Origin of the sequence: Nostoc sp. (assembly GCF_036917195.1) — a bacterium.
Taxonomy (GTDB): Bacteria; Cyanobacteriota; Cyanobacteriia; order Cyanobacteriales; family Nostocaceae; genus Nostoc.
Map to the genome: position 1 here is coordinate 1 of NZ_JBALDG010000052.1, position 57,671 is coordinate 57,671.

Annotated in this window: 52 protein-coding genes, 1 tRNA gene and 2 pseudogenes (1 of these 55 running past the window's edge); 32 read left to right on the forward strand and 23 right to left on the reverse strand. The window is 42.4% G+C overall.

The genetic code is table 11. The annotated features are described in order from the left end of the window. The first annotated feature begins 679 nt into the window (after positions 1–679). Positions 680–1,141, forward strand: a complete 462-nt coding sequence (locus V7K40_RS16535; protein WP_334961431.1) for a hypothetical protein — start codon at positions 680–682, stop codon at positions 1,139–1,141. 353 nt (positions 1,142–1,494) lie between these two features. On the opposite strand, the gene V7K40_RS16540 is transcribed toward V7K40_RS16535, so the two are convergent. The 3 genes from V7K40_RS16540 to V7K40_RS16550 all read right to left on the reverse strand — a co-directional run bounded on the left by V7K40_RS16540 (position 1,495) and on the right by V7K40_RS16550 (position 6,537). Further along, on the reverse strand, positions 1,495–1,773 hold the full coding sequence (locus V7K40_RS16540) for a hypothetical protein (protein WP_334961433.1): 279 nt from the start codon (positions 1,771–1,773) through the stop codon (positions 1,495–1,497). 172 nt (positions 1,774–1,945) lie between these two features. Further along, positions 1,946–5,329: an efflux RND transporter permease subunit gene (locus V7K40_RS16545; protein ID WP_334961435.1), complete on the reverse strand. Its 3,384-nt coding sequence runs from the start codon at positions 5,327–5,329 to the stop codon at positions 1,946–1,948. A gap of 17 nt (positions 5,330–5,346) precedes the next feature. Beyond that, positions 5,347–6,537: an efflux RND transporter periplasmic adaptor subunit gene (locus V7K40_RS16550; RefSeq protein WP_334961437.1), complete on the reverse strand. Its 1,191-nt coding sequence runs from the start codon at positions 6,535–6,537 to the stop codon at positions 5,347–5,349. Positions 6,538–7,265: 728 nt separating this feature from the next. Between V7K40_RS16550 and V7K40_RS16555 the strand changes: the two genes are divergently transcribed. Together V7K40_RS16555 and V7K40_RS16560 are read left to right on the forward strand one after the other, a co-directional pair. Further along, complete coding sequence (locus V7K40_RS16555) at positions 7,266–7,583, forward strand: hypothetical protein (RefSeq protein WP_334961439.1); 318 nt, start codon at positions 7,266–7,268, stop codon at positions 7,581–7,583. A 513-nt stretch (positions 7,584–8,096) separates the two neighbouring features. Further along, a pseudogene (locus tag V7K40_RS16560) lies at positions 8,097–8,367 on the forward strand (HNH endonuclease); the annotation flags it as partial. A 151-nt stretch (positions 8,368–8,518) separates the two neighbouring features. On the opposite strand, the gene V7K40_RS16565 reads toward V7K40_RS16560, so the two are convergent. Further along, on the reverse strand, positions 8,519–9,661 hold the full coding sequence (locus tag V7K40_RS16565) for a BMP family ABC transporter substrate-binding protein (RefSeq protein ID WP_334961441.1): 1,143 nt from the start codon (positions 9,659–9,661) through the stop codon (positions 8,519–8,521). Between the two features lie 356 nt (positions 9,662–10,017). Here V7K40_RS16565 and V7K40_RS16570 point away from each other — a divergent pair, with 356 nt between their 5' ends. The 4 genes from V7K40_RS16570 (at position 10,018) to V7K40_RS16585 (ending at position 13,129) form a co-directional block, all read left to right on the forward strand. Continuing rightward, positions 10,018–11,520 (forward strand): acyl--CoA ligase, encoded by a 1,503-nt coding sequence (locus tag V7K40_RS16570; protein WP_334961443.1) that lies wholly within the window; start codon positions 10,018–10,020, stop codon positions 11,518–11,520. A gap of 207 nt (positions 11,521–11,727) precedes the next feature. Beyond that, positions 11,728–12,072, forward strand: coding sequence for a metalloregulator ArsR/SmtB family transcription factor (locus tag V7K40_RS16575; RefSeq protein ID WP_334961445.1), 345 nt, complete (start codon positions 11,728–11,730; stop codon positions 12,070–12,072). Then, entirely contained in the window at positions 12,062–12,559 is a 498-nt protein-coding gene (locus V7K40_RS16580) for an SRPBCC family protein (protein ID WP_334961448.1), read from the forward strand. Before V7K40_RS16575 ends, V7K40_RS16580 begins: the two co-directional genes overlap by 11 nt. Before the next feature lie 426 nt (positions 12,560–12,985). Further along, positions 12,986–13,129 (forward strand): hypothetical protein, encoded by a 144-nt coding sequence (locus tag V7K40_RS16585; RefSeq protein WP_334961450.1) that lies wholly within the window; start codon positions 12,986–12,988, stop codon positions 13,127–13,129. A gap of 599 nt (positions 13,130–13,728) precedes the next feature. Here the strand turns inward: V7K40_RS16585 and V7K40_RS16590 are convergent. Beyond that, positions 13,729–13,932: a hypothetical protein gene (locus V7K40_RS16590; RefSeq protein ID WP_334961452.1), complete on the reverse strand. Its 204-nt coding sequence runs from the start codon at positions 13,930–13,932 to the stop codon at positions 13,729–13,731. Between the two features lie 774 nt (positions 13,933–14,706). Here V7K40_RS16590 and V7K40_RS16595 point away from each other — a divergent pair. Next, positions 14,707–15,108 (forward strand): hypothetical protein, encoded by a 402-nt coding sequence (locus tag V7K40_RS16595; protein ID WP_334961454.1) that lies wholly within the window; start codon positions 14,707–14,709, stop codon positions 15,106–15,108. Between the two features lie 44 nt (positions 15,109–15,152). Here the strand turns inward: V7K40_RS16595 and V7K40_RS16600 are convergent, their stop codons facing one another. Further along, on the reverse strand, positions 15,153–15,422 hold the full coding sequence (locus V7K40_RS16600) for a hypothetical protein (protein ID WP_334961456.1): 270 nt from the start codon (positions 15,420–15,422) through the stop codon (positions 15,153–15,155). A gap of 474 nt (positions 15,423–15,896) precedes the next feature. On the opposite strand from V7K40_RS16600, the gene cobJ reads away from it, so the two are divergent. The 4 genes from cobJ (at position 15,897) to V7K40_RS16620 (ending at position 19,391) form a co-directional block, all read left to right on the forward strand. Next, a complete protein-coding gene (cobJ, locus tag V7K40_RS16605) occupies positions 15,897–17,633 on the forward strand; it encodes a precorrin-3B C(17)-methyltransferase (RefSeq protein WP_334961458.1) in 1,737 nt (578 codons plus the stop codon). A 198-nt stretch (positions 17,634–17,831) separates the two neighbouring features. Next, a complete protein-coding gene (locus V7K40_RS16610; RefSeq protein WP_334961460.1) occupies positions 17,832–18,323 on the forward strand; it encodes a DUF4174 domain-containing protein in 492 nt (163 codons plus the stop codon). A gap of 49 nt (positions 18,324–18,372) precedes the next feature. Continuing rightward, entirely contained in the window at positions 18,373–18,711 is a 339-nt protein-coding gene (locus V7K40_RS16615) for a tetratricopeptide repeat protein (RefSeq protein ID WP_334961463.1), read from the forward strand. Between the two features lie 125 nt (positions 18,712–18,836). Then, positions 18,837–19,391, forward strand: coding sequence for a peptidoglycan-binding domain-containing protein (locus V7K40_RS16620; RefSeq protein WP_334961465.1), 555 nt, complete (start codon positions 18,837–18,839; stop codon positions 19,389–19,391). A 134-nt stretch (positions 19,392–19,525) separates the two neighbouring features. Here V7K40_RS16620 and V7K40_RS16625 read toward each other — a convergent pair. The 4 genes and pseudogenes from V7K40_RS16625 to V7K40_RS16640 form a co-directional block, all read right to left on the reverse strand. Continuing rightward, positions 19,526–20,026, reverse strand: a pseudogene (locus V7K40_RS16625) (sucrose synthase); the annotation flags it as partial. A 120-nt stretch (positions 20,027–20,146) separates the two neighbouring features. Beyond that, positions 20,147–20,308, reverse strand: a complete 162-nt coding sequence (locus V7K40_RS16630) for a hypothetical protein (protein ID WP_334961467.1) — start codon at positions 20,306–20,308, stop codon at positions 20,147–20,149. A 382-nt stretch (positions 20,309–20,690) separates the two neighbouring features. Continuing rightward, complete coding sequence (locus tag V7K40_RS16635; RefSeq protein ID WP_334961469.1) at positions 20,691–24,020, reverse strand: PAS domain S-box protein; 3,330 nt, start codon at positions 24,018–24,020, stop codon at positions 20,691–20,693. Positions 24,021–24,322: 302 nt separating this feature from the next. After that, positions 24,323–24,395: transfer RNA gene (locus V7K40_RS16640), tRNA-His, on the reverse strand. A 124-nt stretch (positions 24,396–24,519) separates the two neighbouring features. Here V7K40_RS16640 and V7K40_RS16645 point away from each other — a divergent pair. The 3 genes from V7K40_RS16645 (at position 24,520) to cobA (V7K40_RS16655) (ending at position 26,598) form a co-directional block, all read left to right on the forward strand. Next, entirely contained in the window at positions 24,520–24,903 is a 384-nt protein-coding gene (locus V7K40_RS16645; protein ID WP_334961471.1) for a DUF4359 domain-containing protein, read from the forward strand. A 151-nt stretch (positions 24,904–25,054) separates the two neighbouring features. Next, the gene (locus V7K40_RS16650; protein WP_334961473.1) at positions 25,055–25,822 is read left to right on the forward strand and encodes a sirohydrochlorin chelatase; all 768 of its coding nucleotides are present in this window, start codon (positions 25,055–25,057) and stop codon (positions 25,820–25,822) included. Beyond that, positions 25,819–26,598 carry a uroporphyrinogen-III C-methyltransferase gene (gene cobA, locus V7K40_RS16655; protein WP_334961475.1) on the forward strand — a complete coding sequence of 260 codons (780 nt, stop codon included), beginning with the start codon at positions 25,819–25,821 and terminating at the stop codon, positions 26,596–26,598. Before V7K40_RS16650 ends, cobA (V7K40_RS16655) begins: the two co-directional genes overlap by 4 nt. Before the next feature lie 76 nt (positions 26,599–26,674). On the opposite strand, the gene V7K40_RS16660 is transcribed toward cobA (V7K40_RS16655), so the two are convergent. Continuing rightward, positions 26,675–27,295: a hypothetical protein gene (locus tag V7K40_RS16660; RefSeq protein ID WP_334961477.1), complete on the reverse strand. Its 621-nt coding sequence runs from the start codon at positions 27,293–27,295 to the stop codon at positions 26,675–26,677. A gap of 390 nt (positions 27,296–27,685) precedes the next feature. Between V7K40_RS16660 and V7K40_RS16665 the strand changes: the two genes are divergently transcribed. The 3 genes from V7K40_RS16665 (at position 27,686) to V7K40_RS16675 (ending at position 30,850) form a co-directional block, all read left to right on the forward strand. Next, a complete protein-coding gene (locus tag V7K40_RS16665) occupies positions 27,686–28,642 on the forward strand; it encodes a homogentisate phytyltransferase (RefSeq protein ID WP_334961479.1) in 957 nt (318 codons plus the stop codon). 3 nt (positions 28,643–28,645) lie between these two features. After that, positions 28,646–29,128 carry a tetratricopeptide repeat protein gene (locus tag V7K40_RS16670; protein ID WP_334961481.1) on the forward strand — a complete coding sequence of 161 codons (483 nt, stop codon included), beginning with the start codon at positions 28,646–28,648 and terminating at the stop codon, positions 29,126–29,128. 696 nt (positions 29,129–29,824) lie between these two features. Further along, entirely contained in the window at positions 29,825–30,850 is a 1,026-nt protein-coding gene (locus V7K40_RS16675; protein WP_334961483.1) for a tetratricopeptide repeat protein, read from the forward strand. Positions 30,851–30,915: 65 nt separating this feature from the next. Here V7K40_RS16675 and V7K40_RS16680 read toward each other — a convergent pair whose 3' ends face one another. Beyond that, positions 30,916–31,359: a DMT family transporter gene (locus V7K40_RS16680; protein ID WP_334961485.1), complete on the reverse strand. Its 444-nt coding sequence runs from the start codon at positions 31,357–31,359 to the stop codon at positions 30,916–30,918. Between the two features lie 630 nt (positions 31,360–31,989). On the opposite strand from V7K40_RS16680, the gene cobA (V7K40_RS16685) reads away from it, so the two are divergent. The 3 genes from cobA (V7K40_RS16685) (at position 31,990) to V7K40_RS16695 (ending at position 35,316) form a co-directional block, all read left to right on the forward strand. Then, positions 31,990–33,630 carry a uroporphyrinogen-III C-methyltransferase gene (cobA, locus tag V7K40_RS16685; RefSeq protein WP_334961487.1) on the forward strand — a complete coding sequence of 547 codons (1,641 nt, stop codon included), beginning with the start codon at positions 31,990–31,992 and terminating at the stop codon, positions 33,628–33,630. Positions 33,631–33,643: 13 nt separating this feature from the next. Then, positions 33,644–34,240: a dephospho-CoA kinase gene (gene coaE, locus V7K40_RS16690; RefSeq protein ID WP_334961489.1), complete on the forward strand. Its 597-nt coding sequence runs from the start codon at positions 33,644–33,646 to the stop codon at positions 34,238–34,240. A gap of 770 nt (positions 34,241–35,010) precedes the next feature. Continuing rightward, positions 35,011–35,316, forward strand: a complete 306-nt coding sequence (locus V7K40_RS16695) for a hypothetical protein (protein WP_334961491.1) — start codon at positions 35,011–35,013, stop codon at positions 35,314–35,316. A 193-nt stretch (positions 35,317–35,509) separates the two neighbouring features. On the opposite strand, the gene V7K40_RS16700 is transcribed toward V7K40_RS16695, so the two are convergent. Together V7K40_RS16700 and V7K40_RS16705 are read right to left on the reverse strand one after the other, a co-directional pair. After that, positions 35,510–35,875: a DOPA 4,5-dioxygenase family protein gene (locus tag V7K40_RS16700; RefSeq protein WP_334961493.1), complete on the reverse strand. Its 366-nt coding sequence runs from the start codon at positions 35,873–35,875 to the stop codon at positions 35,510–35,512. 236 nt (positions 35,876–36,111) lie between these two features. Next, positions 36,112–36,645 carry a universal stress protein gene (locus V7K40_RS16705; protein ID WP_334961535.1) on the reverse strand — a complete coding sequence of 178 codons (534 nt, stop codon included), beginning with the start codon at positions 36,643–36,645 and terminating at the stop codon, positions 36,112–36,114. A 379-nt stretch (positions 36,646–37,024) separates the two neighbouring features. Here V7K40_RS16705 and V7K40_RS16710 point away from each other — a divergent pair, with 379 nt between their 5' ends. Together V7K40_RS16710 and V7K40_RS16715 are read left to right on the forward strand one after the other, a co-directional pair. Further along, the gene (locus tag V7K40_RS16710; protein ID WP_334961495.1) at positions 37,025–37,273 is read left to right on the forward strand and encodes a helix-turn-helix transcriptional regulator; all 249 of its coding nucleotides are present in this window, start codon (positions 37,025–37,027) and stop codon (positions 37,271–37,273) included. A gap of 44 nt (positions 37,274–37,317) precedes the next feature. Then, a complete protein-coding gene (locus tag V7K40_RS16715) occupies positions 37,318–37,944 on the forward strand; it encodes a BglII/BstYI family type II restriction endonuclease (protein ID WP_334961537.1) in 627 nt (208 codons plus the stop codon). An 11-nt stretch (positions 37,945–37,955) separates the two neighbouring features. On the opposite strand, the gene V7K40_RS16720 is transcribed toward V7K40_RS16715, so the two are convergent. After that, complete coding sequence (locus tag V7K40_RS16720) at positions 37,956–39,065, reverse strand: DNA methyltransferase (RefSeq protein ID WP_334961497.1); 1,110 nt, start codon at positions 39,063–39,065, stop codon at positions 37,956–37,958. A 183-nt stretch (positions 39,066–39,248) separates the two neighbouring features. Then, positions 39,249–39,461 (reverse strand): hypothetical protein, encoded by a 213-nt coding sequence (locus V7K40_RS16725; RefSeq protein WP_334961499.1) that lies wholly within the window; start codon positions 39,459–39,461, stop codon positions 39,249–39,251. Positions 39,462–39,580: 119 nt separating this feature from the next. On the opposite strand from V7K40_RS16725, the gene V7K40_RS16730 reads away from it, so the two are divergent. After that, positions 39,581–39,823, forward strand: coding sequence for a helix-turn-helix transcriptional regulator (locus V7K40_RS16730; protein ID WP_334961501.1), 243 nt, complete (start codon positions 39,581–39,583; stop codon positions 39,821–39,823). 198 nt (positions 39,824–40,021) lie between these two features. Here V7K40_RS16730 and V7K40_RS16735 read toward each other — a convergent pair whose 3' ends face one another. The 3 genes from V7K40_RS16735 to V7K40_RS16745 all read right to left on the reverse strand — a co-directional run bounded on the left by V7K40_RS16735 (position 40,022) and on the right by V7K40_RS16745 (position 45,629). Beyond that, positions 40,022–41,755: a DUF262 domain-containing HNH endonuclease family protein gene (locus V7K40_RS16735; RefSeq protein ID WP_334961503.1), complete on the reverse strand. Its 1,734-nt coding sequence runs from the start codon at positions 41,753–41,755 to the stop codon at positions 40,022–40,024. Between the two features lie 157 nt (positions 41,756–41,912). Next, positions 41,913–44,573 carry a bifunctional aconitate hydratase 2/2-methylisocitrate dehydratase gene (gene acnB / locus V7K40_RS16740; protein ID WP_334961539.1) on the reverse strand — a complete coding sequence of 887 codons (2,661 nt, stop codon included), beginning with the start codon at positions 44,571–44,573 and terminating at the stop codon, positions 41,913–41,915. A gap of 660 nt (positions 44,574–45,233) precedes the next feature. Continuing rightward, positions 45,234–45,629: a hypothetical protein gene (locus V7K40_RS16745; protein ID WP_334961505.1), complete on the reverse strand. Its 396-nt coding sequence runs from the start codon at positions 45,627–45,629 to the stop codon at positions 45,234–45,236. Positions 45,630–46,477: 848 nt separating this feature from the next. Here V7K40_RS16745 and V7K40_RS16750 point away from each other — a divergent pair. Further along, positions 46,478–47,206 carry a transposase gene (locus tag V7K40_RS16750; RefSeq protein WP_334961507.1) on the forward strand — a complete coding sequence of 243 codons (729 nt, stop codon included), beginning with the start codon at positions 46,478–46,480 and terminating at the stop codon, positions 47,204–47,206. Positions 47,207–47,302: 96 nt separating this feature from the next. Here the strand turns inward: V7K40_RS16750 and V7K40_RS16755 are convergent, their stop codons facing one another. After that, entirely contained in the window at positions 47,303–48,271 is a 969-nt protein-coding gene (locus V7K40_RS16755) for a GUN4 domain-containing protein (protein ID WP_334961509.1), read from the reverse strand. 3 nt (positions 48,272–48,274) lie between these two features. After that, the gene (locus V7K40_RS16760; protein ID WP_334961511.1) at positions 48,275–48,796 is read right to left on the reverse strand and encodes a hypothetical protein; all 522 of its coding nucleotides are present in this window, start codon (positions 48,794–48,796) and stop codon (positions 48,275–48,277) included. A gap of 186 nt (positions 48,797–48,982) precedes the next feature. On the opposite strand from V7K40_RS16760, the gene V7K40_RS16765 reads away from it, so the two are divergent. The 6 genes from V7K40_RS16765 to V7K40_RS16790 all read left to right on the forward strand — a co-directional run bounded on the left by V7K40_RS16765 (position 48,983) and on the right by V7K40_RS16790 (position 56,248). Next, on the forward strand, positions 48,983–49,303 hold the full coding sequence (locus V7K40_RS16765) for a 2Fe-2S iron-sulfur cluster-binding protein (RefSeq protein ID WP_334961513.1): 321 nt from the start codon (positions 48,983–48,985) through the stop codon (positions 49,301–49,303). 139 nt (positions 49,304–49,442) lie between these two features. Further along, positions 49,443–49,619, forward strand: a complete 177-nt coding sequence (locus V7K40_RS16770) for a hypothetical protein (protein WP_334961515.1) — start codon at positions 49,443–49,445, stop codon at positions 49,617–49,619. A gap of 573 nt (positions 49,620–50,192) precedes the next feature. Then, entirely contained in the window at positions 50,193–51,266 is a 1,074-nt protein-coding gene (locus tag V7K40_RS16775; protein ID WP_334961517.1) for a DUF3326 domain-containing protein, read from the forward strand. 201 nt (positions 51,267–51,467) lie between these two features. Next, complete coding sequence (locus V7K40_RS16780; RefSeq protein ID WP_334961519.1) at positions 51,468–52,064, forward strand: CPBP family intramembrane glutamic endopeptidase; 597 nt, start codon at positions 51,468–51,470, stop codon at positions 52,062–52,064. Between the two features lie 631 nt (positions 52,065–52,695). Further along, on the forward strand, positions 52,696–55,272 hold the full coding sequence (locus tag V7K40_RS16785; protein WP_334961521.1) for a GAF domain-containing protein: 2,577 nt from the start codon (positions 52,696–52,698) through the stop codon (positions 55,270–55,272). Positions 55,273–55,384: 112 nt separating this feature from the next. Then, positions 55,385–56,248 (forward strand): oxaloacetate decarboxylase, encoded by an 864-nt coding sequence (locus V7K40_RS16790; RefSeq protein ID WP_334961523.1) that lies wholly within the window; start codon positions 55,385–55,387, stop codon positions 56,246–56,248. Between the two features lie 25 nt (positions 56,249–56,273). Here V7K40_RS16790 and purN read toward each other — a convergent pair whose 3' ends face one another. Beyond that, a complete protein-coding gene (gene purN, locus V7K40_RS16795; protein ID WP_334961525.1) occupies positions 56,274–56,933 on the reverse strand; it encodes a phosphoribosylglycinamide formyltransferase in 660 nt (219 codons plus the stop codon). Between the two features lie 111 nt (positions 56,934–57,044). Next, a complete protein-coding gene (locus V7K40_RS16800; protein WP_334961527.1) occupies positions 57,045–57,188 on the reverse strand; it encodes a hypothetical protein in 144 nt (47 codons plus the stop codon). A 268-nt stretch (positions 57,189–57,456) separates the two neighbouring features. Here V7K40_RS16800 and V7K40_RS16805 point away from each other — a divergent pair, with 268 nt between their 5' ends. Then, positions 57,457–57,671 carry the 5' portion of a hypothetical protein gene (locus tag V7K40_RS16805; protein WP_334961529.1) on the forward strand. Its footprint extends 112 nt past the window's final position, so only the first 215 of its 327 coding nucleotides appear in the window; the start codon lies at positions 57,457–57,459; its stop codon lies beyond the right edge, outside the window.

Below are 57,671 nucleotides of genomic sequence, written 5' to 3' on the forward strand. Positions count from 1 at the left end.
ATTTGTTATTTTGGCGAACTCATTTGTTATTTTGGCGAACTCATTTGTTATTTTGGCGAACTCATTTGTTATTTTGGCGAACTCATTTGTTATTTCGGCGAACGCATTTGTTATTTTGGCGTCTCCATAACGCACCCTACGAAACAATTAGAAGATTTGCTTTCTCAAAACGCTTGAATGCTTTCTCATCTAAGTAGTTCACGCATTCATTTTCATATTTTCTGCATTTTCATGCTTTGGGCTGAAATTTTTTCCTTGGGATTGTCTCCTACCTTATCCCATTGATACTTCTCTTTTAACTTGGTACACGTTACCGCAAAAAGCCATCGAAAATGCAAATTGCGATCGCATTAGACGCTACTCATTCCAAAAGTGAATTCTATACCTCATTTCTCGTGGGTTATACTTAGCACACTCAAATTGTCCCAGCAATATTAAGAAACCCCTAGCAAAAGGTTAAAACAACAAATATTTGTCAGCAAGTTGCCCTTAGCCTAATAGGGGAAAGCAATGGAAGCAAGGTTTTCCAAATTCCGTGAAAAATAAATTTGTTTTCCTCTTTGCATAAATGAATAGAAATGGAGTGAAAAGTAATCAATCCACTCGTGGAAGATAAGCACTCCACGAAACAAAAAATTTATAAACTCCATCATGATTATGGGGTATGAGGTAATTAAGTATGATTCATCACATATCTATTTCTGTTCAAAATCCCTTACACGTTGCCCAAGTTTTGGCTGAAGTCTTCAATGGGCAAGCTTTTCCCTTTTTCCCTAACTCAGGTAGCTATATGGTTTTTCCTTTTGACGAACATGGAACAGGGATTGAACTTTATCCGTTAAAAACTCAGCTAATGCCTGGTGAAGGAGATAACCAGTGTACATTTGCAGAAGATGTCACTCCTTCTGGGTTCACAGCTACTCATGCAGCAATCTCGGTTTCTTCTAGTCAAGAAAAAATCGAGTTGATTGGCAAACGAGAAGGTTGGAGAGTATTACGTTGTAACCGCGACTCTTTATTTGATGTTATTGAGTTCTGGTTGGAAAACAAAGTCATGATAGAACTACTCACACCAGAAATGGCGGCTCAATATTTGGCAGTAACGCAGCCAGAAAATTTGAAGAAAGTTTTTAATTCATAACTCTGCTGTTGCTAATTTAACAACACCATTAACAATTCAAAATTCTTCACGCAGTGTCACGTTGGTGCAGCCTCTCGTAGAGAAGTGAAGAGAGTTTCAGCTTTTTATTTAAACCCAGACAGAAACTGAGCGGAGTCTGAGCCACTCCGCTTTCGAGCCAATACAGTTCGCTTAAACTCTAAGCAGTATTAAGTATTGAAAACAAGAGCGTTTTTAATTTGACTCTCGCCCCCTTGTGTATCAACTTTTTGGACAGAAATTTAGGCAGCACAACTCTTCAACTTCTTTCACCACGGTAGCGTGTTGTTGTAGTAGGGAAGTCATTTGAAAGAACTATGTCTTGCACTAACAGATCAGTAATTTTTTTTATTTCTACTTGAGTGAATGGCTTTATTAAAATCCCGCAGCAAGTCTTCTTCCGCATCCCGCTCTTGCTTAAGTTCTCGAATCATTTCCTGACTCGAACCAATCACCAAACCAGCAACTGCACCGACAATGGCATATTTTTGATCCAAGTCTTTATACATTTGACTTGTGTAAGGACAAGGAAATAAGTCAGCAGCAATAAAACCAATTCCTGCACCCACAAATGCTGTCACAAAGCCAGAGAAAGCGATTAGTCTAGCATTCATTTACTTTCCTCCAAAGCTTATAACTTTGCTAAATTATTAGAAGATACTCTACATTGTCTCAGCAGCTCCCAAAGTTGTAACTTAATCTTTACCTGTTGTAATAGAAGGTAGAGTGGGGGAATGAGGAGGATGAAGATAATAACTCCCAACTCTCAACTCCCTATTCCCTTTTTCAATTACTCGAATCATTGGGTCTGTTACCATCAACATTTTGCTTCACAACTATAGATGAATGTTGATCAGCATTCGTCGTTGGCGTCTTTGTTCGCGCAGCGTCTCCGATAGGAGAAGGAGAAGACGTTGCCGTTGGCGTACCACTTCGTGGAAGCAAGCTACGCGAAGCGTCTCCGTCAGGAGAAGCCTCTTGATGAGAAGGTATCGCTGTTGATTGTGCATCCTCATCTGCATTTGAGTCAGGCGGTTGGGAGCGATTAGAAGGTTTGTGCTTCAACAAGCGATCTTCCAAAGTCTTAATAATTACATACAGCACTGGAACAAAGAGCAAACTTAAAATCGTTGCCACGAGTAACCCGCCAAACAAAGCCGTTCCCAACGACCAGCGCGAGGCAGAACCCGCTCCGGTGGCGATTACCAAAGGGAAAAATCCCAGCAGTGCCGCACTCGAAGTCATGACAATTGGTCGAAACCGTTCTTCGGCTGCGGTCAAGGCTGCCTCTCGAATTGTCATGCCCCCTTCATAAGCTTGGTTAGCAAACTCAACGATCAAAATGGCGTTTTTCGAGGCGAGTCCGATCAGCATTACCAACGCCACGTTCGCGTAGACATCGTTTACCAAACCGCGCAAGGCCAGCGCACTCAACGCACCTAACAACGCTAACGGTACGGTCAACAAAATAATCGTGGGATCGATATAACTTTCATACTGAGCGGCAAGTGTGAGAAACACCATAATGATCCCGAAGCCAAAAATTAGAATGCCCAAGTTACCTGCACTTAATTCTTCGCGGGCAGTTCCGATCCAATCACTACCAACTCCCGGTGTTGCTACTTGGCTCACCGCTTGCTGCATTGCTTGGATTGCTTGTCCACTGCTGTAGCCCGATGCTTCTCTACCTTGCAGATCGATAGCGCGGAAGCCGTTATAGTGATTGATTACAGATGGGCCTGTAATTGGCGTGAGTGTTGCAACATCACTCAATCGCACCATTTGGTTGTTTGTCGATCGCACATAAAGCTGACGAATATCATTCGGCGATCGGCGATAGTTGCCGTCTGCCTGAACATAAACACGATAGCTCTGCTGTCCGAGGATAAAATCGTTGACATACTGCGAACCGATGGCGGTTCCAAGTGTGGTCACGGCATCCTGAAAATTGACATTGAGCGCTTCGAGACGATCGCGATCAAAGTCGATTTCAAACTGTGGGGTACTGGCGGTAAACTGTGTAAACACACCGCCTTTGAGGGCTGGTTTTTGATTTGCTTGCGCTAGAACCGCTTGGGCATTGGCGAAAAAATCATCGATTGTCAGTCGCCCGTTGGTGCGGTCTTCCAGCTGCAACTCAAATCCACCTAAGGTACTAAAGCCTTGAATCGGTGGGGGACTAACCGCGGTGATCACGGCTTCGGGAATCGTTTGAAATGCGCCATTAATTCGGGTTAAAATTGCAGAAGCACTTTGATCGGATTTGCTGCGATCTTCCCACGGCTTGAGCTGGGCAAAGAACACGCCTCGATTTGACCCACTACCTGCAAAGCCAAATCCCGAAGTTGCAAAAACGTTATTAATCTCTGATTCTTTTTGGAGAATTTGTTCAACTTTTTCAAGTACTTGATCGGTATAGCCGAGGGCAACCCCCTCCGGGGCTTGAATAATGCCTAATAGAATGCCCTGATCTTCACTCGGAACAAATCCGGTCGGAACATGGGTGAACATAAAATAAGTCGCAGCTAAACCGACCACAAACAATCCAATGACAACGTAACGAATCCGAATCAGAAAATTGACGATCGCTAGATACCGTTGAATAATCCATGCCAAAACTTGATTAAATCGGTCAAAAAACCAGCCAAGTGCGCCGCGTGCGGGTCGTGGCGGGCGCAGCAAAATCGCCGACATACTGGGACTGAATGAAAGCGCATTAAACGCTGAAATCGCGATCGAAAAGGCAATTACTAACGCGAACTGCTGATACATTCTCCCAGTCGAACCCGGGAAAAATGCCACTGGAATAAACACCGCCATCAACACCAGCGAGGTAGCAAGTACCGCTCCAGTGAGTTCGTCCATTGCCTCGACCGACGCTTGAAACGGTCTAACACCCTGTTCAATTTTGCGGGCGACTGCCTCGACAACAATGATCGCATCATCTACGACTAATCCTGTCGCCAAAATTAAACCAAATAAAGTCAAATTGTTTAACGAGAATCGAAACAGGTAAGCAAATGCTAATGCGCCAATCAGCGAAACGGGAATAGCAACAATGGGAATAATCGTTGCTCGCCAGTTTTGCAGAAACAGAAAAATTACCAATACGACCAGGGCGATCGCTTCCACAAGCGTTTTCACCACTTCTTCGAGTGATGCTTGCACAAACCCAACGGTATCGTAAACAATCTTGGCTTGTAATCCGGGCGGAAACTCTTTCATCAGGTCATTCATTTGCGCTTCTACGTTTTTCGCCACATCCAGCGCATTACTACCTGGTAACTGATAAATTGCGATGCCGATCGCCGGCTTGCCATTATTTTTCGCATTACTAGCGTAAGTCTCCGAGCCGAGTTCGGCATGACCTACATCTTTGAGTTTAATTAAGTTGCCATCACTCCCGGCTTTGATGACGAGATTTTCAAATCCTGATGCATCTTTGAATTGACCATTGACTCGCAGCGGAATTTCATAACTTTGACCTGGAGGTACAGGCTGTTGACCCAACGTTCCGGCTCCGGCGAGAATGTTTTGCGATCGCAGTGCCGTTGCCACATCTGTCACGGTTAATTGCCGACTCGCCAGGGCATTTGGATCGAGCCACAAGCGCATCGCATACTCTTTTTCACCAAAAATTGTGATATCGCCAACTCCCGGTGTTCTCAGCAGCTGATCCCGCAAATTGAGGTCAATATAGTTACTAATAAACAGCGCGTCATACTCATTATTTTGGGGATAAAGCGCGTACACTAATAAAATGCTGGTTGAAGACGTTTGCGCTGTCACACCGAATTGTTGCACGGTCGTTGGCAAGCGAGGTGTCGCACGGGCAATCCGATTCTGCACGTTTACTTGGTCGATATTTTTATCGGTCTGTGACCCGAAATACACTGAAATTTGGCTACTACCTGCTGAACTATTCGAGGTCATGTACTGCATTCCCTCAACGCCGTTAATCTGTCGCTCCAACGTAGTTGTCACGGCAGTTTCTACGGTTTCCACATCCGCCCCAGTATAGGTTGCTGAAACCTGAACCCGAATCGGCGCAATATCTGGCAAGTAATTGAGCGGCAGTAGCGGAATACACACGCCCCCTAAAATGAGAATCACTAGGGTACAAACGGTAGTTAACACCGGGCGTTTGATGAAGGTGTTGGCGATCGACATTATGAGATGTCCTGGATTTAGGATTGCGGTTGAATTGGTGCGCCTTCTCTAAGTTTGAGAATGCCAGCAGTCACGATCGTTTCGCCGGATTTAAGTCCTGAGAGGACTTGATAGTTTGTGCCTTGAATGTCACCAAGGCGCACTAAACGCTGATGCACAACTTGCTGCTGTTTGCCGTTTACGGTTTTGTTTTCAGTGACAAACACAAAACTTTGTCCGGCAACGCGAGAAATTGCGGCGGTGGGAATTAAGATACCTGGTTGTCGATTCCAAATCACACGAGCTCGAACATATTGCCCATCACGCAGTCGTCCTTGTGAATTCACAAAGCGTGCCTTGCTCAAAATTGACTGCTGCTGGGAACTGACTGAGGGAGAAATAGAGTTGATCGCGCCCGTGCCAATCAATTTCTGCGTGGTGGGATCGATCAATTCAACGGGCAATCCGATTCGCAATTGGTTCAATCGATTTGAGGGTAGAGAAAGATTGAGATCCAGCGAATTGTTTTGCGTGATTGTGGTAATGGTTTGTCCAGTGTTGACATAATCTCCCACTTTCACTGGAAAATAACCGACTACGCCAGTGATGGGTGCTACCACTCGTTTGAAATTGAGATTGACTTGCGCGGCAGCGGTACTGGCTTGGGCAGAGCGCACATTTGCCTGTGCTTGCCGAATGGCTGCACCTGATGCAGCAACTTGTTTGTTTGCGGCTTGCAAATCCGCGATCGCACTTTGTAAATTATTTCTGGCAATGTCTAACTCTTGCCTGGCTATGGCTCCTTCGTTGACTAACTGTTGGTTACGATTGAATTGTGTCCGTTGCAGCTGAACATTTGCAGCGGCTTTAATGCGCTGGGCTTCGGCTTGTTGAAGTTGTGCTTGAGCCGTTCCCAATGCTGCTTGCGCTGAACTAGCCGCTGCGATCGAACTCGCAACATTTGCCTGCGTCTGATCCAAGCTCAACGATGCGATTTCTGTACCTTGCTGCACCTGCTGACCGCTAGACACGAGAATCGATTCGATTCTACCCTGAGTTTGGGGCTGAAGCGTAACTTTTTGCTGCGCCTCTAACGTTCCTACAAACACAGAACTTTCTTCGAGCGTGCCTGCATCAATTTTCTGAAGTTTCACTGGCAATGCTGGGGGGCTGACAGCTTTTGCTGCCGGATCGCTGTTTTGACAAGCACTTGTCAATGCTGCGAGCATTAGTATGCTAACTAATACTGGATTTGCGAGTAATACGCTTAAGTATTTAAGTAGAAAATAACGTTTTAACATGAAACAAAATGTTGAGCGGCTAAATTTATACACTGCATAATTTTTCCGTCTCAATCCCTTGGCTTGAGAAGGCTTAACAACTCCAGCTATACCGCAGTAAATTTTCTAGATGTTTAGATATTTTGTTTATCATTAGATGCATCTTTCGTCAGAATCGCGGCTTGACGGCAAACAAACTCATCTTTGAAAAATCTCTGGATTAATACTACGTGAGTTCGACGGCTGAAAAAAAATACCAAAGTATAGAGATAATTAAGTTTGTCGGGTAGATATCAACGATTTTTGAGACTGATAAGTCTTGGTGAACAATCCACAATTGAATTGAGTAGAAACTTAAAAATACTACCCTAGTACCCTACGGCGTAAATAGAGCAACCATTTAAAATCCTTAAAAAGCCCATTCCATAATACTTTTGACTTTTGACTTTTGACTTTTGACTTCCACCTTGCGGTACTAGCCAGTTCCACTGTTGAGATTGTTAGGCGTGAGGTACTTGTACTCGACCTTAGATTTTGGGATAGTTACAGGGGTACAAAACTAAGACATCTGTGGAAAGCTTATAATTCTATGGAATTATAAGCTGACCCGTGTTTTGTGTGTTTAGCTAAAGAGTGGTTAACTTCGTAAAGACAACACAACCAAAGGAGTAACCCCAATGACTGAATACCAAGACTTCATAGTAAACGCTTCTAAATTGATTGAGCAGGACCCTGATGCCAACTGGCTATTTCGCTACATCGGTGATGGACTCACCGAGCACGGGTTCAGCACTAAGATGTCTGAAACTTATGCTGCACTGGTCATCGGGCAAGAGTTCTTCAATCCCAGTGAAAGTGATTTTACCTCTTATATCAGCAACGTCCGGTCAGCGTTCCCACAGGTAAGTCCTGAAGGTCACGACACACTGCTAGAAGTGACTAGTAAATACGTTCAAGACTACTATCACCCACAAGTAGACACACAAGAACTGTAGTCAGCAGAAAGCCGCTTGAGAGTAGCGGCTTTCAAGCTCAACTGCTTACATATAAGGCAATACAACCATTTTTGTCTTCACCTTCTTGCCAACACCTACCTATCCGCGCTTTTAGTAAAACTAGTCTGATTGCAAAGCTGTTTACATTAAGGCATTGTTGGGATTACAGCCTGTTGTAGTCGGATGATAGCAGGGTTTATTATTTAAAAGCGATCGCTCTTAAACTCATCGAATGTCGCCACCTGCTTGCTCGGATTTTGGCGACTTCTGATTAATCTAGGTCAAGCAATTCTTACTAATCTGGATTCAAATCGTTGTAGGGTAATAACTGGACTTTAGAGAATGTTTGAAAAGTATAAAATGTCATGCCCAACGGAGCGCCAGCGCAGTGAAGCATCTCACAATTTAACGGAAAATTGGGATTCTTCACTCCACTTCGTTACGTTCAAAATGACGAATTATACCTTTCATCGACTTTTCAAACATTCTCTTAGACTAAATGGAGAATGACCAACAAAAAAAGGGACTAAAGATATTAAAGACTTTCTTAAATTTGACCCATTTAGGTTAGCAAAGATTTTAATTCAAGCCAAAAGACCATTAGCAGATGCAGCAGTAAATACAACTCTATTTGTATTACTAGAGGTTTTGAAATCAACAGGTTTACCGATAAAAACGGGTTCAGTAGGTAAAACACAAGTTTAATCGGAGCAAATAGAATTTAGAAAAATCCCACTGGCTGGACGTTGCAACTATTGGCGCTTCTACTCCAACTCTAAATATAAATGTATCGTTTGCTGTAGATTCACTTACTCCAAACTGGATGCCAAGAAGTTGAAATGTGGTCAGATGCCTGAGATAAACCAAGGTTAAAATTATTTGTTCTTTTATTACTCTCTACGGCACAGGGGTTCTGGTGAATTTTGAATTGCTTACTATAATTTCCCCTTAGGAATTGACCCTTCAATTCCCTCAACATACCAATCCATCGCCAGTTGTCCCTGATCATCCAACACCTTACCCGTTGGGACTCGCACTACTCCTTTTTGGTCTTTCACCGGGCCATCAAAAGGATGTGCAGTACCCTGAATAAACTCATCGCGCTTCGCATTCACCAATTGTTGCACATCCGCCGGAATCGCCTGATTCATTGGCGAAATATCCACCATCCCTTCACCAATGCCATCCCAAACCTCTTGCGACTTCCAAGTATTACTCATTACAGCCAAGGCTTTATCTGTATAGAATTTGCCCCATTTGTAAATAGCTGATGTTAGGTGGGCTTTTTGACCAAACTTACTCATATCAGTGTTGTAGCCAAAAGCATAAATGCCTTTTTCCTCAGCCAATTGGATAACGGCACTAGAGTCAGTATGCTGCGTTAGTACATCCGCACCTAAATTGACCAAAGCTTGAGCCGCTTCTCTTTCCTTAGCTGGATCGTACCAACTTTGTACCCAAAGTACCTTAACTTTTGCTTGGGGATTTGTTAGCCGCACTCCTTGAGTGAATGCACTGATTCCCCGAATTACTTCTGGAATTGGGTATGCACCAATAAAACCAACTACATTCGATTTTGTCATTTTGCCAGCAATCATGCCAGTTAAGTAACGCGGTTGTTCAAAACGTCCCAGATAAGTGCCGACATTGGCAGCACGTTTGTATCCTGTACACTGTTCAAAGACAACATCACCAAAGTCTTCGGCAACTTTAATTGTTGGGTTCATGTACCCGAAGGAAGTTGTAAAAATTAACTTGTTACCATCTAATGCTAGTTGGCGAATCACCCTTTGGGCGTCAGCACCTTCGTTGACATTTTCGACAAAGGTAGTTTTTACCTTATCGTTAAGATTGGCTTCCATGTCTCTGCGACCTAAATCATGGGCATAAGTCCAGCCAAAATCACCTACAGACCCCATATAAACAAATCCCACCTTGAGAGGTTCATTTACCGCCACAGGCGACGCTGAGGGAGACACCTCACCCTGCGATGTGGAATTTTTACCTTGAACACAACTTGTTAAGGCAAAGCTAGATCCTGCTAAAGTGACATACTTTAGAAAATTCCGACGATCCATATTTTATCGATGGGGTTTAGTTGCTGAAAAAGATTTTTCTGATTTTTAGTAACGACAGATACTCTATTTAATTAATTTTAGCTCTTGTCTTTTGCCATCAACTTACTGACAAAAGAAAGCAAATAATGGTTGAATTGGGGATTGGGCACTTGTACTGAGCTTGTCCTGAACGTAGCCGTAAAGCCTGCGGCATAGCTACGCTTAGGGCGAAGCCTCTCCAAGAGTTGGGCGGCGTCGAAGTATGGGGAATATGGACAAGAAGGATAAGGGGGACAAGGAAAGAGTTTCTTTCCCAATGCCCAGTCCCTTTTACTAATAACTCCTAACAAGGGGATGCAGTTTACTGGAGGTTTTTAATGAACTTATTTGAGCTTTTAGCAGGGGAAGACAATCATTCAGCCTTAGTTACACCTGGGGGGCGATCGCTAACCTATAAGCAACTGCGCGAGAATGTTGTTGGACTGGTATCCCAACTCAACAGCTTTGGATTGAAACGAGGCGATCGCATTGCCATTGCCATGACTAACGGTTCACCAATGGCTATTACCTTTTTGGCTACCGCCCTGTGTGGCACTGCTGCACCCTTGAATCCCAAATACAAGCAAGAAGAATTTGCCTTCTACTACGAAGATACCCAGGCAAAAGCATTGATTATGTTGTCTGAGGGGCCAGAAGCAGCCATTGCCGCCGTCACACCCGACATGATGCTGATTAATGCCAAGGTAAACACTGACGGCACATTGAGCTTTGAATTAGTCAAAACAGGCTTAGAACCAGCAGAATCCTCGAATCCCGCAGCCCCCAACGCCAATGATATAGCGATGATTCTCCACACTAGCGGCACTACCAGTCGTCCCAAGCGTGTGCCAATTCGTCATCGCAACTTAATCGCCTCAGCCGGCAACATTATTAGTGCTTACTCACTCACAGCAGCTGACACTACACTTTGCCTAATGCCCCTGTTCCACATTCACGGATTAGTAGGCTGTTTGCTAGCAACCCTGGCATCGGGCGGCACACTAATTTGTCCCAATGGTTTTAATGCCCTAGAGTTTTGGAAACTGGTAGATACCTACAAACCCACCTGGTACTCCGCAGCGCCAACCATGCACCAGACAATTTTGACCCGCGCTAGCCGCAACACAGAAATTGTCAAAGCTAATCGCTTTCGTTTCATTCGCTCTAGTAGCGCTTCTTTGCCCCCGATTATCATTGAACAGCTAGAGGCAACTCTCAATGCTCCTGTGGTGGAATCTTACAGCATGACTGAAGCATCTCACTTAATGACCACCAACCCCCTACCGCCAAAAGTTCGCAAACCAGGTACTGTAGGTTATGGCTTCGGTGTGGAAGTCGGCATTATGGACTCTGAAGGCAACCTATTATCTCAAGGAAGCTTGGGCGAGGTGGTGGTAAAAGCACCTAATGTCATAGATGGCTACGAAAACAACCCAGAAGCTAACGCCACAGCTTTTGTAAACGGTTGGTTCCGCACAGGAGATCAGGGCACACTGGATGCAGACGGCTACCTCCGCTTGACTGGACGCATTAAAGAATTGATTAACCGGGGTGGGGAAAAAATTTCTCCCTTAGAAGTGGATGATGTCTTGCTGCGCCATCCCGCCGTCGCCGAAGCCTTGGCCTTTGCCGTCCCCCATAAATCTTTAGGAGAAGATATCCACGCTGCTGTTGTCCTCAAGGCAGAAGCTGGCGAAAAAGAACTTTTAGCCTACTGTTCAACCATGCTGGCAGACTTCAAAGTTCCCAAGCAAGTTCACATTTTGGATCAACTACCTCGTGGTGCTACCGGGAAACTGCAACGGTTGGCTATGGCGAAATTGCTTAATATCAGGCAGTAGTGAGATGAGCAATCATTTGTTACATCTACGACTAGCTTCGGTCAATGGATGCCTACTGTATGCAGACCAGAAGATATTGCCTTCTTGATGGGCTACAAGGCAACCCTATTTCAATGTAAGAGTTCAAACGACAGGTTAAGTCAGTGCTTGACATTATTCAATAGTACATTTAAACTAACATTTAATTAACCGGTCGGTTAAATAAAAATGTCTACCGATCAACTGAGCGTCATCTTTGCCGCCCTTGCCGATCCCACACGGCGTGCGATCCTGGCTCACCTCGCCAAGGGTGAGGCATCGGTCACTGAGTTAGCCAAGCCCTTCGAGATGAGTCTTCCGGCAATTTCTAAGCACCTCAAGGTGCTGGAGCGTGCCGGACTGATCACCCGGAGTCGTGAGGCTCAATGGCGACCCTGCCAGATCGAAGCACAGCCGCTCAAGGACGCGGCGGATTGGATCGAGCAATATCGCCAATTTTGGGAAGAGAGTCTTGATCGGCTGGATGATTACCTGCACGAATTACAAACCCAGGAGAAACAAAATGAGCAATAAAAATGATTCCACTGATGCTCAATCGGAACGCGAGATCCTCATCACCCGCGTCTTCAACGCGCCGCGCGAACTCGTGTTTAAGGCATGGACTGATCCGAACCACGTAGTGCAGTGGTGGGGACCAAAAGGCTTTACGACTCGGGTAACTGAATTGGATCTGCGTCCGGGCGGTAAATGGCGCTACGTTATGATTGGCCCAGACGGCACGGAGTACCCGGCCAAAGGCGTCTTCCGCGAAATCGTGCCCTTTGAACGGATTGTTACCAGTGATGAATTTGATGAAGGCTTTGAAAAGGTTGTGAACGCTGAACTGCCGAGGGGAATGGTTACAACGGCGGTTTTCGAGGATTTGGGCACTAATACCAAACTCACACTCCAAATTATGCATGAGTCTGCCGAAGACCGTCGCAAGCATGAAGAGATGGGGGTCATCGAAGGTTGGAACTCCAGCTTTGACTGCCTCGACGAGTTATTGACGAAGGCTTGAGTCTTCCTTGTTACAAATGAGACGGTCAACTAGCGGTCTGCATGAAACGACTCAAGCGGAACATTAGCGTCGGCGATACTTCATTGTGTCACCGGGAAACCCAATCCCCTTGTGGGTTGGGAAGGATAGGTGCGCTTGCTGATGGGGTTCAATGCCCCGGATCTTGCACTAATCTTTGCAACTTAAATCTAAAGGCACGAAGTCTGCTGTCGGGTAGACAGAGACGTTTCAGAAAAGACTGTGACCATATGCTGAGTAAGCGATTGGCTCGGTCTGTTCACTCCGGTGCAACCTTGGTTTTTGAAGACCTCACGAACATTCTTAGTAGAGCAAAGATACGAAAGACTCAACGCCGCTGATTGCATGGATGGAGTTTTGCCCAGTTCCAAGCATTTGTGACCTACAAAGTCAAAGCTAGGGGTGTGAATGTTGGGTTTGTTGACCGACGGTACACGTCTCAAAAATATAGCCAATATGGACATATTGAGTAAGGGAATCGCCCGTTTCAGTCTAAGTTTTGGTGCAAAAGATGTGGGTTTGAGTGTCACACTGACTACAACACCGCGATGAATATTCGTGAGGACTTTCTAAAACTTCTGAAGATAATTCCGTTGTCCTATTGTCACCTGGAATAGAGAATACACTGTGAGAATCGATTAGCCACTCAATTATTTGGACTTGGAATGTCAGCAGATGCAATTACTAAGGCGATCGCATTAGTCGGCTATGTAATAGTGGAAACCTATAAACACCAGCAGAGGGAGTTTTGAAGTGTTTGTGGAGACTTAAAACGCCCATACATGATTGAATTTGAGAAAAAACTTTTGCGTTTTATTCAACAAGAATGTTAGGTTGAGGATTAGTCCACGCTTCAGTAGGTGAAAATGTAATAAGTGTATTTGCATGTTTTAAGTACACTAATACTGATTTGCAGACATCAGTTCAAATTTAGCAGATTTTGTCAATTTAATTTTCAGAAACTAGCTTGAAAAACTGAGATATTAAAACTTAAAATGACGAATATAGCAAGCCAGTTTGATTTCTAAACTCCGGGCATCCCAATTTTGCCACAAGATTGAATCCCTATATTATTCGCGATGGAAACTCACAAATAATATAGGGATTCTTTTATTTTTGCAAAATTGGGATGCTCAGTCTCCTTTTATCTTCTAGCCACCTATTTTTATTCCACTTAACTGGACAGATCCTGTTTTAAGGAAAATTTTAACACCGTCTATATTTAAAGCTACATTTGTAAATGATAAGTTAAGCTTATCGGCTTCAAGACTAAATGCTCCTCCAGATATAGATTCCTCTTCATGATCAAGTAATTCCACAAACATATTTTCAGTTTTCAAATTTGATGTAAGCATTGAGTCTCTCCTGGTAATTCTTAAAAATCTTCCGATAGTACTTGATTTTTATTATCAAATACTAAAAATAAATTATTAAGCATGTTCAGAATACAAATTTAAATATGTAATATAAATTAACATAATTAAAAATTATTTGTACATCTAGGTGTGAAGAGACAAAAATTTAATGATGAGCCAGTTGTAGCGTTCGCGCAGCGTCTCGTAGAGAAGCGGTGACTGAGCGCTCTTCCTAGATGTATAACTTTGACCCAGGAGTACAAACGTTCCCTTTGGGACGAAATACAGAGAATAATTTATCCCCTTGATGATTGATCAGCTAAACATTAGTTCTGGTTATGAGCAAGAGTCAGAAGAACCACAAGATTGAATCCCCAGATTATTCGTGATGTAAACTCGCGAATAATTTTTCTTCTTTTATTTTTACCAAATTGGGATGCTTCCTCTAAACCTACTTGCAAAGGCAGGTAATAGGCAACATTCAAGAAGTATCTTAAAAATGTACTGAGTTTTCTAAAAAATAAAATAGGAGTCCTTTCTGCCTATTATAAGAAACAGAAATACTTCTGATAAGAGGGATATATAACTGAATAAGAAAGCCGTGGATTCTTCCGCAACAGAAGTAGATTTAACCCTCCATATTTATTGAACGATTGAAGTGACCCTGATTATAGACTGTATTAATACTCACCAAATTTAACGAATTATAACAATATTATTTTTAGTAACTTGGAATAAGCGATACACTAAGGAAAATTCCTTGAGGAAGCTTTGATGGCACGGTCAAACGGGGTTAAAAATGAAACATCTGCACAGGAATTACCGACAATTTCAGATAAAGATACAGTGACAATTGAAGATTTGCCTGAAGATTCGGCCGAACCAGTGGAGGATGTCCAGGATATTGATGACATCTTGAACTCACTCAAAAGCTTACTGAGTAACCTAGAAAAGCTCCAAAAAGTCCGGCAGGAAGTGGGCGACATCAAACCGTTGATCGGGCGGATGCTTGATGGGGAAGTGGTTGCTGGTGAAGAACTTGAGCAACTCAAGGTAGGTGTGAGCAGTCTTTCTCGCCTTGTTCGTGCTTATAATGACCATCAAGCAGCGTTGACTAAAGCACAACCTGCTAGAAATTTGCTAGATCAAGTCCTCAAAGAGCGTAAAGCTAGTTGAAACAAGAAGCAATGTCTACGACGGGCTGTTTGGCGTCGCCTTTTTTAAGAAAATGCGATCGCACCCCTAAGGACCCAAATGCGTAGATACACAGCGGTAAGCCAGCGCGGTCTTCTCCCAATGTGAGAAGGGGAGACGCGCAATGGACAAGTCGGGAAACTGCAAGGGCGCACTGCCTCCTTTATGCCTCTTAACCCGTCCACCGCAGTGGCTCCCCATAAGCGACTGGCGCACCCGGAGGGCTTGTCGTGAGACATCGCCTCTGCATCACTTAAAATCACAGCTTCTTCGCATTGACAATCAAAAACTACCACAAAGCAACGTCAGGTATTAGCTTTAACACAAGCAAATGACCCTCTGTATCACACTAACTACGGAATTGCGCGACAATCAACCGTTGCATATCGGGAAGTAAACGTGCTATAGCCCAAGAATTCAGGCGCTGTTTGTATGCGTAGACGCAAAGTGGATTTTACCTATTTATTTAGGACTTACGCACAAGTTACGGAATTACGTAGACGCAAAGCGGCTTGCCGCAGGCTACCACAGAGGCACAGAGAAGCCAGTGCGCCCTTGCGGTTAAGAGACTTGTTCGCTCTTAGCGTTCCCGCTTTCTTAGCAACTGGCGCGGCACGGAGAAATCAGAGTTTGAGAGATATTTTGCGTAAGTCCTATTATTATCAAGCGATGTCTACACGGGTTACGCTTACGCACTTCGCACGAAGTCGCTACATGTCTAAATTTGTGGTTTCATTTGAAGGATATCAAATTTTGCAAGATATCTACTTATGATGATCAATGTTGCACCTGCCATTGTAGTACTAGGTCAAAATAGTGTGACAGTAGCACGCAAAATAATCACTGTCCTACCAGGGGCGACGCTATACGGTCTAGCGGGTCGCACATCAGGAGTTGATGTCAGCTTTACTAATTTTGGCAAGACGTTGCGCGAGTTATTCGCCCAAGGAACGCCACTGATTGGCATTTGTGCCGCCGGCATTCTGATCAGGACGCTAGCTTCCGTACTCTCGGATAAACAACAAGAACCACCAGTGCTAGCTGTGGCTGAAGATGGTAGTGCTGTTGTACCCCTCTTGGGCGGACTTGCTGGGGTAAACGATTTGGCCCGCCGCATTGCCGAAGCGCTTGATGTCAAGCCTGCAATTACGACCACAGGTGACCTCCGTTTGGGCACAACGCTATTGTTTCCTCCCCCTGGATACCATTTAGCAAACCCAGACGATGCGAAGAAATTTATCTCAGATTTGCTAGCCGGGGCGCAAGTCAAACTAGAAGGCATAGCACCTTGGTTGAGCGAGAGTAAACTGCCCATAGATCCAAAAGGAGATTTGACTATCCAAGTTACCGAACGTTTGGTCACTCCTAGAGCCAACTGCCTTGTCTACCACCCTGCAACTATAGCGCTCGCAATTAGTGGCATGATTGGCTATGCAGATGATGCAGTCGCTTTAGTACAGCAGCTACTAGCTGATGCCAGACTAGAAAGAGCATCAGTCGCCGGGATATTTGCACCTATCACCGCTGCTGCCGATCCAGGAATCCATGCCGTAGCTAGCGCCTTGGGAGTGCCTGCCCGCTTTTTTACCCAAAATCAGCTAGAAGTCCAGCTATCAGCAGGTTATAGCCCTGCCCAAGCAGCAGCGATCGCCGCGACAGGCACATATCCCTTATCTCCCTCATCTCCCCATTTGGCGATCGCCATTGCTCCTCAACCAATTGACTCCAACACCATCGGTCAGCCACGCGGACGGTTAGCAATTATAGGCACGGGTCCTGGTGGATCGCAATGGATGTCAAAAGAAGTGAAGGAGATACTCAAGTCTGCAACTGATTTAGTAGGTTATAAAACTTATTTAGATTTAGTTGGTTCTCTGGCTGATGGTAAGCAACGGCATGAGTCCGACAACCGCGAAGAAGAAGCACGGGCAAAAATAGCCCTTGATTTGGCTGCATCTGGGCGATATGTAGCTGTAGTTTCATCTGGTGATCCCGGTATCTATGCAATGGCAACAGCGGTTTTTGAAGTATGCGATCGCTATGCCAAACCCGAATGGGATAGTATCGACATTCATGTAGCACCAGGCATCTCAGCCATGCAGGCAGCAGCAGCAGCGATTGGTGCGCCTCTTGGGCATGACTTCTGTGCTATTTCCCTTTCTGACATCTTGAAGCCTTGGTCTGCGATCGAACAACGAATTGCCGCTGCTGCTAAAGCTGATTTCGTAATTGCTTTCTACAATCCTGTTTCCAAAGAGCGTACCTGGCAACTGGCAGAAGCGAGAAAGATTTTACTGCTATATAGAACACCAGATACACCAGTAGTGTTGGCGCAAAATCTCGGCAGACCAGGACAGACGGTGAAAGCGATTACACTTGACCAGTTAACACCAGCAACCGCTGATATGCGGACAATTATTCTCGTTGGTTCCACAAAAACCCGAACCATCAAGCGCCGCGATGGTAATATCTGGGTTTATACGCCGCGTCGCTATACCGAACAGTAGGCATAATCAGCGCTGTAAACACAAGGCAAAACTTCTCTTTTTTTGGGGAGGCAACAGGGAAAAGGGTTTTAGCCTAGTTTATCTTTGTTTACATAGTTTGGTTTTATTATGCCAACTTACTTAAACCATCAACAGATAGAGGAAAAGTAGGGAAACCAATGATAGCTTGAAAGGATAGAAAACAAGTAACAACCCATTATGAAGAATTCAGTATTAATTGCCCTCCCCCTATTAGCATGTATAGTCCTATCGCCAGTTAGCAAAGCTGATATTGCCCAAGGTTCAACCAATCATGCCATCAAAATGTCTTCATTTAACCTCAGTTCTCAAAAATGGAAAAACCGCGTGCTACTAGTCTTTGCACCGTCTGTTGATAACCATACCTATCAGCAGCAAATGCAACTGTTGCAAGAGCATAACAGCGGTTTTGCAGATCGGGATTTAGTTCTTGTTCAGGTTTTGGCAACAGATGAAAGCTATGCCAACAGACAGCCAATAGATAAGCCTTCTGCTGCCAAGTTGCGCGATCGCTTTGGGGTTGACAAAGGAAATTTCCGCGTGATTTTGGTGGGCAAAGATGGTGGTGTTAAGCGCAGTGATGCTACACCAGTCCAGGCGACAGCAATTTTTAAGGAAATTGACGCTATGCCCATGCGTCAGCAAGAAATGCAAAAGCGAGGCCGGGTCTAATTCCGTATCAGCCGTAGTTAACTATAAAATTGACCAAGAAGCAGGGGATTTGAAAACTGCTGTTACTTACCACAAGCAAGCGATCGCTCTTGAGCTAGACTTGGCAGTGGTGTATTGTAACTTAGGCAGTATCCTGCAAAAACACGGTCAGTGGGAAGAAGCGATCACATCCTATGACCAAGCCTTAAAACTCAATCCCCAAAACGGGAAAATCTATAGCCGTTTGAATCAGGTTTACCAAGCTCAAAACAATATCACAGAAGCGATTTTTGTGTATGATCAGGGATTAACTTTACTCAATCCCCACTATGCCAAAGCGGTGTCCCCTTACCAGAATGTTGCCATCACCCAAGAAATGCTTGCTATGGAGAGAGGGCAGCGCTGCTAGAGCGGTTAAGGAGGGAATTCAATATTATCTGAAAAAATTAGTAGGGGATCTTGGCCAAGATCCCCTACTAATGTACAAATAATTTTGGATAATTTATTTTTTGTCAGTCCCTAAAATGAACTACAATGACTGAAATTGGCCTGATGAAGATGAACGTGTTAACAATAAGACAAGCATCTGGGGCCAATTTGCCACAGCAGCAATTATTTCAGATGGAAAATGATGTAAAGCAGTCAAAACAGAGTCAGTTAGAGATAACGGCTCAAGCCACACCACCTGAATTCATCCAGACAGATGGGATTTACCAGGCTTCTCCCTGTGCGATCGCAGTCGATAAAGAACAGATACTTAAGAAAATTAGTAAAAAGAATCAGTTCCTAGCTTCTTCTAACTTAGGTGAGTCTAAGAAGTATTCTCAGTCTGGAGGTAAAGTCCGTGCAAAGGCTACAGGACGGTTCCAGAAGTTTAGTAGCCAACCTCTACCTACTCTTAATTTCGGTAGCTCTGGTGTTGCTGTCAGAGCCTTACAACAGCTTTTAGTGTCTAACGGTTATGCCGTAAGAGTAGATGGGATTTTTGGTGCACTGACAGAGACTGCTGTCAAAGCTTTTCAAAACCAGCGGAATTTGGCAACAGATGGAATAGTTGGTCAACGTACTTGGCGGGCGTTGACAATTTAGACGCGATTAATCGCGTCTGTTAGAGACGTTGAGTTTGCCAAAGATTTGCGCGGGGTCTTCCAGAGTAAAGAGTGTTTCTGCAAGTCGTTGGCGATCGCTCTCTACTCTATCTTTAGTCCGCGAGTAAGGGAAGTACCCATTGTTTGTAATTGGAACCGGAATTGTTCGTAGGGTTCCTCATCAGGGTGATTATTAACAAAACTGATAGCTTTCTTAATTTGCTCGGAAAGTTGCTGCTGTGATTAAATGCGATCGTTGAGCAGCAGTTGAATACCGTTATATTAGTGCAGGCGCAAGAAATTAAATAAGTTATCCAGCAATTCTTTGGAGTCTTGAAATAGTTGGCTGGATAAATAGCGGTTGAGAAATTGTACTCCCTTACCAATATTTTTGGGGTCGTGGATTGCCGGAGAGTAATCATAAAACGGGCCGAAGTCCAATTCTAGCAGACCGCCCTCATTAGGATAAAATTTTTTCACCAAGTGATCGCGCAGATCCAGCAGATCCTGTACTGTCATCGGCTCAATGCTCAAGTCTGATGTCAACCAATAAACTTCTTGGCTAACAATCTTAGAACGGATGATGAAACATAAGTTTGAGTCCTCCTGAATAATTTTTTGAGTATAGTAAATAAGTCATTGTTAACTTTCAAGGCGAGACAAATAAGCCTCCACCTTTTGTTAAACCACATATAAACACGAAATAACACAGATAAATATGATTTATCTGTGTAGCTACAATCAATTACTTGAGGGTTACGACTTGCTGATGCTGGACGCTGATTGGTAGAGAACTAAGGCATTTTCACGTAAAATTGCTACAGCGATCGCCTCTGCTTGAGCCACAGTAATGTCAGAATCTGCAATTGCTTGCTCTAGCACTTCTTTTAAAAGCTGGCGACCCCACTTTGCACCCAAATAGTACAATTATGGAATTGAGTGTGTATCAGAAGAATACATTAATTTAGTAGTGGGAGTTAATTCTAACAGCTGCCTGATTGTTTCCCGCATCCCGGATACAGACCCCAAGACCGCACTCGCCCCACAATGCACGGGGCATGAACCAAATAATTCTTTCTTCTTTAATCTAAAATCTAAAATCTAAAATTGACAATCAAAAATATGACAATTAAATTATGATTAAAACAATCACACAGAAGTGGCTTACCAATCTTCATCAAGTGCTGTACAACATCGGCAAATTACCGCCCGCACTCCTGGTTTGGTTGTCAGCATCAGCAATTTGTTTAGCTGCTCATAGTTTTACCCGGCATATTCAACTAAGGGAATACATATAAGTCTACATTTCGACGATGATCGCCACCAAAACCTTTGGATCAATGGGTTTGGTGACGTGACGTTGAAATCCGGCGGCGATCACTTGCTGCTGATCCACTTCTGCGGCATAAGCCGTTAAGGCAATAGCGGGAATTTGTCCCCCTTGCTGAGGTGGAAGGGCACGAATTTGTCGGATCAGCATATAACCATCCATTTCTGGCATCCCAATGTCACTAATGATCATGTTGGGAATGGATTGAGCGATCGCTTGCAGTGCATCAGTCCCAGATGCAACAGCAGTGACGATCGCGCCATGTTGCTCTAGAACAAAAGCGATGAACTCCCGCGAGTCCGTTTCATCATCGACGACTAAAATTTGAATGCCGCTCAAATCACTCTCTTTAACGGGTGATTGATCTAAGGTTGGTGCTTCAGTTAACTGAGGCGCAAGCGGAATTTGAACTGTGAATGTCGCTCCTAGTTTTTCGCCGGAACTGTCTACTGTAACTGTTCCGCCGTGCATTTCCACAATTTGGCGTACAATCGCTAGTCCCAACCCTAGCCCGCCAAATTTGCGGGTGGTTGCGCTATCTTCTTGCCGGAAATGTTCAAACACGTAGGGGAGAAAGTCGGCACGAATCCCTTTTCCGGTGTCGCTGATTTGAATTTGGGCGTGATTTTCAGCTTGAGATAGCGCAATCGTGACTTGGCCCCCAATAGGAGTAAACTTAACGGCATTAGACAGAAGATTCCACACAACCTGCTGCAATCGCCCTGCATCCCCGACTACCACTCCTAGAACGGGCGAGATGATCATCTGAATTTGGATTAATTTAGCTTCTGCGGCTAGCCGAACCGTTTCCAGCGCGGCTGAAATTACTGCATTCAGCTCAATGGGTGAGGTTGATAAGCTCATTTTGCCGCTCAGAATCCGGGAAATATCTAGCAAGTCATCAATCAGTTGCACCTGTAGCTGGGCGTTGCGCTCGATTGTAGCGATCGCAATATTCGTTTTTTCAGCATTAAGCTTTCCCCCCTGCAACAGTTTTGACCATCCCAGAATTGGATTCAGGGGAGTACGCAATTCATGGGAGAGAACCGCTAAAAACTCATCTTTAATACGATTAGTTTGATCTAAGGCTTCAGCTCGTGCCTGTAGTTCTGCAACCAGGCGCGATCGTTCTAAGGCAGCCGCGACTTGATTAGCAACCGTTTGCATGAGATCGAGTTCGTCACGGGTAAAGCGATCGCGTTGACGAGTTCCCAGTCCTAGAGTGCCCAAGACGCGATGGCTTTGCCCCCCGCAGGCATCGCCCACAATTAGTGGATGACAGGCATAAGCTCTGATGCCAATTGACTGAAGTGGAAGGGCAAGTGGGTCGCTCGTTGAGAGCAGATTTTCAACGATAATTGGCTTGCGATGTTGCATCGCATAACCACACACCCCCTGCCCCAACTCCAAAAATTTAGCGGATAAAGCAACGTCTTCTGAGATGCCCCCATAGATATTGAGTTCAAGACGTTGCTGGTCTTCTTGAAATAAGTAATTGAAGTAAACTTCGAGCTGCAAATGAGTCGAAACCTTTTGAAACAAACTGGTCAAAAATATCTTGTGATCTTCATTGAGCAAGAGATCGTTGGCAACTTCTGAAAGCAGCTTCAGCCGTTTGTTGCTGGCTTGCACGGTTGCTTCTGCCTGCTTGCGATCGGTGATGTTGTTAAACAATATCGCAACTTTTCCGCTCTTTGGCTGCCCAATGGGAAACGCATATACGTCGAACCAACGGTGCAGAGCTTCGGCGCGATTCTCAAAGCGATGGGGTTCTCCCGTTAGCACAATTTTGCCGTAAATTTCAAACCAATACTCTTCAAGATTTGGAGCCAACTCGCGCATCCTTTTGCCTTGTGCGTCGCTCAGTCCCGTTTGTTTCTCGAACGCCGGATTGATTTCTAAAAAGCGATAATCGATCGGCTTACTGTTTGCATCAAATAGCACTTCAATCACACAAAAGCCTTCGTCAATGGACTCAAATAGGGTTCGATAGCGTTCCTCAGATTGGCGCAAAGCGGATTCGGCTTGTTTGCGTTCAGTGATGTCTGCCAGTGCCCCAGGAAAAGCGATCGGTCTGCCATCAGCAGCATATTCAACTCGACCGCGTGCGGCAAGCCAGCGCTCCTCACCCGCCGCGGTATAGACACGGTACTCGCTAACGTATTCTTCACCAGTTTCAATCGCCTGGTTAATTGCGGCGGCGACTCGTGGGCGGTCTTCTTCGTGTATCGCCTGTATAAACAGTTCGATAGGTAAGCCGATCGTCGCCTCCACTGAGTCAACGCCAAACAAGTAAGCAAAGGCTGCATTCACGATCACCAGATTCTCAGGAATCTTCCACCGCCATGTGTAAATGGCTCCTGCCGCTAAAGCGGCTTCCCATTGTACCTGGGCTTCCCGTAGGTCAACTTCGGCTTGTTTGCGAGTGGTAATATCAAATGATATTCCTACCATGCGCTCAGGATTGCCCGCCTCGTCGTAGATCGTATGCCCTCGAACGATTACCCAGTGCGTGCTGCCATCGTCCCAAACGTTGCGGTACTCCACATCGTAATTGCTACGGTTGGTAATCGAGTCTTGAATTGCCGCTTGCACCCAAGTCCGATCCTCTGGATGAATCCGCTCCATCAAAACTTGGTGCGAGAAATCAGCATCAATGGGTAGACCATAGTTCACTTTGCACTGGTCAGAAGTAGACAGAACATTTGTCTTGAGATTAAATTGCCAGGAGCCGAGTTTGCTAGTTTTAAGGGCAAGTTTTAGCTGCTGTTCGTTGGCTTGCAGTTGTTCGTTGACCTGCTTTAACTCCTGCGCTCTGGCATAGATTTCCATCTCCATCTGCTCGCTACGAGCTTGGAGTGATTGATTTAGTTGACGCTGTTCATTTTGCTGCTGCTGCACCCGCACCAACTCGGTGACATCTTCGGCTCGGTGAATAATGTGCGTCATCTCACCGTTTTCACCAAAGACTGGCGAGTTGGTTACCATCCAGTACCGCTCCTCAAAGCCACCCCCTTCTGATTCCGGGCGGCGAATGTCATACTTCTGCACTGCCATCGTGTGAGGCAAGCGATGCTTGATTACATTAGACAACGAGGCACGTAAATTCTGAACGCCGTTCGCATTCGGATCGTCGGGATTGTCTGGAAAAACTTCAAATAAAGGATGACCAATGACCTCTCCTCGTTTTGTCTTCGTTGCCCGGAAGTAAGCATCACTTCCCGCGACAATCACAAAGTCGAGTGAGTAGACGATATACAATCCCGGTATCGATTCAAATAAGGTTTGAAAATTCAGCATCCATTCCCTCGCTCATGCTTCGCCAAAGTAATCGAGCAGTAGGGATTGAGGACTCGTTCGATAGGCTTAAACGAGGCTAAAACCCTCTTGCCTCCTGCCTCCTGTCTTATCCTAACGACAGATGTTGCTTATATGCATCATTTTTTATAAGATAAGCTAATGAATTATAGTAGCCTTGCAATCTTTCCAAGTCTATAAAGCTATAAATGACAAATCCTTGTTAAAGTGATGGTTATGAGTGTTAACACGACGCAACCCACCTTTTACAGGAGTATACATAATATTAATATTAAATTATTTAGGGCGAACGATGGGACTCGAACCCACGAATGGTGGTACCACAAACCACTGCCTTAACCTCTTGGCTACGCTCGCCATTCAACAATTTGAATTATAGCAATTATTTGGCAAGCGATCAAGAGTTTTTGTTCAAGGAACGGACTCAGTTGATTTAGAGTCTCTGAAATCTAACGATTACAAGGAATTTTACTTGGCAAACATGAAACCCCTAACTATCATTGCATATACTGGAGCAGCAGCAGGACTCGCTGCATTGGGTGTGACAATGGCGAAGACTAATCCCAGTCAGGTTGAATATGAAGAATATGCAGTGCAACGGCTAACAGAATACTTAAAAACCGATGTATGCAAAAAAACCACGAATATTATCGAAAATTTAATCCGTTTTAATTGTGATAAGTTGGTTGATTCGGCTAACCCGCAAATCCAAGAAATTGTTGCCAGGACTACAGAAAGACAAAATTACATGATTTTTAGCATTTACCGTACAGATTTAAAAATAAATTCTTGGATGCCTTCTTACAAATTTGAAACGGTGGGAGCCTTTGATCAATTTTATACTTACACTGCTAAAGAAGAATAAGACAAGCAGGAGTGGGAGAATATAAAAGTGATTAATAATACTTGTATTTATTAATTGAGAATAGTTTCAATAATCACCAGAGTCCTTATAACCACCAGCTTAATATTAAGTAAAATATAAGAATTAGTAACTGAGAGTTTAAGCTTTGCCGATGTCATCTGCCTATCTGCTAGTATCTCACGGAAGTCGCGATCCGCGCCCAGAAATTGCTATGCAGCAACTAGCAAAGCTGGTATGCAACAAATTACCAAAAAACCACAACCTATCAAATAGTGAACATCTGGTTGGTATAGCTACTTTGGAAATGAGTTCTCAGCCTTTATCCGAGCAGATTCAACAATTTGCCAAGAGTGCTTTTTACGATGGCTGGGTTGGGCTACGCCTACGCAAACTATCTCAAAACGAGAATCGCCTGAAAATTGTACCGCTATTTCTGCTGCCAGGAGTGCATGTCATGACAGATATTCCAGCCGAAGTAGCACTAGCACAACAGGCTCTTGGTCAAGATATGATCATTGAGTTGCAACCATATTTAGGCTCTCACCCAGATTTAGAAAAATTACTGGCAAAGCAAATCGCTACTATAAAAGCACAAGCATGGATTTTGTTAACTCATGGTAGCCGTCGCCCCGATTCTGAAAAACCAGTCCAAGCAATAGCAGAAAGTTTGCCAGCTGTGGTTGCTTATTGGTCTGTACCTCCTAGTTTAGAATCACGAGTCAAAGAGTTGGTAGCTGCTGGTTATCGGGAAATTGCAATTTTGCCATACTTTTTATTCGCTGGTGGAATAACCGATGCGATCGCCGCCTCAATAGAGGAGCTAAAATTACAATTTTCTGCGGTGAATTTCCAATTGGCAGAGCCACTAGGAGCAAGTGCAGAATTAGCCGAGCTAATTTGGGATTTAATAGATAGATGAACCGCACAATGACAGAGAAAAGCAAGTATTTGGGAAAGGTTTATTTAGTAGGTGCGGGGCCAGGAGATCCAGGATTAATTACCTTGAAGGCGAAAGGTTTATTGGAATGTGCAGATGTAGTTATCTATGATGCCTTAGTGAGTCTGGCAATTCTAGCAATGATTAATCCCCAAGCAGAGCAAATTAATGCTGGTAAGCGTGCGGGGAGACATTCGTTGTTGCAGTCAGAAACAACCCAATTGCTGATTGATAAAGCGCAGGATAATGCAATTGTGGTGCGGCTAAAGGGTGGCGATCCGTTTATTTTTGGTCGCGGTGGCGAAGAGATGGAAGAATTAGTCAAAGCTGGAATATCAACGGAAGTTGTGCCAGGGATCACATCGGGGATTGCAGCCGCCACCTATGCAGGTATCCCTTTGACTCATCGGCTATATAGTTCATCAGTGACATTTGTTACTGGTCACGAAGCGGCAGGTAAATATAGACCGATAGTGAATTGGAGTGCGATCGCCCACGGTTCCGAAACGATTGTAATTTATATGGGAATTCACAATCTGCCTTATATTGTGGAACAATTAAGTGCAGCTGGGTTGAATTTAGAAACGCCCATTGCTTTGGTGCGCTGGGGTACACGCCCAGAACAAGAAGAATTGATTGGCACTTTAGAGACAATTGTCAAACAGGTAGAGCAAACTGGATTTGGTGCGCCTGCGATCGCAATCATTGGACAAGTAGTAAATATGCACAGTATTTTGTCTGGTTGTCGTCCAATTTGATGGTTGGCACAAAAAAAGAAAAATCAGAAGTGTAGAGAAAGCCCTTTAGATGGTAGGGGTTTTCTCTGCAATGTTTTTAACTTTCTCGAATCCAAAATGCCAATCCTCCTGCACGACCGCGAGCTGCAATGAAATCTTCCGTCTGTAAAAAGAAGCCGAAGAAGGGTAGTTTAGCTATGGGCAGGTTGTAGAAATCTTCTGTTTTAATTTTACCAAAACGGATTGGTCTGTTGTAAACGACACGACCAAACAGACTAATAAGCATGTAGTTAAAGTTAAACGCCAATAAATTTTTTTTACTGAAATATTGCACTGGTCCTGTAAGCTTCAATAAAAGTGGGCCATATTCAACCTGATTAACAATTTCGCCTCTGCCTGAATCCTGTTCCAAAGTGGTATTAAAGGAAACATGGATTGTTATAAACTTGGGTACATAGAAACCCTTGCCTAATACAATTCCCCCGCGCTCTCTAACTTTATTAGTGCCAGTGACAAAGCAAAGTTGCCATTTACCTAAAAGAGACTCAAACGGATAAGTTAACCGTTGCTGCTTGGCAGATTTTTCTGCTTGTAGCAACGCATTTACTAATATTTCAGGATTAGGACGTGTGCCTTTGTGTTCTCGATACGCAGCCGCAGCCTCGGATAGCACGGTCACAAAGTTAAATATCGCTGTAGATGTCAAATCAGCGGTCATGAAGGCGCTCTGGATTTAAGTATTTCTTTGCTTTTCTGATAGATTGTAGCGTTATAGAGAGTAGGGAAGAGGTCTTTTGATGGTTGGTTGTGAGATTTTTTCAAGATTGAGTGTTTTCATGAGCTAGATTGATTCTCTTGTAGGGGACTGACAAAAATTAAATTACTTAATTCCTGTAATCCGATACGACTATCCGATTTATTCTCCCCCTGCTTACCAAAACGATTGATTATTTTTTTATTCGGAAGAGCGCTAAAGTGGGCTGCACCAACGGCGGTAGCCATCCCTCCCCGATGAAAATACAGTGTGTCTAGACCTTTAGCTCTTGTTAATGACCAAATTCTGTGACAATGGTTAACAATAAGCCGGAATACTGAATCTAAGCTACTCATGAGCCAGAGTTATCAAAACAGCCCTTTGCCAGACAAACCCGTTCAATCATATTTCCATTGGTTATACGCTTTCTGGAAATTCTCTCGCCCTCACACGATTATTGGTACAAGTCTGAGTGTGTTGGGTTTGTATTTAATAGCCATTGCTGTTTCCTCGACTGGATTTTCCGGTATTCCACTGAGTCGGGTTTTGGGTGCGTGGATTGCTTGTCTGTGTGGCAATGTCTACATTGTGGGGCTGAATCAATTAGAAGATGTTGATATTGACAAGATTAATAAGCCTCATTTACCGTTGGCATCAGGTGAGTTTTCTCAACAGACGGGGCAATTAATTGTCGCTTTGACTGGGATTTTGGCGCTAGTTGTGGCGTGGCTAACTGGGCCATTCTTATTGGGCATGGTAGCAATTAGTTTGACCATTGGTACTGCTTATTCTTTACCGCCAATTCGCTTGAAACAGTTTCCATTTTGGGCAGCGCTGTGTATTTTTTCGGTGCGCGGCATGATTGTTAATTTAGGATTGTATTTGCACTATAGTTGGGCGCTGAAACAAAGCCAAGGAATTCCGCCTGTGGTGTGGGTGCTGACGTTATTTATCTTGGTGTTTACCTTTGCGATCGCTATCTTTAAAGATATTCCAGATATGGAAGGCGATCGCCTCTATAATATCTCTACTTTCACTATCGAACTCGGTTCGCAAGCTGTGTTTAATCTGGCTCTTTGGGTGATAACTGTCTGCTATTTGGGGATAATTATAGTTGGTGTGCTACATGTTGCCTCAGTTAACCCGATATTTCTGGTAATTGCCCATTTAGCGCTGCTAGTTTGGATGTGGTTGCGGAGTTTGACAGTAGACTTACAAGATAAAAGTGCGATCGCTCAATTTTATCAATTTATTTGGAAACTATTTTTTATCGAATATCTAATTTTTCCTCTCGCCTGCCTTTTGGCTTAAACAATGTTAGAAACCTTTCCCACTAGTTCTATTATCCCTGCTCTTGTAGTTGTTCTCAGTCTATCAATTCTTGGCTATTTCGCTTGGAAAACTTTGATTACCTCAGACTTGTTTCAAAAAGGAATCAATCTTACTCAAGTAAAAGATTACCAAGGTGCAGAAGCAGCATTTCGCAAAGTGATTTCCCTCAACTCTACTAATGATGTAGTGCGCTTGTTTTTGGGAGATGTTTTAAACCAGCAAGGTCAAGTAGAGGAAGCAACAGAATTATTCCGAGAAGTGATTCGCCGCAGTCCGAAAAATCCTGATGCTTACTTGCGTCTGGCGAATATTCTCATGCAGCAAGAGCGAGAAGAGGAAGCCAAAACGAACCTGCTACAAGCTAAAAATTTATTGCAAAAACAACGTCAACCGGAAAAGGCTAAAAAAATCACTCAACTGTTAGATAAAATGAGTACTAAATCAAGTCAATCTGAAGTTGAGTGAAAACAAACTATTGATCAAACTTCAGATTGACTACTTTTACGCCCTTATACGTCAACTCCCCAAGTTATTGCCAAATCTATACTAACTACTGCAATCCAAACAAGAGTGTTAAACTTGTAGCTAAAATGTTGTTAAGTATAAAAAACCACATGTGTAATTAGACAATTGAGATTCTGTCTCAGCTTCATGAGGTCTAGCAGGTTTATTAATCAATCGTCTGAAACTTTTACGAGTGGATTTTAACATTAGTTCTAAAATCAACACAATATTTATAATTCAAGATTATATAATTTTTATATAAATAAAAATTATTGTGTTTATTGCTCATTTGTGGTAAGAATAAGGAGTTATTTGAAATAGTGATTCATCATCTAATCCCTGACTTTCTCAAGTTGGCATAATGAAGGACAGTATTTTTGAATTTTTTACTTTTAAAAATCCAGGACTTACACAAGAACTCTCTGAAACTCTTATTCCTTTGTGTCCTTTGCGTTCTTCTCTGCGAGACGCTGCGCGATTGCGGTTCGTTTTATCATGATTTTGCGTAAGTCCTGAAATCTTTAAATTATATAATATTAATATAAAAATTAAGAAAAAAAGTTTTTGCTATATCTAAATAGTTGAATAAAGTATGTAAAAATAGGAAATTATATTCAGTTCCAGTTACTTGTAAACTCAGTAATTAAAGTAACAAAAATGCTGAAAAGCAAGAATATACTAACAGTAGCTATTATCTGCTTGTGTTTGAACAATGCTAATACTGCCTTTGGTAAAGATGTTGGCGTTGTTTTATCAAAAATTAGCGGCTCAAATCAAACAGCAGTTCCTCAGAAAAAAAACGCAGTTGCTAACTTTGAGCAAGGAACCAATCTCTACAAGCAAGGAGATTTAAAAGGAGCAGAAGCGGCTTTTCGCAAAGCAATTGAACAAGAACCCAACTTTGCACAAGCTTATATTGCTTTGGCAAATACTCTTAACGATCAAGGTAAACCACAACAAGCGATCGCACAATACAATAAAGTTATCAGCTTCGATCCTAAAGACTCTGGAGCCTACTTTAATTTGGGTTTGACTTTAGCAAAACTGAATCAGTTAGAAGCTGCGATCGCCCAATATAAGAAAGCCCTCAGTCTTGATCCCAACTATGCAGACGCTCACTATAACTTAGGAAATGCTCTCTACGCTCAAGGAAAGCCAGCAGAAGCAGTTGCCGAATATACAGCAGCCATCCGCCTCGATCCAAAAAATCCAGCAGGTTATAATGCCTTGGGAAATACTCTGTACGCTCAAGGCAACCTAGAAGAAGCGATCGCCCAGTATAAACAAGCCATTAGCTTCGATCCCAACTATGTAGACGCTCACTATAATTTAGCAAGTGCTTTTTACGCCCAAGGCAAGCTAACAGAGGCAATCGCCGACTATACCGAAGCGATTCGCCTTGATCCGAAACATGCACAGGCTCACACGGGTTTGGCAAATGCGATGGACGATCAAGGGAAATCAGAAGAAGCGATCGCACATTACAAAAAAGCCATTAGCCTGGTACCCAACGATGCATACACTTACTATAATTTGGGAATCACTTTGGGAAGGGAACAACAGCTAGAAGAAGCGATCGTTAATCTCAAAAAAGCCAAAGAGTTATTCCAAGCTGAGGAAAACAAGGAAATGGTTGAGCAAGTTGATCAGCTAATCCAAAAAATTAATACCCGAACGAATTGAATAAAGGGCATTATCCATAGCTATCGATGTAGGCATTACTTAAAGATTACTGGTTGACGACCACCTTAAGTTCGTTGCACAAAGACCACACCAGTGATTAACAAAATTACTCCAACAACTCGCCAGAGACTCAGTGGGTGTACAGGAAAACCAACTAAACCAAAATGATCCAAAGTGATTGCCGCCAGCATTTGTCCCAGTATGATTAGTCCAATCATGGTGGCAGCACCCAATAAGGGAGCCAAGACGATTGTTGCGGTTAAATATATCACACCAAGGAGTCCTCCTAACCATAAATACCAGGGAATCTGAATTAATCGTCCCAATGCAGGTAATGAGAGATGTGACATGACAGTAAACAGTAACAATGCCACTGTTCCAAATGAAAAGGATACTGTCGCTGCAAGTAGTGGATGTCCAAACTGTTTAGCTAATTGAGCATTAATTCCAGCTTGAGTGGGCAGCAGCATCCCTGCAAGCAACGCAAATACTAAAAACAGCAACTGCATCGTCTTAATTCCTCATACCTGGTTGATTCAACCCAGCGTTAACAGCATTGACTTGCGCTAATCCTGCCAATCAATTTTAGCTTGCTCGTGAGCGATCGCTGTGAAAGAATGATCGCGTGGTCACTACATCCCTGAAGAGCACCCTGACTATCTGGTAGAGCAAATTATTTCCTTCTTTGGAGAGGAAAAGCCATGAACACTGAAACATTTTGAACCTAATAACCGTGATCCGAAAGGACTATTGAAATGAGATATGGTATCTGGACGCAGAGGTTCGACAAGTCGAACCTCTAACTTTTCACGGGATGTAAAAATCCGGGTAAAGTTTGCGATATATTAAACGCGAACTTAATCGGATAACAAAAAACCTATTAGCGATCCTTGACTGTCTAATCAGTATTTAAGGGTTTGAGACTCAAGCACAGTGCGAAGTTCTTGATAGGCATCGCCGTTGAGAAAAAACTTTTTGGTTTACTGTTAACAGAGTTCTAAGCCTGATTAATGAGTATCAAAGATTCATTAAACTATGCCGTCACACCAAGTTGTATTCTAAAACATATCTCTTCTGCCCCCATGCCCTATTTGGCCAATGCCTAATGCCCAATGACAAATGACAAATGACAAATGACTATGACTCAAGAAAGGGGCAAAGTTTACCTCGTAGGTGCTGGGCCTGGGGATGTGGCATACCTGACGGTAAAAGCTTACAATCTCTTAGCTGCTGCTCAGGTTTTAGTCTACGATGCCTTAGTAGATGCTCAATTATTGCAGTGCGTACCACCTGATTGCTTGAAGTTGGATGTCGGCAAACGCGGTGGTAAACCCAGTACAACCCAAGCACAGATTAACAAGTTACTGGTAATTCATTGCCAGCAAGGAAAACAAGTTGTCCGGCTCAAATCAGGCGATCCGTTGATTTTTGGGCGTTGCACTTCCGAAATTGAAGCCTTGAAAGCATCTGGTTGTAATTTTGAACTAGTACCAGGAATTTCCTCAGCCCTTGCAGCACCTTTGTTAGCAGGAATTCCCCTTACAGATCCGGTGTTGAGTCGCACTTTTGCAGTGCTTACAGCTCATGAACCAGAGGTTTTAGACTGGGAGGCACTCTCACGCTTAGAGACACTGGTAATTTTGATGGGAGGGCAACATCTGCCAGAGATTGTCCATCAACTGGTGCGACATGGGCGATCGCACTTAACACCCATCGCCATCATCCGTTGGGCAGGAACTCCTCGTCAACAAATTTGGACGGCGCAACTGGGTAATATTCTGGAACAAACCACCGAATTATCCCTTTCCCCGGCAGTAATTGTTATTGGCGAAGTTGTTGGGCTACGCAAGTACTTACAACCTGAGAATATATATTTAGACGAAATTATTAGGCAGGAGCCTGGAGAAACGCATTCCCAGCTTCTGCCTGGGAACGAGAGTACTCCCACACCCCAACCTATGTTAAGTAACTTCCCCCCCTCATCTCCTCTTCCCCTGACTGGCAAAACAATTCTGGTGACACGTTCAGTAGGACAGTCGAGCCAATTTAGCGATCGCCTGATTGCATCAGGTGCAACAGTGATCGAAATGCCTACCTTAGAAATCGGCCCGCCCTCCAGTTGGGAAGCTTTGGATGATGCGATCGCTCATTTATCTGACTTCGACTGGTTAATTCTCACTTCTACCAATGGCATAGACTACTTTTTTGCAAGGCTAATCGCCCAAGGTAAAGATACCCGTGCCTTAGCAGGCGTCAAAATTGCCGTTGTTGGCGAGAAAACAGCCCATAGTCTCAAACAACACTCTCTCCAACCAGATTTTATTCCCCCCAACTTTATTGCCGATTCTTTAGTGGAAAATTTCCCAGAGAAACTGGATGGTAAAAAGGTTTTATTTCCCAGAGTTGAAAGCGGCGGAAGAGAAGTCTTGGTTAAGGAATTAACTCTTAAGGGAGCAAAGGTGATAGAAGTTGCCGCATATCAATCTTGTTGTCCTAGTGGGATTCCACCTGAAGCAGAGTTAGCTCTCCAAAACCGCAAGGTAGATGTGATTACCTTTGCCAGTTCTAAAACTGTACAATTTTTCTGTCAACTTACTAACAACATATTTTCCAGCAACTCTGATACTAGTCAATTTTTAGAAGGAGTTTCTATTGCCTCTATCGGCCCGCAAACCTCTAAAACTTGTCATGTTTTATTCGGACGCGTGGATATAGAAGCTGAAGAATATACTTTAGATGGTTTAACCCAAGCAATGATAACATGGGCGACAAATTCTTAGTATTAAATGACTAATGTCTAAACGTATAATCGGCTTAACCGGAGGTATTGCCACAGGCAAAACCACTGTCACCAATTATTTAGCTAACGTTTATAACCTGCCGATTTTGGATGCAGATATTTATGCTAGAGAGGCAGTATCTTTAGGTTCGCCTATTCTTGGTGCGATCGCTCAACGTTACGGCGAACAAATTTTACTACCAGATGGCAGCCTCAACCGCCAAAAGCTAGGCGAAATTATCTTTAATCGTCAAGATGAACGCAATTGGGTAGATAATTTGATTCATCCAGATGTGCGCGATCGCTTCCTCAAAGCAATTGCCCAATCTTCCTCACAAACACTGGTGTTAGTAGTGCCTCTATTATTTGAAGCTGGGATGACTGATTTGGTTACAGAAATCTGGGTAGTGTGTTGTTCCCAAGAGCAACAACTACAAAGATTGATACAACGAAATCATTTAAATAGAGAACAGGCACGAGCCAGGATCAACAGCCAATTATCTATCGAAGAAAAAGTGGCTCATGCAGATGTCGTTTTAGATAACTCCTCCACCCTAGAAGTACTACTGAAGCAGATAGATGTAGCCAGAAAAACCACAAGTAGGGACTAGATCGTATTTATCTTAAAAAATATACCTACACGACATTATAAAAACATAAAAGGTTTAGAAATTGAATATTATCTAGTTCAGTAAAAAATACTCATATCTTACCCTATTTTGTCCAATAATTCGGTGATTTTACAGTTGAAGCTGCGGTTTATGGTACTGTAAATTTAAGTAGTTAGTCAACAAATAGGTGCTATACACCTCTGATATTTTACAGGATAATATGATTGGCATGATGCTCATAATTAAAGTGAATCAAGTAATCAATAGTATTATCAATAGTTAATTTTTATCTGATATATGCGACATTTTCAAGAACCTCAAAGATTGATTGGGCAAAATCTATCATTTGGAAAAAATTAAAGAGTAATAAATTAAAATTAATATTTAATAAAAGTTAATTTTAAATTAGTTAATCCTCTTTTAAAATTGTTTTATAAGTACTTTATCAAAGAACTGCTGATTATAGGTGTAGACATTTAATTAGACATTGGGTGATTCATTGGCTTTACCAGATGTCAATGCGGTTGATTCCTAACTAGTACACTGTGGCGTCAGTTTGCCTACAAGACTTGGGGCAAAATCCCTTGTTAAGCCCCAAGTCTTGTTAATTGAAATAGTAGGTAGATTTACGCGCCCGCTGTACTAGATTGTCCACCTGTTCGATTCTGGATTGGTGATTGAAAGGAATTGAGATTCACTTAGAGTCCAGAACTCTTCGTTATAGATTTCTTCTTTGGGAAAACTCACTTATGTCTTTGCTCAGGACAAGTATGAACTTAAGTTTTAGTTTTTTAAGTAAGTTAACCCTAGTTAGCTTTCCAGCAAACGAATTAAAAAAGAAGAATAGAATACACGATTACAGCCAACAAGTTTGGGGAAGCGACTACGTATTTGAGCGCCTCAATGAAGGAATGATCGGGTACATGAGTGGAGTCGGGAAAGGCATCAAACCCCGCGATCGCATTGTTTTACGACAAGACTATGAATCTTATCAATATCAAGTTGAAGAAATTGATTACTACTCTGAGCCATGTGATATGTGGATAGCTTTACTCAAGCAAGTACTGGTTGAGTAAATGTTAAAGTAAACCAGATGTTTCAATTCGATTCTTGTGATACTTGCGGCAAGCCGCTAAAAGCGTCTACGCATAGGCTGAAACCTTTATTTATCAAGATATTGAACTTTCTCAATTTCACATAATTAGTCACAAGAGAAAAAGTTTTCTGCCCTAGACCAGAACTGTTACCCCATAAATTAGGCTACTTCCCTTAATTGGATAAAGTCGAACTAAGCTGTTGAAGAAACTTAATATTCAAATCTAGCTTTTCTCCTAACCATAGGGAATGAACCGCGTGGTCTGCTACAGCATCGCCTGTGTCAGGGTGGACGAGAATATTCAATCCTTCACGATTGAGCATTAACCAAGGAACGACTTTATCAAACTGATTCGGTAAGAAAGCAACTTGATACATTCCTTTTGGGTGAGGCCCAATAGGCTTGTCAAACCAGCGTCCGAGTTGCACATCAAACCTAGCGCCCAATCCTTCACGTACACGCGCAGCTACATCGCGACTCGCGGTATCGAAGTAAACATGAGCATGAAAACCAGTGATCTCGATAGTATCTTCTTTCATAGATCCGCTTTTCGCTCTCAACTCTAATTTTGGGTAGCGGACTTTTTCTTTCTCACTGAAAAAGCGATGTCTACGACGGGCTACGCCTACGCTTAATTTTAGCCTAATACCGTACTGTTAAGGATCGTTTGTGGAGATTGACTCTACAGAGGTCATCGATTCAGGTAAGTAGGTAGGCGAGAATAAACCAAATTCAGAATTTGGTTCGCTAAGATTTATACAATGTTAGTAGTTAGTTAACCCTGAAAGTTGCTTGAAGTTTTTTTTATAATTTCATCTGTTATCGGAGTAGCTGAAAGATGCACAACATGCACTGAACAAGCAGCATGGTGAAGAACGTAGTTACTCACACTACCGAGAAATAGTTCCATCAGCCCAGAACGACCCCGACGCCCCATGACAATTAGGTCAGCACCATAACTATGGGCTAAATCACAGATGATGCGACCAGGATTACCAATATTTTGTGTAAATTCCGTAGTTACACCTGCTGTGCTAGCTTCGGTAGAGAAAGATTGCAGCATCTGGATTCCTTGATCTTTAAAGGTATCCCACTGCTTTTGGTATAACTCAAAGTTTTGACTGCTCAATCCCGGATAATAGTCTAAATTAGACAGCATATGCCCGTAAGGACTACCGTCTTCTTCGGGAGATAAGACATGCAGTAACATTAAACTAGCTTGTGTTAACTTTGCTAAACCCAACGCCTTCTCAAAAACTTGTTGCCCTATTTCTGAGCGATCTAATGCAACTAGAATCTTTTTAAATATCATATAGACCTCCGATTTCATTAGTAATTAGTCTTTACGGTTTCGGGTTTCCAGATGCTGGATTGTCAAAAATGACCAAACCCTCAACTATGTTTAGCAACTTTGGAATTTTAAATTTCTTAAAGGTTTTCGCCCCATATTTATATATACAGCAAAACAATTTGAGGAACTTGTGAAAAAAGTAAAGATTTATCTTTGATTATCAGGGAGCATCCCGTTTTGGAAGAAACATCTTTGGGGCCTGAGCCTAAATTCCCTTCAGCAAAAACCTATTTTGGGTTTATCCCATATTAGGTTTTAGAATTTAACAGAGTTCAGCAATATATACTAACTCTCATGGAGATCGAATAAACCATCGCCAGAAAAAAGGCAAGCTAAAGTGCCTAAATCAGTTTTCAGCGAAGAGTACAATCGGTTTCGCCAGCTACTTATCGAGGCCCGCAAAGCTGCCAAGCTTACTCAAGCAGAGTTGTCAGCAAAGCTAGAGCTTCCGCAATCCTATGTATCAAAGTATGAACGTGGAGAGCGTCGGCTTGACTTGATTGAATTTTTACAAGTTGCCGAAGTCCTTGAAATAGATCCGCTGGCTTTTATCAAAGAACTGCTGAAATCCCAAAAGGAGACGTAACAATTATTATTCAATATGTTGACTTTAACGCAGCAGATACAATCATTAATAGCCAATACCAGAACGAATGGCATGAGATTAGTACTATTCTCACTAGAATGCCTTTGCACATCAAGGCTTCAGATCAAGCTGGAATTCAGGGTAATGCAATATTCGATCCAGTAGGTACGAACGAATACATTAAAGCTGCCTTTATTCATGATGGTTGGCAATCAAATATACCTATTCCAGCACCTTATAGATTTTTAGGTACAGACGTTGATTTTGCTAAAACTGGCATCATTATTGAAATTCAATTTTCTAACTATCCCTTCTTACTCAATAATACTTTGCGCTCAGAATTGTTCTTCAAAGCTAAAACTGAATTTGTTGGATACCCGACTAATTTGGTAATTATGGTGACAAAGGCTCTGATGTTTCCTGCTTCCAATAGCACTCTTTATTACGAGCAAGCTGTTAATCAGTTAACAGCTTTGGCTACAAACAAAGTTTTTGATATACCAATCAGACTGGTTGGGTTATTTGAACAACAAAATACAATAGTGCCCATTATCTGGACTGAGTATTTATTTAAAAGATATTCTAGAACTGTGAATACTAGAGTTAGTCGTGAATGCCAAATCATTGCTGGGCGTTCAGCCCGTAGTCGTTGTCTGCTTCGCTTATTGTAATAATTAATATATTAACTCCATAATCTCAATTCAATTTGTTCTACTTCTTCTACTTGCTTTACTATTGAATTTTGCAAAGAGGTCTTTTGACCATTGCCATTAAGCTTTGGATCTACTGGAATTTCTTCACCTCTTAGATTAGCTGCAAAAGCAGATTCTTCATAGATTAATCTATCTTCCATTTCTTGCAAGTGATACTCTTCTGGATAAATTTTTGCTTTGCTGCGTTCTGAAGCTTTATTTCCTACTTGCAGATCAAAATTGAATTTATCAATAGATTGACCAGTTTTTTCAACGTAATCGCGCAATGTTTTTAAATTTGGAAAACAACCATTTTTATCTGGATTGCCACTGAGACGACGCAACGCAACTTGATGATATTTTGGTTCAATTTCTGACCCGATAAAATGGCGTTCATGATCTCTAGCAACCACTGCCGCAGTCCCAGATCCCATAAATGGATCTAAAACAACATCATTTTTGTTGGTTGTAGCTAAGATAATTCTAGCTACCAAGTCTTCTGGAAATTGGCAGGGATGTATAGTTTGTTCTTCATGATTGTGTTTCACATTCCGAAATAGCCAAATATCACCAGGATTTTTACCTTCTGGATTACACGAAAGTTCACCCTTCCGATTTCCTTGATAATGTTTCTTATTTTGATACTTTTGCGGAACTCTAATAGCATCTAGATTGAATTTATAGTTATCCGATTTAGTAAACCAAAGAATAGTTTCATGTCTACAAGAAAACTTTTTTTGGGCATGAAGACCATGTTGCCTAGCCCATATAATTCGGTTGCGAGGAATTAATCTGCATAACTCTAAAATCGGAAAAAAGCGAATATCCAAAGGAATCAGCATTCCTCGGTCAGAAAAAGCACCAACTTGCCAAAATAGCGAACCTGTATTTTTGAGAATTCGGCTACATTCAAGCAGCACGGCTGTTTGTTCTGCCAAATAAATCTGAAGAGCCTGTCTTGATTCGTATTCTTTGCCTAGATTATAGGGTGGAGAGGATACAATTAAGTCAACACATTCATCTGGCAGATTACTGAGCAGTTGTAAACTATCTTCTAAGAGAATCTGGTCTAAGGGTAGATTCTCTCTATTAGTCTTCATTACGATACCTACCTTGGAAGTAATACTAGACTTTTGTCATCATAACCTATTTTAGGTTATATACCAATTATTGAGATAAATATCAATAGTAAGTAGAGTATAATACCCTACTTACTTTAATGATCTATCTTGCTGGCGTAGGCGTACCCAAAGGCGATCGCAACACAATTATAGATACAATTATTAGTCTGTTGGAACGCTTCGGGTTAAAATTTTCATCACTTTGCCTGGTTCAGAAGCAGCTAAAAGTGGACTCCACTCGCTAATCTGTGCAAAACCCATTCTATAGAGTGTGTGAATGGTATTGGTGACAGTCTGGCGCGAACCAATGACAAGGAAACTAACAGGTTCTCTGTCTGAATCTGGTTGCATGGAAGATAAAGAGTTTTTGTTCATTTGAGTTGACCTCAATTGTTACTAAAATTATGTTTGTAGTTACAAACATAACTAGTTTACCATCTTGTTCGTAATTACAAACATTTACTTGGTTATAAGCCTCTGACAAAATCGGAGGTATGGGAAAAGCAGGAAAAGCCCTCAAACGGGTACTAGAAATTTATGGCATCACCCAAAATCGATTGGCTGTAGTTATGGGAGTCAATCGTTCTAGTGTTTTTGGGTGGGTGAATGAGGTTGCAGATCCACCAGGCGATACAGTAGTGAAAATTCGCAAGGCACTAGAGGAAATTGAGCCTGTTGCGGCTGAGGAGTTTGTCAAGCTGTTCTGGCGAGATTTAGAAAAGGATGAGGAACAGTAGTGAGTGAAGGATAGTAAATATCAAGTTCTATTTTATTGAATGATAAGAAAGAGGCGATCGCTTCATTAAGTTGCTTGATTGCTGCTTTTTGATTTATTCCTTGTCCGACTATTCCATTGTCTAGGCATAAAGCAACCTAGTAACCTGCACTCTTTTACAAAACTGTTGTGTATAAGTCCATAAATATACCAACTTTTTTTATCGAGGCCACACTTTAATAGCTATATTAGCTAAATATTCAGCACGACTTTTGATTTCTTCTTCATTCCAAACATCTACCTTTCGGAAATACTGATTCAAAGTCACATTACTAGCTCTTAAAATTTTCAATTTTTCTTCAAAGGATTTATTAGACAATTCAGAGTTATATTGTGTTAGCGTGAGATTACCTATAGTGTGAAGCCATTCCTTATGCGCCTTGTTATAATCTGCGCCTAACATTTCTTGCCACTCTTTACGTAAAGGGGACTTTTGGGGCATAATATGCTCAAGGCTCATAGGCAGAGTATCAACACGCTCCTTACTCAAAGATTGTTCTATACTTTCTAATAAAAACTTCACACGTTCATTTGCTGCCGAGCTTTTATTATTATATAAAGGTTCATTGATGATATGCTGAGAGAATAAATTGTCATCAGGAAATACTTGAGTTTTCTCAAAGCTGATTAGAACTTGGCGTAATCCATTTACTAAATCTTCAGGATTTTTTTGCTTTACTTGCTTATAAAGATTGTTAAAGGTTGTGCCTAAAGCTCTAGTAGGAATCCCGACAATCCAACGGCGTACAAAATAAGATTCTAAATATCGCAGGATTTTCTCAAAATCTTGAATAGATAAGCGTTGTGATTCATATTCATAATAAATATTCAGGAGAAATATATGACAAGTAGTAAAATCCAATTTTTTTAAACGCTGAAACCAATACTTTAGTTTTGGTTCTTGTTCTTCCTCATCAAAATTAAGACGTAGATAGTAATTAGTAAATTTTATAAGGTTATGTAACTCAGCCTTGATACCTAATTCAGGTTTTTCAAAGCGTTTAGCCGATTCATCAAAACGTTGTTTAATTGATTTATAAACGGCTTTTTCATTAACTGCCTCTCCATCTTTACGCAGATAAAACCAAAATGCCTTAGTTAGTTCTTCTGCATATTCCTTTTGCTTCATGTTTAACTTAAAACTTTCTTGAAGAGGCAACCATTCGTTGTTGTAAACTTCATCCCTTTCTTCAGAAGGTAACTTCATAAATATATAGTTACGAACTAAGTCTGCCTGGGTTAATTCTTCTCCTTTGTTATTTAAGCTTTCAAAAATAAGATATGGGTTATCGTTGTTATCAGAAGTAATATTTACTAATACTAAACGTTCTAAAATAATATTTTTAAATTTTGTAAAGTCTAATAAAACATCCTCATCTACAAAAGGCTTTTTCAACTTGCCATCAAAAAATTTATAAGCTTCATGTATTGCTCCTGATTGTGATTCTTTATTTTTAGCCTTAGGTGTCTTATTGTCGATAATGCTTTTATATGCGTCACAGTCATCCTGAGTAGGCAGCACTTTATAAAAATCATCATTTTTTTGATACTTGTTTATTAAAAAAAATTCATGTATCTGTTCTGCTATTTGTTTGTCAGACTTCTTGAGATAATTTCTTAATGCCGCCAAGAGAATACTAAGGGTTGTAAAACGTTGTTGTCCGTCTATAACAATATATCGACTTATACCGTCAGCGGTTCCCAGTTCAGCTTGGGTTACTATAGGCCCAAGAAAATAAAAGCCTTTTTCATCATCATTATAGAGACTTATCAAATCTTCCCACAGAGTCTCCCAGTTCTCCTTTTTCCAAGAGTATGGTCGCTGAAAAAGAGGTATTTGAAACTGTTTACCACCTTCTAGTAAGTTACGGAGACTTGTTTCTGATGCTTTCATAGTTGTTATTTGCTTTATGTATCATATACGATAATAACTAAATTTTTGTATTACTAAAGACTTACGTGTGATTGATTTGCATTAAAAAGCCCGCATTAGCGGGCTTCGTTCGTGTAGCCCCAGGCTTTAGCCTGCGGCGTTTCATGTCAATTATTACCTACCTCACCGCAGTCGGCATACCCAAAATATCCTCAATCCTCGGCATGTCTTCCAACGCAATCACGCGCCCTTCATCCTCAAAACCGACGATTTGATCAAAGTTCAAATACCGATACAAATCATCTGCAAAAGGATGAATTCTCCTCGCCACAATATCCAAATATTCCTGCACTGTCGGCAGCCGTCCCAGCAGCGCACAAACTGCGGCTAATTCTGCTGAACCAAGATACACTCGCGCATCTTTACCCATGCGATTATTGAAGTTGCGGGTAGAGGTAGAAAATACTGTTGTTCCATCGGCAACTCGCGCCTGATTACCCATGCACAAACTGCATCCTGGTATTTCTGTTCGCGCACCCGCAGCCCCAAAAATGCTGTATACACCTTCTTCTTTAAGTTGGTGTTCATCCATGCGGGTTGGTGGTGAAATCCACAGGCGAGTTTTCACTTCACCTGCACCTTCTAAAACTTTCGCTGTTGCCCGATAATGACCGATATTCGTCATACAAGAACCGACGAATACTTCTTGTACTGGATCATTCGCAACTTCCGATAATAATTTCACATTATCGGGGTCATTGGGAGCAGCAACAATTGGTTCTTTGATTTCGTTCAAATCAATTTCAATTATTTCGGCATACTCCGCATCGGCATCGCTTTCTAATAACACGGGATTTGCTAACCATTCTTCCATCTTTGCCACACGGCGCAGCATGGTACGCGGATCGTGATAGCCTCGTGCTATCATATTTTTCAGCAGCGCTACATTGGAACGCAGATATTCCGAAATTGTCTCTACACTCAGCTTAATTGTACATCCGGCACAAGAACGTTCGGCGCTAGCATCGGTGAGTTCAAAGGCTTGTTCAACTTTTAAATCTGGCAAACCTTCTATTTCCAGAATTCGCCCTGAGAAAACGTTTTTCTTATTCTGCTTCTCTGCTGTGAGCAAACCTTTTTGAATTGCTACGTAGGGAATGGCATTTACGACATCCCGCAGGGTGATACCTGGTTGCAATTCACCTTTAAATCTTACTAATACTGACTCTGGCATATCTAAAGGCATGACACCCAAAGCCGCTGCAAACGCCACTAATCCCGAACCGGCGGGGAAGGAAATACCCAAGGGGAAGCGGGTGTGAGAGTCGCCGCCAGTTCCCACGGTGTCGGGTAGCAGCATCCGGTTTAACCAGGAGTGGATAATACCATCACCAGGGCGGAGGGCGACACCGCCACGAGAAGCAAAGAAGTCGGGGAGTTCGTGATGGGTTTGGATGTCTACTGGTTTGGGATAAGCAGCTGTGTGGCAGAAACTTTGGATTACTAAGTCTGCACTGAAACCAAGACAAGCGAGTTCTTTCAATTCGTCGCGGGTCATGGGACCTGTGGTATCCTGGGAACCAACGGTAGTGATGATCGGTTCGCAGGATGTGCCGGGACGCACACCAGGTAATCCGCAAGCTTTACCTACCATTTTCTGGGCTAGGGTGTAGCCTTTACCTGTATCAAAGGCTTGCTGAGGACGGGTAAAGACAGTGCTGGGTTCTAAACCAAGTGCAAGACGAGTTTTGTCGGTGAGGGTACGTCCGATAAGTAGGGGGATGCGTCCACCTGCGCGAACTTCATCGAGGATGGTGTCAGGTTTGAGGGCGAAGGTGGAAATGACTTCACCTGCTTCATTGGTGATTTCGCCTTTATAAGGATGGATGGTAATTACCATGCCGGTTTCTAATTTGGTGACATTGCACTGGATAGGCAAAGCACCGGCATCTTCAGCTGTGTTAAAGAAGATTGGCGCGATCGCACCACCTAAAACATAACCCCCAGCGCGTTTGTTTGGCACAAAAGGTATATCATTTCCCATGTGCCACAATACTGAGTTGATGGCAGATTTACGCGAGGAACCTGTACCAACTACATCCCCGACGTAAGCTACAGGATGCCCTTTTTTCTTCAGTTCGGCAATGGTTTTTAAACTTCCCGGTTGCCGTGACTCTAACATCACTAAGGCGTGTAAGGGAATATCTGGGCGAGTTGTGGCGCTTTGGGCGGGGGATAAGTCGTCGGTATTGGTTTCCCCAGGGACTTTAAAAACGGTGACAGTAATCGCTTCTGGTACTGTGGGACGAATCGTAAACCATTCAGCTTCCGCCCAAGAGTCAATTACCCGCTTGGCGAAAGGATTGGTTTTAGACAATTCTAAAACATCGTGGAAGGCGTCGTACACCAAGAGAATTCTGCTTAAGGCGTTAGCGGCGTAGGCGGCGATGGGTTCCTTTCCTTGTCCACCCATCATCAGAGGTGTTTCAGATGAGTCTGAGAGGGATACGGTGGGCCATTGCAGCAGTTCGATTAAAGATTGCACATTGTAGCCACCTACCATCGTCCCCAGCAAATGCACCGCTTCTATGCGCGAAACCAAGGGACTGGTGATTTCCTTTTTGGCAATCGCGGTGAGAAATCCAGCTTTGATATAAGCTGCTGGATCAACACCTGGAGAAACGCGATCGCTCAATAGATGTAATAATATCTCCTCTTGACCTTTTGGCGGATTTTTCAGTAATTCGCATAATTCTGAGGTTTGCTTCGCATCCAATGGTAAGGCGGGAATACCGAATTGGGCGCGTTCCGCAACATGCTTACGGTATTGTTCTAGCATTTTTATGTTCTCCATTGGGATGTTCTCCATTTTATTATGAAATATTTTTAGGCAATTCTTGGCTATAAAAGTTTACCTGATTTTTATAGCTGAAAGGCTTATGAGTAATCTGTTGTTTGCAAATCTTTTTTATACTGAAAGTTGAGTTTTCGTCAAGCAAATATCTTTAAACTTTCATAAAATACGAGCAACCTTGTTTAGTGTTGCTGTAGAATCCGACTTGGTTAGAAATTAATTAATCTATTGATGATTTATAACGGTTCTGGATCGAGTAAGGTAAAAATTGTACTTCACTTCCATTGCTCTCTCCTAAAAGAAGAGAGGCTTTGAATTTTTCCCACTTCTTCTTTAATCTCTCCTGCAACTTTTTCTGATGCTTTGACTTATCCGTAATTTTTTAATAATTCTAGATAATCTTTAGCGAATTTATCATGTATAAACCGGGTCATTCAATTTTAATATTGCGGAAGTTCTGGGTTAATGCAAAGTTTTATTATATAGTAGTCCTGAATCATTCGTAAGACAATAGATCCCCGACAACTTTTACGAAGTCGGGGATCTAGACACCTTGAATGTCACATTTGGCTGATTACTTTTAATTTTTTATACCTTGCCCAAAATGCACTTAACTTTACTCGCTTAAACTTCCGCGCAATGGTACTAAGCGGTTATTGCATTTTGAACTGATGTTTTATCTGTATTAGATTTTAAGCGTGTCAATCTGCTTTTACGGATACGTTCGCTGTCTCGAACGCCACCTGCAAGTTCATATTCATCGCTGTTTTTGCCGTACTTAAAACCAACACCCACCAGCATTTTGTCTGAAACCTGACTTAAGGTTTTTTCCATCTCATCCAGCTTTTTTCTAGAAGAGTCAATCATAGCTATAGCAGCGTTATAATCATCAAGCATATTGTGAAACTGCTCTATTAATTGAGTCAGGTTTTGCAAGCTGTAAGTATCATCAAAATTGATATTTGGATCGATAGCTTTCAGTCCAGCAACTCTAAATTCAGCTTTTTCTAGAATTCGGGAACTACGTTTTGTTCGAGGCACAATTTTACACCTTTAATAGCTCTACAGAACTATTTTGTCTTAATTGACTTGTATTCTGGTTCAGCAAAAAGCGCATTTTTATGAGTAAAAGTTTTTATTAATGCCCGTGATTTCTCGGAATTTAATCACGAAAGATTGATTTTCAGTGAAATAATATTATGTTTAAGTTGTACGAAAACTACAATGTTGTTGCAAAAGTGTAGGCATAGCCCGTCGTAGACATCGCACTTTTACTTCTATAGCGGTTCTTGTACCCTGCTGGTTCGCTCTTAGCGTTCTCGCAGAGTAGCCGCTACGTGTCTATGGATGCAATATACAATAGGGCACAGCATTGCTCATGCGTGTCAACTTAACGTGAAACCCTTGTCAAGACGTGATATTCAGTTCTCTAGCTTCTCATCACGATCCGCGTTACCCCACCCTAACCCTCCCCTTGTCAAGGGGAGGGAACTAAATTTCCTGTTTCCCCCCTTGACAAGGGGGGATTAAGGGGGGTAAAACGCCTGTGGGACATGCATTTGAGCTTAAGTTGACACGCATGAGCATTACTGTGCCCCTACAAATGGACTGTATTCTATGCAATTGAGAACCGCTATAGTCAAGAGCGAATCGCTTTAACCTTAAGGCTTAATGTTGTAACCTTAAGCCTTCATGTTCTAGCTTTAAGGCTTAATCATATAACCTTAAGCCTGAATGTTGTAACCTTAAGCCTTCATGTTCTAGCTTCAAGGCTTAATGTTATAACCTTAAGGCTTAATGTTGTTACCTTAAGAGTTAAAGTTATAACATTTTCTCAAAAGTTTGTTGGTGAGTGCATTATAGCAGCATGATATTTTAGCGATTTTTTCATGGCTCGCCCAAAACGCAATTTTCAATCAGGTTTCTGCTATCACATCACTACTCGCTGCAATAACCGCGAATTTCGCCTAACGCGGTTAGAATGCCGTGAAGTTTTTCTGTATGCCATCAAGAAGGCACAAGAAAAATATCAATTTAAGCTTTATGCTTTGTGCATTATGAGCAATCATGTGCATTATCTATTAGAACCCAAACAGCCGGAAGATTTACCGAAAATTATGCACTGGTTGAATTGGTATACTGCTATGTGTTTTAACCGAATGCTCAACCGCACTGGGCATTTTTGGGAAAAGCGCTACCACAGTACAGGTTTTGCCAATACAGACCAACGTCGTGCGTTAAATACTCTGCGATATATCCACGCTAACCCGAAAGCCGCAGGAATACAGCAGGGTTTTTTCTACGACTTCAGCAACTACGGCACTCATGACCGTTTAAGTAATGATGGTATCACTCAATGGCATCCGGCGTTTTTGCAATTGGGGAGGACGTTGTCAGAATGTGCTGTTAGATATCGTCAATTTTGTAAGAAATATCGACCAAAGCCAAAGCCGGAAAAAAGGAATCATTGGGGTAGTGGTTTTTTACCTTCTTTGAAGAATAAAGGTAAGAAGAAGTCACGCCCGACAGATGAGTTTACCTTGGGACAAGCAGAGAGTCACAGAAGATACGGAAGTGCAGGAGGTAGCAGAAAAATTTATTCAGGCGAACTGTTATAACCCCGCAGTGCCAGGTATCGGAATTCTGAAATGTTGATTCTACCGTGCATATGGGGTTGGTAATAAATCTTTATAAATATCTGAAAGCCTTAGATGTTACAGTTTACAAGTCTTGATGCGAGAGAAGAGACTCCCAGAGAAACCCACTCCCCACACACATGACGGGAGGTGTCCCACTGGGGAGGCTGTATCAAAATTAACGTCTGAGTAACTAATCCATTCGGAAGAAATCCAATTAATTTTCACTCTCCATCCTACGCGATCGCCAAACTTTTCCCAGACTTTTTCGTAATACTTGCCGTCTGCTTTACCGCCTACGCTCAAATAAATTTCCTTCTGGACGCTGAAGCCAAAGTGTCCATTGCTGTATTTTACCCACAAGCTGTCAACTGTGCGTAAGTCAGTGCAAGGAAAATTTAAGAGTTCGTCTTCGTCTAAGTAGTCGCCATATTCTTTACCTACAGCCTGAATCATCACCCGATAGGTTTCTTGGTCGGCTTCCTTCCAGTTTTTTGCTGCTAGTAAGTCGCGCAGTCTGGTGTAGTCTATGCCTTTTTCTGAGTCCAGGTTATCTGTCTGAGTTGGTTGATTTTGGCTAGTTGCTGATTCTCGATTCGAGGTCTTTGTTAACTGTGGCTGTGGCTTTATCTGAGTAATACCCCATTCCAATAAATCCAACGCACTCACATCATCAATGATGCTAATGCTTTCAGAAAAACTGACCCATTTAAATTGTTTCAAAAAAACAAATTTTTTAGGTATTTCCTCAACACCAGGAAGCAAGACCGGAATTACCGGGATACCTCCTTCTACACACTCATCCATCAGGGATTTCAATTCCCAATTTTGCCAGCGTCCTAAACCACCCACACCAATGAAGATAGCAGCAGATTTGACCAGAGGAATTGCTTGTTGGATTTCATCTTGAAATGGTCTTCCGGGTGGAATTTGTTCATCGTCTATCCACGGTACTAAATTACGCAGTCTCAATGCTGTTGCGATGACTTGAACTTCAGGCTTGTCCAGACTGTTGTAAGCCAGAAATACATCAAAGGGCCGTTCCACTTATCACTCCTCCACGCCTGCAATTTTTGCCAACGCCTTCGCGTAATCTTCCAACCCACCTCGCAAAGCTTCCAATTCACTTCGCAACTTGGGTTCCTCCGACCAACTCTGCTCATGTTCCTTGGGACTCACCCCCAGAGGTCGCACAGGTCGTCTAGCTTCCCACGCTTGCAACAACGGATGCCATTTAGCCAAAAACGGTCTTAACCCATTATTCAACACTGCGATGGCATACCGCCCACCGTAGGTGATCGCAATTCCCCCCACTGAATCACGAGAAGCACCCACATCCGGCCCGGCTGCTTTGAGAACTTCGCGGGTTGTACCAAATAAACTGTAAAGATTCATCGCTTCCCGTACCAAACCCTGGTCAACTGACAATGGTTGCACAGCAATGCACGTCACCAATTCCACATAAAGCGACGAAGCGGCTTTCCGTTCTGTGGGGTCAGTATTCCAAGACATCGAACCAATGCCAAAAGGCACACTGACAGATACAGTTTTTAAGATAACGCGATCGCGCATATATATTTATAGTAAATTTAACTAATAATTTTAATTATAGTAATTAATGTTACTAGTCTAAAAATTGTTCAGAATTAGTGACTATAATCTCAGTATTTAACCTAAACTTTTATGCTAGTATCTAGATATTTTTAACTAATTCAGATAGAATAATAAATTTGTTCGTTGCATCACCTTCCTTTGTATATGCCCAAAAGTTACACCGTAGAAATTCATCACCAAGGCGAAATTCACACCTTGCAAGTTCCTGAAGATGAAACTATCTTATCAGTTGCCGATGCTGCTGGTTTGGATTTGCCGAGTTCCTGTCATGCAGGTGTTTGCACAACTTGCGCCGGTCAAATAAGCGAGGGAACTGTAGATCAAACTGATGGTATGGGCGTTAGTCCAGATTTGCAAAAGCAAGGTTACGTATTGCTTTGTATTGCCAAACCCCTTTCTGATTTGAAAGTTGAGACTGAAAAAGAAGATGTACTTTATCAGTTACAATTTGGCAAAGACCAATAATCAGTAAATAGTTATCAGTATCCGGGTTGATTATTGATAACTGTTCACTTAGATTACCAAATCTGATAAATAACATAAATATTTCACAGCAACTGATATCAGCTATTCTATAAACTACAAATCAACAGGATTTACCAAGATGACGACTCATTTTATTACCGCAGAAATTGATTTACAAGAAACTCCCGCAGAATTACTAAAAGTAATTGAAACAGAGTTGAATAAACAAGGTGAACCCCTCCGTTGGGCAGTTACCTCTGTGGACGTTGACAAACAAAAAGCTACAGTTGAAGCCGTGGTGACAAAGAATACCTAGTCTTTAGTAGTGAGTGCTGAGTTAGAAGTTGATAGTTGAGAGTAGGCAAAGACTATTTCATTTTCATCTAGTCCGCTTCAGAATGAATTCTAAGTCTAATAGCGAAAGTCGTCTAAAGACGACTGAGAAAAGGTTATATAGGGGTTCTCGTTTGGATGCAATACACTTTGACCTCACTTCCATTCCTCTCTCCTAAAAGGAGAGAGGCTTTGAATTTTACTCCCCTTCCCTTGTAGGGAAGGGGCTGGGGGTTAGGTCTGTATTGCGCTCGACAGAGAAGCGCTATAGTCCCTTAAAACGCAATCCGGTTCACTTAAGAAAAATTGTAGGTTGGGTAGAACGAAGTGAAACCCAATAAAGTCACGGAAATGTTGGGTTTCGTTCCTTAATCCAACCTACGCAGAAGTTGAGTTTTAGGCTTAACTGAACCGTATTGCCTTAAAACGGACTTTAGTTATGAGGCGCAAAACTTTAGTTCTGGGCGGTTCATGTGTAGAACGAAATAGCCCTCAAGAGTGAGAAGTAATTATAATTTTTACTCATAACTCACAACTGGGCACTGATAACTATAAGATGAATCGTCCATACACAGCTATCTTAATTGTACCAACTGGCGTTGGGGCTGCCATTGGGGGTTATGCCGGAGATGCTTTACCTGTTGCCAAAGTTATAGCCCAGGTTTGCGATCGCCTAATTACTCACCCCAATGTCCTTAATGGTGCAAGTTTGTATTGGAATCTCCCAAACGCCTTTTATGTTGAAGGTTACGGGCTTGACAAATTTGCTTCTGGATGCTGGGGTTTGCGTCCAGTCCGCACCAACAAAGTAGGTTTGCTTTTAGACCAAGCGATTGAGCCAGAGTTGCGACTACGACATATACAAGCAGCAGATGCAGCTAGAGCAACTTTGGGATTGACCTTAACAGATTATGTAATTACTGATGCACCATTAAATGTAGAATTACGGGCTACAGCATCGGGAGCTAGTTGGGGAACAATTGGCAACCCAGATAGCTTGTTACAAGCAGCTGAGATATTAATTAAAAAAGCAGGGGCAGAAGCGATCGCAGTTGTTGCCCGTTTCCCCGATAATATAAATGAGGAAGCAGTACAGAAATACCGCCACGGTGAAGGCGTCGATCCTTTAGCGGGTGCAGAAGCTGTAATTAGCCATTTGCTAGTGCGAACCTTTCAAATACCTTGCGCCCATTCTCCTGCCCTTTTGAGCGAACCTCCACAACCTGATTTATCTCCCCGTTCCGCCGCTGAAGAATTGGGCTATACCTTTTTGCCCTGTGTCCTTGTAGGATTAAGTCATGCCCCACAATTTATAATAGAGAAAAAACTGATCCCATCAGAGCAAGAAGATATTTGGGCAGATCAAGTAGATGCTGCGATCGTACCTGCAACTGCTTGTGGTGGCAGTGCCTTATTGAGTTTAAGCCAAAGACGATGCCAAATAATTACAGTTGAAGAAAATAAAACTCTGATAAAAGTTCCTCCCCAACCCTTGGGGATCAAATCTATACAGGTAAACTCATATTTAGAAGCAGTGGGTGTATTAGCAGCACACAAAGCAGGCATCAATCCCTTTGCTCTCCGTCCTAATTTATTCCCTTTGCAGCCAGTAGTTAGGAGACGCGATTAATCGCGTACAGGAGTTTGGAAAGACGCGATTAATTGCGTCTGTACAGGAGTTAGGAAAGACGCGATTAATCGCGTCTGTACAGGAGTTAGGAGTTAAAAATTAGAAATTATTTCTCCCCCTGCTCCCCCTGCCTCTTCTGCACCCTTGCTCCCCCTGGTTACTGAGCGCAGTCGAAGTATGCCCCACTCCCCTTAAAAACCCGTGGTTGAACAACACAAACAAGAGCCAGAAATTCCATACCTGACGCGCATCCAAATACTTGGGGCGATGGGAGCGACTGCAATCATTTTGTTGATAGTCGCCAAAGTTTTATTGCACTTGGGCAACTTTTCCATATTTTCTTGGGAATTGAACCAAAGAAAGCTGCTGTTGGGTGTAGGGTTGGGGTTCGTTATCACCGCATTAAGTGGCTTAACTTATCGCCTTTGGACTGCCTATCGTAAAAGTGCAGATTATTATCTAGAAGTGGTACTGAAACCCTTAGCCTTACCAGATTTAATTTGGCTGGGGTTACTACCGGGGTTGAGTGAAGAATTATTATTTAGAGGTGTAATGCTGCCAGCTTTAGGCTCTGATCTTACAGCTGTAATTTTATCTAGTCTTTGCTTTGGCATCTTGCATCTTAGCGGTTCCCAACAATGGCCTTATGTGATTTGGGCAACAATTGTCGGGATGATATTGGCATATAGCGCCCTGCTCACGGGCAACTTATTAGTGCCGATTGTCGCTCACATTATCACCAATTGGATTTCTAGCTATTTTTGGAAAATGTCGCAATTGTCGGCAATTAAAAAATAAATTTTGAGCTTGTAGGAATTAGTGCGACGCCGATAGCGTACCCCTACGGGGAAGCAAGCTAGCAAGATCCCCGTAGGGGTACCGCATGGTTCGACTACTTCGGCTCCTTTACCTCGGCTTTTCTACGAGACGCTCTTGCGTTCGCTCGGCACAAGTCGGCAACTCTTAGAGACGCTCTTGCGTTCGCTCAAGACTAGCGGCAGAGCCGCAATTGAAGAGCATTTCCAGCCAGATGCTAGGCATGACTACTAAGCTTATCTCCTGTCAAGCGCTTAAAGACTTATTTTCGCATTATTCCTTCCCTTTCTTACGGGGGAGGCTAACTGTAAAAAGTCTGTATAACTATTGTTGAAAAAGAAAGATTGTTTGACTGTCTTGCAAAAAACCGCAACACGTGATGAGAAAATAAGACATTAAAACAAAGCGATCGCCATCTGATTGTTAACAAGACCGTTAATCAGACCGGATTTTTTTGAGATCAAAGGCAATAAAAGTGTTATGGAGCATAACGTAAAAGCTTACTGCATCAAAATAACTCCTCAAAGCCAGTCCTTATTTAAGAAGTTTTATGTAGAATTTGATAGTGAGGTTATTTACTTGATTCTAAATTGCAGCAATCCAGGTTTCATTTATGAGTCAGTCTTTTTCTCAAATCCAAGCAAGACAAAATCGTCAACAAAAGCTGTGGCAACAAAAATGGAGTTTAAAGACTAAAGCAATTGTTTGGGCACTAAGCATCAGTGTCCTTCCTGTGGTTGCAATTGGAACAGCTACTTACTATTACGGCAATAATTTAATTACCAAACAAATTCCGCAAGTCAAACAAGAGAGTGCAAAAAGTTCAACAGTAACTGAATTTGCTCTACAGGGACAGCTGTCACTCTTGTTAATTGGTATGGGGGGAACAGCAATTTTGGCAGGTGCGATCGCAACTTTTATCGCTAATCGAGCTATTAGTCGAGTTAGCAAGGCTGCTATAACTTCTAATATTATCAAAAATAAGCTACGTCCAGACAGTGACTTTACTAAAACTTTCATCGCCAGTGAAGATGAATTAGTGATGTTAGAGAGAAACATCAACTTATTCACAGAACTGCTTTCAGTTTTGGGACAGCAGAAAGAAACCGAAGCTGATTACTCCCAACTCTTGATGAAAATTACCCGTTGGGTTCGAGAATCATTCAATGAAGAGGATGTTCTCAAAACTACATCAGAAGAAATTCGTAAAGCTTTAAGCATTGATCGCGTAACCATCTTTTGCTTCAACTCCAACACTAATGGAACCTTTATGGCTGAATCAGTAGCAGCTGGGTTACCGAAAATGTTAGGGGTTACAATCTCTAACCCTTGGTTCGAGGCAGGGTATATAGAAAAATACCAGAATGGTCGCATCCGTGCTATTGATGATATCTATCAAGCCGATCTCAATGATGGTGATATTGAGTTGCTGGAGCAATTTGGTGTCAAATCTAATTTAGTAGCACCTATTCTCAAAAACAAGCAGCTATTCGGTTTATTGATTGCACATCAGTGTTCTAGACTTCGCTATTGGCAGCAGTCTGAGATTGATTTGTTCGCTCAGATAGGCCTGCAAGTGGGATTTGCCCTTGATTACGCCAAGCTTCTAGAACAGGTAGATACGAAGGCAGATAGAGCTGAGGTATTTATCGAAATTACCCGCAGCATTCGCCAATCGCTCAACGAAGAGGATGTGCTCAAAAGCACTGTGGATGAGGTTCGCAAAGCACTGAGTACTGACCGAGTATTGGTTTATAGTTTTGATGCTAATTGGGTTGGAACTGTGATTGCCGAATCAGTGGTTCCAGGTTATCCCAAAGTTTTGCGAGCTGAAATCCAAGACCCATGTTTTGCTCAGAACTATGTAGAAAAGTATCAGTCTGGTCGTGTCCAAGCTACAAACAACATTTATGAAACCGATTTAACTGATTGTCACATTAACCAACTCGAATCCTTTGCTGTCAAAGCAAATTTGGTTGCCCCTATTCTCAAAGATGAACAGCTATTTGGTTTATTAATTGCACATCAATGCTCTAGACCTCGTGATTGGCAAAAGCCTGAGATTAATTTATTTGCCCAGATAGCGATGCAAGTGGGATTTGCTCTCGACCATGCAAGACTCCTGCAACGAGTCGAGGCTGAAGGTGTGCAAAGTCAGTTACTGGCGGATACTATCGGCAGCATTCGTCAATCGCTCAACGAAGAGGATCTGATCAAAACCACTGTAGAAGAGGTTCGCAAAGTACTGGGTACTGACCGAGTACTGGTTTTTAGTTTTGATGCTAATTGGTCTGGAACTGTGATTGCCGAATCAGTTGTTCTCACCTACCCAAAAGTTTTGCGAGCTGAAATCGAAGACCCATGTTTTGTTCAAGGTTATGTAGAACAGTATCGGTCTGGTCGCGTTCTGGCAATAAACAACATTTATGAAGTCGATTTAGCTGATTGTCACATTAGCTTACTTGAATCTTTTGCAGTCAAAGCAAATTTAGTAGCCCCCATTCTCAAGGACGAACAGCTATTTGGCTTATTAATTGCACATCAATGCTCCAAACCCCGTGATTGGCAACAACCTGAGATTGATTTATTTGCTCAGATAGCTATACAAGTGGGATTTGCTCTCGACCATGCAAGACTCCTGCAACGAATCGAAGCTGAAAGGATGCGAAGTCAGTTACTAGTGGATATTACTCGCAGCATTCGCCAATCGCTCAAGGAAGAGGATGTAATTAAAACCACCGTAGAAGAGGTTCGCAAAGCCCTGAGTACTGACCGAGTACTGGTTTATAGCTTTTACGCTAATTGGTTGGGAATTATAATTGCCGAATCAGTGGTTCCAGGTTATCCCAAAGTTTTGCGGTCTAAAATCCACGACCCCTGTTTCACTCAAGGCCATGTAGAAAAGTACCAGTCTGGTCGCGTTGTCGCAATCAACAACATTTATGAGTCCGATTTGGCTGATTGTCACATTAGCCTGCTCGAATCCTTTGCTGTGAAAGCAAATTTAGTAGCACCCATTATCAAAGATGAGCAGCTATTTGGCTTGTTAATTGCACATCAGTGTTCTGGGCCCCGTGATTGGCAACAGCCTGAGATTGATTTATTTACCCAGATAGCCATGCAAGTAGGATTTACTCTCGATCATGCTAGGCTCCTACAAGCGTATGAAGCTGCTGAAGCTAATGATTAATGGCTTTGTGGGAGAGTAGCAAAAGTAGCGCCGTTATTAGCGAGAATTCGTAGAGTGTGCGTAAGTGCTACTCAAGTTTCTGCAATTTTGAATTTTGAATTTTGAATTTTTTATGTCTTCTTCTGAAAAACTGCGGCAGTTACTTGCACGTCCTGAAATTATCGTCATCCCAGGTGTTTACGATTGTCTGGGAGCCAAGCTAGTTGAACAGACAGGTTTTGAAGTAGTGGTTGCAAGTGGCTTTGGGATTGCCGCTTCCACACTGGGTTTACCAGACTACGGTTTTGTTACCGCTACCGAAATGCTCTATAGTGTGGGACGAATTGCTCAGTCGGTGAATATTCCCTTAATTGCAGATTTAGATACTGGTTATGGCAACGCTTTAAATGTTATCCGCACGATTAAGGATGCTGTCCAGTTGGGGGTGGCTGGTGTATTACTAGAAGACCAAGAATGGCCGAAAAAATGTGGACACTTTGAGGGCAAACGAGTTATTTCCCAGGCGGAACACGTTGGTAAAATCAGGGCAGCTGTGGAGGCGCGGGGTGATAGCGGTTTGGTAATCATTGCTCGCACTGATGCCCGTGCGTCACTAGGTTTAGACGAAGCGATCGCTCGTGGTCGGGCTTACATTGCCGCTGGTGCAGATATACTATTTGTAGAGGCTCCCCAGTCTATTGAAGAATTAAAAGCGATCGCCGCAGCTTTCCCGGATGTGCCACTAGTAGCTAATATCGTTGAAGGTGGTAAAACTCCCGAAGTTTCTGTGGCAAAGTTACAACAGTTGGGCTTCAAAATTGTGTTTTTCCCTCTGACTGCCTTACTAGCTGTTACAAAGGTAATGACTACTTGTTTTCTTCATTTAAAAGAACAAGGAAGCACCACTGAATTATCTGATTTGGTTAGCTTTCAAGATATTCAAGAACTCGTCGGCGTTCCTGAATATCTGCAAATAGAACAGAAGTTTAAATCATGACTGTTGTTCCTTGTCAATTGAAAATTTACGTTAGGCTTGGTGTACCTTTTGACAAAGAGGCTGCCAGAGCGATCGCTTGTGGCAAAATCCGATGTTCCTGAATTTGAATCCTAGCGTGGAGTGTTTCTGCTGTATCATCCGGCAGTACTGGTACTGCGGCTTGTATCAATATTGGGCCACTGTCCATTTCTAAACAAGCTATATGCGCTGTACAACCAGTGATTTTTACTCCAGATGCTAAGGCTTGTTCTACAGCATGGATTCCTTTGAAACTAGGTAACAAACTAGGATGGATATTAATAATCCTCTCAGGAAAGGCATCAATAAAAACTGACGTTAATAGTCGCATCCAACCTGCCAAAATCACCCATTCTACATCGTAGCGTTGTAATGTCTGCACAATTTTCTGATCAAACTCTTCTCGGGTTTTATAGTTGCGGTGATTTAATAAAACGGTTTCTACACCTCTATTAGCTGCTCTTACGGTTGCTTTAGCCAAGGGGTTATTGTAAATTAAAACTTGAATTTGGGCATTTAGCTGCCCATCTTGGATAGCTTGGGCAACTACATCAAAATTGCTGCCATTCCCAGAAGCCATAATTCCCAGTTTTAAAGGGGCGACTTGTTGGCAATCGCTAATGCTGGGAGAAACCAAGCTCAGGGTAGAATCAGGGCACAGGGTCATAACAGCTAAGAGGAAAAATTATAGATGTCAAAAATATATACTAAGTCGTGGTTGAATAACGATACAGTAGCTGCCTGGATTTTTCTCATATAAATAGATAGAATTTCATCCTTATTGCGTGCAATGTCTACGACTGGCTACGCCTACACACAGCAGAACATGGATATACGCATTGGTAAAAAGATACAACGAATTAGGGGTGGAAGGGTTAGGCGATCGCACTACAGGATGAGTCATCCTTGTATCTTGTACCATTTGAACTCTTTTTAAGTAATATTACATGTTAAAATGATTATTATATAACCTATTATACTTAAAATTTCCCCTTCATCTCCCAAAACTGAGCTACCTGAATCAATTTATCGAATATCCTGATGATTTCTACATTCCTGAATCTGTTACTGAGGAAATTAGTGCCAAGTTAGATCCAGCTAGCCAAACCATTCAAACGCTAATCAACGCTGGTAAACTTCAAGTCCGCACATCCAGCCTTATAATCCTCCTTAACAGCTTAAATCAACGATTGGGTAAAGGAGAATCGGAAGCGATCGCTTTAAAGATTGAGTTGAATGCAGATTATATTTTGTTAGATGACTCGACAGCTAGAAGAGAAGCTAAAAGACTTGGTTTGAGTATCAAAGGAACGTTAGCCGTTATCAAAAAGATAAAAAAAGACGGCAAAATTAGCATTGAGAGCTTAGATAGTCTTTACCAAAAGATTATTGAAATTGAGTTTAA

Excerpts from the sequence above, each read along its gene's own strand:
- V7K40_RS16720 (WP_334961497.1), bottom strand. The coding sequence starts at position 39,065 with ATGAAGACTAATAGAGAGAATCTACCCTTAGACCAGATTCTCTTAGAA.
- V7K40_RS16535 (WP_334961431.1), top strand. The coding sequence starts at position 680 with ATGATTCATCACATATCTATTTCTGTTCAAAATCCCTTACACGTTGCC.
- V7K40_RS16585 (WP_334961450.1), top strand. The coding sequence starts at position 12,986 with ATGTTGGGTTTGTTGACCGACGGTACACGTCTCAAAAATATAGCCAAT.
- V7K40_RS16570 (WP_334961443.1), top strand. The coding sequence starts at position 10,018 with ATGAACTTATTTGAGCTTTTAGCAGGGGAAGACAATCATTCAGCCTTA.
- V7K40_RS16545 (WP_334961435.1), bottom strand. The coding sequence starts at position 5,329 with ATGTCGATCGCCAACACCTTCATCAAACGCCCGGTGTTAACTACCGTT.
- V7K40_RS16785 (WP_334961521.1), top strand. The coding sequence starts at position 52,696 with ATGAGTCAGTCTTTTTCTCAAATCCAAGCAAGACAAAATCGTCAACAA.
- V7K40_RS16565 (WP_334961441.1), bottom strand. The coding sequence starts at position 9,661 with ATGGATCGTCGGAATTTTCTAAAGTATGTCACTTTAGCAGGATCTAGC.
- cobJ (WP_334961458.1), top strand. The coding sequence starts at position 15,897 with ATGATGATCAATGTTGCACCTGCCATTGTAGTACTAGGTCAAAATAGT.
- V7K40_RS16800 (WP_334961527.1), bottom strand. The coding sequence starts at position 57,188 with ATGGTACAAGATACAAGGATGACTCATCCTGTAGTGCGATCGCCTAAC.
- V7K40_RS16660 (WP_334961477.1), bottom strand. The coding sequence starts at position 27,295 with ATGACCGCTGATTTGACATCTACAGCGATATTTAACTTTGTGACCGTG.
- V7K40_RS16665 (WP_334961479.1), top strand. The coding sequence starts at position 27,686 with ATGAGCCAGAGTTATCAAAACAGCCCTTTGCCAGACAAACCCGTTCAA.
- coaE (WP_334961489.1), top strand. The coding sequence starts at position 33,644 with ATGTCTAAACGTATAATCGGCTTAACCGGAGGTATTGCCACAGGCAAA.
- V7K40_RS16725 (WP_334961499.1), bottom strand. The coding sequence starts at position 39,461 with ATGAACAAAAACTCTTTATCTTCCATGCAACCAGATTCAGACAGAGAA.
- V7K40_RS16580 (WP_334961448.1), top strand. The coding sequence starts at position 12,062 with ATGAGCAATAAAAATGATTCCACTGATGCTCAATCGGAACGCGAGATC.
- V7K40_RS16650 (WP_334961473.1), top strand. The coding sequence starts at position 25,055 with ATGTCATCTGCCTATCTGCTAGTATCTCACGGAAGTCGCGATCCGCGC.
- V7K40_RS16680 (WP_334961485.1), bottom strand. The coding sequence starts at position 31,359 with ATGCAGTTGCTGTTTTTAGTATTTGCGTTGCTTGCAGGGATGCTGCTG.
- V7K40_RS16675 (WP_334961483.1), top strand. The coding sequence starts at position 29,825 with ATGCTGAAAAGCAAGAATATACTAACAGTAGCTATTATCTGCTTGTGT.
- V7K40_RS16555 (WP_334961439.1), top strand. The coding sequence starts at position 7,266 with ATGACTGAATACCAAGACTTCATAGTAAACGCTTCTAAATTGATTGAG.
- V7K40_RS16610 (WP_334961460.1), top strand. The coding sequence starts at position 17,832 with ATGAAGAATTCAGTATTAATTGCCCTCCCCCTATTAGCATGTATAGTC.
- V7K40_RS16765 (WP_334961513.1), top strand. The coding sequence starts at position 48,983 with ATGCCCAAAAGTTACACCGTAGAAATTCATCACCAAGGCGAAATTCAC.
- cobA (WP_334961487.1), top strand. The coding sequence starts at position 31,990 with ATGACTCAAGAAAGGGGCAAAGTTTACCTCGTAGGTGCTGGGCCTGGG.
- V7K40_RS16730 (WP_334961501.1), top strand. The coding sequence starts at position 39,581 with ATGGGAAAAGCAGGAAAAGCCCTCAAACGGGTACTAGAAATTTATGGC.
- V7K40_RS16645 (WP_334961471.1), top strand. The coding sequence starts at position 24,520 with ATGAAACCCCTAACTATCATTGCATATACTGGAGCAGCAGCAGGACTC.
- V7K40_RS16590 (WP_334961452.1), bottom strand. The coding sequence starts at position 13,932 with ATGCTTACATCAAATTTGAAAACTGAAAATATGTTTGTGGAATTACTT.
- V7K40_RS16790 (WP_334961523.1), top strand. The coding sequence starts at position 55,385 with ATGTCTTCTTCTGAAAAACTGCGGCAGTTACTTGCACGTCCTGAAATT.
- V7K40_RS16620 (WP_334961465.1), top strand. The coding sequence starts at position 18,837 with ATGACTGAAATTGGCCTGATGAAGATGAACGTGTTAACAATAAGACAA.
- V7K40_RS16735 (WP_334961503.1), bottom strand. The coding sequence starts at position 41,755 with ATGAAAGCATCAGAAACAAGTCTCCGTAACTTACTAGAAGGTGGTAAA.
- cobA (WP_334961475.1), top strand. The coding sequence starts at position 25,819 with ATGAACCGCACAATGACAGAGAAAAGCAAGTATTTGGGAAAGGTTTAT.
- V7K40_RS16750 (WP_334961507.1), top strand. The coding sequence starts at position 46,478 with ATGGCTCGCCCAAAACGCAATTTTCAATCAGGTTTCTGCTATCACATC.
- acnB (WP_334961539.1), bottom strand. The coding sequence starts at position 44,573 with ATGCTAGAACAATACCGTAAGCATGTTGCGGAACGCGCCCAATTCGGT.
- V7K40_RS16700 (WP_334961493.1), bottom strand. The coding sequence starts at position 35,875 with ATGAAAGAAGATACTATCGAGATCACTGGTTTTCATGCTCATGTTTAC.
- V7K40_RS16540 (WP_334961433.1), bottom strand. The coding sequence starts at position 1,773 with ATGAATGCTAGACTAATCGCTTTCTCTGGCTTTGTGACAGCATTTGTG.
- V7K40_RS16595 (WP_334961454.1), top strand. The coding sequence starts at position 14,707 with ATGGCACGGTCAAACGGGGTTAAAAATGAAACATCTGCACAGGAATTA.
- V7K40_RS16575 (WP_334961445.1), top strand. The coding sequence starts at position 11,728 with ATGTCTACCGATCAACTGAGCGTCATCTTTGCCGCCCTTGCCGATCCC.
- purN (WP_334961525.1), bottom strand. The coding sequence starts at position 56,933 with ATGACCCTGTGCCCTGATTCTACCCTGAGCTTGGTTTCTCCCAGCATT.
- V7K40_RS16770 (WP_334961515.1), top strand. The coding sequence starts at position 49,443 with ATGACGACTCATTTTATTACCGCAGAAATTGATTTACAAGAAACTCCC.
- V7K40_RS16775 (WP_334961517.1), top strand. The coding sequence starts at position 50,193 with ATGAATCGTCCATACACAGCTATCTTAATTGTACCAACTGGCGTTGGG.
- V7K40_RS16670 (WP_334961481.1), top strand. The coding sequence starts at position 28,646 with ATGTTAGAAACCTTTCCCACTAGTTCTATTATCCCTGCTCTTGTAGTT.
- V7K40_RS16635 (WP_334961469.1), bottom strand. The coding sequence starts at position 24,020 with ATGCTGAATTTTCAAACCTTATTTGAATCGATACCGGGATTGTATATC.
- V7K40_RS16695 (WP_334961491.1), top strand. The coding sequence starts at position 35,011 with ATGAACTTAAGTTTTAGTTTTTTAAGTAAGTTAACCCTAGTTAGCTTT.
- V7K40_RS16760 (WP_334961511.1), bottom strand. The coding sequence starts at position 48,796 with ATGCGCGATCGCGTTATCTTAAAAACTGTATCTGTCAGTGTGCCTTTT.
- V7K40_RS16550 (WP_334961437.1), bottom strand. The coding sequence starts at position 6,537 with ATGCTCGCAGCATTGACAAGTGCTTGTCAAAACAGCGATCCGGCAGCA.